49 protein-coding genes and 2 pseudogenes (2 of these 51 cut by a window edge) are annotated in these 57322 nt (G+C 70.7%); 32 read left to right on the forward strand and 19 right to left on the reverse strand.

Features of this window, described 5'->3' with window-relative positions:
* Nucleotides 1-1362, forward strand: partial view of a salicylate synthase gene (locus CTZ28_RS17025; RefSeq protein ID WP_121890255.1) — the 3' portion only. Its footprint begins 36 nt before the window's first position; 1362 of the gene's 1398 nt are visible here — the last part of the coding sequence; its start codon lies off the left edge, out of view; it ends in the stop codon at nt 1360-1362.
* Between the two features lie 171 nt (nt 1363-1533).
* On the opposite strand, the gene aztD is transcribed toward CTZ28_RS17025, so the two are convergent.
* From aztD to aztB, 4 genes are all read right to left on the reverse strand, one after another.
* Nucleotides 1534-2733: a zinc metallochaperone AztD gene (gene aztD, locus CTZ28_RS17030; RefSeq protein ID WP_121890256.1), complete on the reverse strand. Its 1200-nt coding sequence runs from the start codon at nt 2731-2733 to the stop codon at nt 1534-1536.
* 88 nt (nt 2734-2821) lie between these two features.
* On the reverse strand, nt 2822-3811 hold the full coding sequence (gene aztC / locus CTZ28_RS17035) for a zinc ABC transporter substrate-binding protein AztC (protein WP_121890257.1): 990 nt from the start codon (nt 3809-3811) through the stop codon (nt 2822-2824).
* The gene (locus CTZ28_RS17040) at nt 3808-5043 is read right to left on the reverse strand and encodes a hypothetical protein (RefSeq protein ID WP_121890258.1); all 1236 of its coding nucleotides are present in this window, start codon (nt 5041-5043) and stop codon (nt 3808-3810) included. The genes aztC and CTZ28_RS17040 overlap by 4 nt, the downstream gene beginning before the upstream one ends.
* A gap of 21 nt (nt 5044-5064) precedes the next feature.
* The gene (aztB, locus tag CTZ28_RS17045) at nt 5065-5919 is read right to left on the reverse strand and encodes a zinc ABC transporter permease AztB (RefSeq protein WP_121890259.1); all 855 of its coding nucleotides are present in this window, start codon (nt 5917-5919) and stop codon (nt 5065-5067) included.
* Between the two features lie 15 nt (nt 5920-5934).
* Here aztB and aztA point away from each other — a divergent pair, with 15 nt between their 5' ends.
* A complete protein-coding gene (gene aztA, locus CTZ28_RS17050) occupies nt 5935-6678 on the forward strand; it encodes a zinc ABC transporter ATP-binding protein AztA (protein ID WP_121890260.1) in 744 nt (247 codons plus the stop codon).
* A gap of 111 nt (nt 6679-6789) precedes the next feature.
* On the opposite strand, the gene CTZ28_RS17055 is transcribed toward aztA, so the two are convergent.
* Both CTZ28_RS17055 and CTZ28_RS17060 read right to left on the reverse strand, forming a co-directional pair.
* A complete protein-coding gene (locus tag CTZ28_RS17055; RefSeq protein WP_121890261.1) occupies nt 6790-7191 on the reverse strand; it encodes a type II toxin-antitoxin system VapC family toxin in 402 nt (133 codons plus the stop codon).
* A complete protein-coding gene (locus CTZ28_RS17060; RefSeq protein ID WP_121890262.1) occupies nt 7188-7418 on the reverse strand; it encodes a FitA-like ribbon-helix-helix domain-containing protein in 231 nt (76 codons plus the stop codon). Before CTZ28_RS17060 ends, CTZ28_RS17055 begins: the two co-directional genes overlap by 4 nt.
* A gap of 140 nt (nt 7419-7558) precedes the next feature.
* On the opposite strand from CTZ28_RS17060, the gene CTZ28_RS17065 reads away from it, so the two are divergent.
* The 22 genes from CTZ28_RS17065 (at nt 7559) to CTZ28_RS17170 (ending at nt 32064) form a co-directional block, all read left to right on the forward strand.
* The gene (locus CTZ28_RS17065; RefSeq protein ID WP_121890263.1) at nt 7559-7774 is read left to right on the forward strand and encodes a heavy-metal-associated domain-containing protein; all 216 of its coding nucleotides are present in this window, start codon (nt 7559-7561) and stop codon (nt 7772-7774) included.
* Between the two features lie 334 nt (nt 7775-8108).
* Entirely contained in the window at nt 8109-8690 is a 582-nt protein-coding gene (locus CTZ28_RS17070; RefSeq protein WP_121890264.1) for a DJ-1/PfpI family protein, read from the forward strand.
* A gap of 225 nt (nt 8691-8915) precedes the next feature.
* Nucleotides 8916-10196 carry an MFS transporter gene (locus CTZ28_RS17075; RefSeq protein ID WP_121890265.1) on the forward strand — a complete coding sequence of 427 codons (1281 nt, stop codon included), beginning with the start codon at nt 8916-8918 and terminating at the stop codon, nt 10194-10196.
* A 384-nt stretch (nt 10197-10580) separates the two neighbouring features.
* Entirely contained in the window at nt 10581-11999 is a 1419-nt protein-coding gene (locus tag CTZ28_RS17080; protein WP_398656102.1) for a PepSY-associated TM helix domain-containing protein, read from the forward strand.
* A complete protein-coding gene (locus tag CTZ28_RS17085) occupies nt 11996-12655 on the forward strand; it encodes a DUF5134 domain-containing protein (protein ID WP_121890267.1) in 660 nt (219 codons plus the stop codon). The genes CTZ28_RS17080 and CTZ28_RS17085 overlap by 4 nt, the downstream gene beginning before the upstream one ends.
* A 202-nt stretch (nt 12656-12857) precedes the next feature.
* Nucleotides 12858-13136, forward strand: coding sequence for a hypothetical protein (locus tag CTZ28_RS17090; protein WP_121890268.1), 279 nt, complete (start codon nt 12858-12860; stop codon nt 13134-13136).
* The gene (locus CTZ28_RS17095; RefSeq protein ID WP_121890269.1) at nt 13136-15424 is read left to right on the forward strand and encodes a heavy metal translocating P-type ATPase; all 2289 of its coding nucleotides are present in this window, start codon (nt 13136-13138) and stop codon (nt 15422-15424) included. The genes CTZ28_RS17090 and CTZ28_RS17095 overlap by 1 nt, the downstream gene beginning before the upstream one ends.
* Nucleotides 15421-15963 (forward strand): copper chaperone PCu(A)C, encoded by a 543-nt coding sequence (locus tag CTZ28_RS17100; RefSeq protein WP_121890270.1) that lies wholly within the window; start codon nt 15421-15423, stop codon nt 15961-15963. Before CTZ28_RS17095 ends, CTZ28_RS17100 begins: the two co-directional genes overlap by 4 nt.
* Before the next feature lie 134 nt (nt 15964-16097).
* Nucleotides 16098-16805 carry a hypothetical protein gene (locus CTZ28_RS17105; RefSeq protein ID WP_121890271.1) on the forward strand — a complete coding sequence of 236 codons (708 nt, stop codon included), beginning with the start codon at nt 16098-16100 and terminating at the stop codon, nt 16803-16805.
* Nucleotides 16806-17035: 230 nt separating this feature from the next.
* A complete protein-coding gene (locus CTZ28_RS17110) occupies nt 17036-17638 on the forward strand; it encodes a sigma-70 family RNA polymerase sigma factor (protein ID WP_121890272.1) in 603 nt (200 codons plus the stop codon).
* 303 nt (nt 17639-17941) lie between these two features.
* On the forward strand, nt 17942-18697 hold the full coding sequence (locus CTZ28_RS17115; RefSeq protein WP_121890273.1) for an aspartyl/asparaginyl beta-hydroxylase domain-containing protein: 756 nt from the start codon (nt 17942-17944) through the stop codon (nt 18695-18697).
* A gap of 3 nt (nt 18698-18700) precedes the next feature.
* Nucleotides 18701-20074: an MFS transporter gene (locus CTZ28_RS17120; RefSeq protein WP_259471666.1), complete on the forward strand. Its 1374-nt coding sequence runs from the start codon at nt 18701-18703 to the stop codon at nt 20072-20074.
* A 45-nt stretch (nt 20075-20119) separates the two neighbouring features.
* Nucleotides 20120-21148 (forward strand): beta-ketoacyl-ACP synthase III, encoded by a 1029-nt coding sequence (locus CTZ28_RS17125; protein ID WP_121890274.1) that lies wholly within the window; start codon nt 20120-20122, stop codon nt 21146-21148.
* Nucleotides 21149-21165: 17 nt separating this feature from the next.
* Nucleotides 21166-21405, forward strand: a complete 240-nt coding sequence (locus CTZ28_RS17130; protein WP_121890275.1) for an acyl carrier protein — start codon at nt 21166-21168, stop codon at nt 21403-21405.
* A 22-nt stretch (nt 21406-21427) separates the two neighbouring features.
* Complete coding sequence (gene scoE, locus CTZ28_RS17135) at nt 21428-22318, forward strand: (3R)-3-[(carboxymethyl)amino]fatty acid oxygenase/decarboxylase (RefSeq protein ID WP_121890276.1); 891 nt, start codon at nt 21428-21430, stop codon at nt 22316-22318.
* Nucleotides 22315-22863, forward strand: coding sequence for a (2E)-enoyl-ACP glycyltransferase (gene scoD, locus CTZ28_RS17140; RefSeq protein ID WP_121890277.1), 549 nt, complete (start codon nt 22315-22317; stop codon nt 22861-22863). The genes scoE and scoD overlap by 4 nt, the downstream gene beginning before the upstream one ends.
* Nucleotides 22864-22884: 21 nt before the next feature.
* Nucleotides 22885-24468 carry a long-chain-fatty-acid--CoA ligase gene (locus CTZ28_RS17145; protein ID WP_121890278.1) on the forward strand — a complete coding sequence of 528 codons (1584 nt, stop codon included), beginning with the start codon at nt 22885-22887 and terminating at the stop codon, nt 24466-24468.
* 87 nt (nt 24469-24555) lie between these two features.
* Nucleotides 24556-24813, forward strand: coding sequence for a phosphopantetheine-binding protein (locus tag CTZ28_RS17150; RefSeq protein ID WP_121890279.1), 258 nt, complete (start codon nt 24556-24558; stop codon nt 24811-24813).
* A complete protein-coding gene (locus CTZ28_RS17155) occupies nt 24800-29080 on the forward strand; it encodes a non-ribosomal peptide synthetase (protein WP_121890280.1) in 4281 nt (1426 codons plus the stop codon). The genes CTZ28_RS17150 and CTZ28_RS17155 overlap by 14 nt, the downstream gene beginning before the upstream one ends.
* 93 nt (nt 29081-29173) lie before the next feature.
* Nucleotides 29174-30211: an ABC transporter substrate-binding protein gene (locus CTZ28_RS17160; RefSeq protein ID WP_121890281.1), complete on the forward strand. Its 1038-nt coding sequence runs from the start codon at nt 29174-29176 to the stop codon at nt 30209-30211.
* A 56-nt stretch (nt 30212-30267) separates the two neighbouring features.
* On the forward strand, nt 30268-31233 hold the full coding sequence (locus CTZ28_RS17165; RefSeq protein WP_121890282.1) for a FecCD family ABC transporter permease: 966 nt from the start codon (nt 30268-30270) through the stop codon (nt 31231-31233).
* Nucleotides 31234-31236: 3 nt separating this feature from the next.
* A complete protein-coding gene (locus tag CTZ28_RS17170; protein WP_121890283.1) occupies nt 31237-32064 on the forward strand; it encodes an ABC transporter ATP-binding protein in 828 nt (275 codons plus the stop codon).
* A 123-nt stretch (nt 32065-32187) separates the two neighbouring features.
* Here the strand turns inward: CTZ28_RS17170 and CTZ28_RS17175 are convergent, their stop codons facing one another.
* Genes CTZ28_RS17175 through CTZ28_RS17195 form a run of 5 tightly spaced genes read right to left on the reverse strand, consistent with a single transcriptional unit; the run spans nt 32188 to nt 37284 of the window.
* Entirely contained in the window at nt 32188-32877 is a 690-nt protein-coding gene (locus CTZ28_RS17175) for an ABC transporter ATP-binding protein (RefSeq protein ID WP_121890337.1), read from the reverse strand.
* Nucleotides 32870-33781 carry an ABC transporter ATP-binding protein gene (locus CTZ28_RS17180; protein WP_121890336.1) on the reverse strand — a complete coding sequence of 304 codons (912 nt, stop codon included), beginning with the start codon at nt 33779-33781 and terminating at the stop codon, nt 32870-32872. Before CTZ28_RS17180 ends, CTZ28_RS17175 begins: the two co-directional genes overlap by 8 nt.
* A 56-nt stretch (nt 33782-33837) precedes the next feature.
* Nucleotides 33838-34719: an ABC transporter permease gene (locus tag CTZ28_RS17185; RefSeq protein WP_121890284.1), complete on the reverse strand. Its 882-nt coding sequence runs from the start codon at nt 34717-34719 to the stop codon at nt 33838-33840.
* Nucleotides 34709-35677, reverse strand: a complete 969-nt coding sequence (locus CTZ28_RS17190) for an ABC transporter permease (RefSeq protein ID WP_121890285.1) — start codon at nt 35675-35677, stop codon at nt 34709-34711. Before CTZ28_RS17190 ends, CTZ28_RS17185 begins: the two co-directional genes overlap by 11 nt.
* Nucleotides 35678-35697: 20 nt before the next feature.
* Complete coding sequence (locus CTZ28_RS17195) at nt 35698-37284, reverse strand: ABC transporter substrate-binding protein (protein ID WP_121890286.1); 1587 nt, start codon at nt 37282-37284, stop codon at nt 35698-35700.
* Nucleotides 37285-37590: 306 nt separating this feature from the next.
* Between CTZ28_RS17195 and CTZ28_RS17200 the strand changes: the two genes are divergently transcribed.
* Genes CTZ28_RS17200 through CTZ28_RS17210 form a run of 3 tightly spaced genes read left to right on the forward strand, consistent with a single transcriptional unit; the run spans nt 37591 to nt 40060 of the window.
* On the forward strand, nt 37591-38502 hold the full coding sequence (locus CTZ28_RS17200; RefSeq protein WP_121890287.1) for a helix-turn-helix transcriptional regulator: 912 nt from the start codon (nt 37591-37593) through the stop codon (nt 38500-38502).
* A 25-nt stretch (nt 38503-38527) separates the two neighbouring features.
* Entirely contained in the window at nt 38528-39547 is a 1020-nt protein-coding gene (locus CTZ28_RS17205; protein ID WP_121890288.1) for an aldo/keto reductase, read from the forward strand.
* A gap of 57 nt (nt 39548-39604) precedes the next feature.
* Nucleotides 39605-40060, forward strand: a complete 456-nt coding sequence (locus CTZ28_RS17210) for an NlpC/P60 family protein (RefSeq protein WP_121890289.1) — start codon at nt 39605-39607, stop codon at nt 40058-40060.
* A gap of 52 nt (nt 40061-40112) precedes the next feature.
* Here CTZ28_RS17210 and CTZ28_RS17215 read toward each other — a convergent pair whose 3' ends face one another.
* The 4 genes from CTZ28_RS17215 to CTZ28_RS17230 all read right to left on the reverse strand — a co-directional run bounded on the left by CTZ28_RS17215 (nt 40113) and on the right by CTZ28_RS17230 (nt 45450).
* Nucleotides 40113-40985, reverse strand: a complete 873-nt coding sequence (locus tag CTZ28_RS17215) for a carbohydrate ABC transporter permease (RefSeq protein ID WP_121890290.1) — start codon at nt 40983-40985, stop codon at nt 40113-40115.
* Nucleotides 40982-42004 (reverse strand): carbohydrate ABC transporter permease, encoded by a 1023-nt coding sequence (locus CTZ28_RS17220; RefSeq protein WP_121890291.1) that lies wholly within the window; start codon nt 42002-42004, stop codon nt 40982-40984. The genes CTZ28_RS17215 and CTZ28_RS17220 overlap by 4 nt, the downstream gene beginning before the upstream one ends.
* A gap of 62 nt (nt 42005-42066) precedes the next feature.
* Entirely contained in the window at nt 42067-43386 is a 1320-nt protein-coding gene (locus CTZ28_RS17225; protein WP_121890292.1) for an ABC transporter substrate-binding protein, read from the reverse strand.
* Nucleotides 43387-43467: 81 nt separating this feature from the next.
* Nucleotides 43468-45450, reverse strand: coding sequence for a glycogen debranching N-terminal domain-containing protein (locus tag CTZ28_RS17230; protein WP_183154436.1), 1983 nt, complete (start codon nt 45448-45450; stop codon nt 43468-43470).
* Nucleotides 45451-45605: 155 nt separating this feature from the next.
* Between CTZ28_RS17230 and CTZ28_RS17240 the strand changes: the two genes are divergently transcribed.
* The 3 genes from CTZ28_RS17240 (at nt 45606) to CTZ28_RS17250 (ending at nt 51456) form a co-directional block, all read left to right on the forward strand.
* Complete coding sequence (locus CTZ28_RS17240) at nt 45606-46661, forward strand: LacI family DNA-binding transcriptional regulator (protein WP_147481161.1); 1056 nt, start codon at nt 45606-45608, stop codon at nt 46659-46661.
* Nucleotides 46662-46883: 222 nt separating this feature from the next.
* The gene (locus tag CTZ28_RS17245) at nt 46884-49175 is read left to right on the forward strand and encodes a carbohydrate-binding protein (protein WP_121890294.1); all 2292 of its coding nucleotides are present in this window, start codon (nt 46884-46886) and stop codon (nt 49173-49175) included.
* Between the two features lie 226 nt (nt 49176-49401).
* Complete coding sequence (locus CTZ28_RS17250; protein WP_121890295.1) at nt 49402-51456, forward strand: phosphocholine-specific phospholipase C; 2055 nt, start codon at nt 49402-49404, stop codon at nt 51454-51456.
* A gap of 86 nt (nt 51457-51542) precedes the next feature.
* Here CTZ28_RS17250 and CTZ28_RS17255 read toward each other — a convergent pair whose 3' ends face one another.
* Together CTZ28_RS17255 and CTZ28_RS17260 are read right to left on the reverse strand one after the other, a co-directional pair.
* A complete protein-coding gene (locus CTZ28_RS17255) occupies nt 51543-53036 on the reverse strand; it encodes a sensor histidine kinase (protein ID WP_121890296.1) in 1494 nt (497 codons plus the stop codon).
* A complete protein-coding gene (locus CTZ28_RS17260) occupies nt 53023-53703 on the reverse strand; it encodes a response regulator transcription factor (protein ID WP_121890297.1) in 681 nt (226 codons plus the stop codon). Before CTZ28_RS17260 ends, CTZ28_RS17255 begins: the two co-directional genes overlap by 14 nt.
* Nucleotides 53704-53831: 128 nt before the next feature.
* Between CTZ28_RS17260 and CTZ28_RS17265 the strand changes: the two genes are divergently transcribed.
* Entirely contained in the window at nt 53832-55361 is a 1530-nt protein-coding gene (locus CTZ28_RS17265; RefSeq protein ID WP_398656116.1) for a glycosyltransferase family 39 protein, read from the forward strand.
* Between the two features lie 46 nt (nt 55362-55407).
* Here CTZ28_RS17265 and CTZ28_RS17270 read toward each other — a convergent pair.
* Nucleotides 55408-56760, reverse strand: a pseudogene (locus CTZ28_RS17270) (LuxR C-terminal-related transcriptional regulator); the annotation flags it as partial.
* Between CTZ28_RS17270 and CTZ28_RS17275 the strand changes: the two are divergent.
* Nucleotides 56757-57023, forward strand: a pseudogene (locus CTZ28_RS17275) (carboxylesterase/lipase family protein); the annotation flags it as partial. The pseudogenes CTZ28_RS17270 and CTZ28_RS17275 sit on opposite strands and share 4 nt — an antisense overlap.
* A gap of 152 nt (nt 57024-57175) precedes the next feature.
* Here CTZ28_RS17275 and CTZ28_RS17280 read toward each other — a convergent pair.
* Nucleotides 57176-57322: the end of a TetR/AcrR family transcriptional regulator gene (locus CTZ28_RS17280; RefSeq protein WP_121890299.1), read on the reverse strand. It continues 432 nt past the right edge of the window; 147 of the gene's 579 nt are visible here — the last part of the coding sequence; its start codon lies off the right edge, out of view; its stop codon occupies nt 57176-57178.

Consider the following 57322-nt stretch of genomic DNA (forward strand, 5'->3'; position numbering starts at 1 on the left):
GCGAAGTCCGTCCCCCCGCTCGCCTGCGCGAGCACCCGGGAGCCCTGCCACGACCCCGCGGCCACCGCCACCCGCCTCGCACAGGCGCGACTCGCCGACCAGTACATGGTGTACGAGACGGAAGGCGGCGTCTGGCACTTCGCGGCGGGCTCCGCCGTGAGCGTCACTGCGAACGCCACCAGCATCACCGCGCGGGCCTCCGGGCGGACCTGGACATCGCGCACCGACCAGCAACCGCTGACGGCGTTCGCCACCGCCCTGTCCGCCCTGCGCGACGAGGGCGACGGAGGCCGTCACTTCTACGGCTGGGCGGCCTTCGAGCTCTCCCACCTCCTGCACGCGGATCCCGCGGCGGGCGGTGACCAGCCCCTGCTGCACGTGCTGATCCCGTCCGTCGAGGTGACCCTCACCGGCGACCGCACCTTGGTCCGCGCGGTGGACGAGGCATGGGCGCGCAAGGTCACCGACCTGCTCGTGGAGACACCGGCGCGGCGCGGTGCCCCCGACGAACTGCCGCCGGAGAGCACCGAGGGCGTCATCGCCGCAGGCGCCGGCGCCTACGGCCGGGCGGTGGCCCGTACGGTCGCGGACATCCGGGCGGGATTCCTGGAGAAGGCCGTGGTGTCCCGGAAGGTTCCGCTGCCCGCCGAGCCCCGCGTGGACTTCCCCGAGACCTATCTCGCGGGCCGCCGGGCCAACACCCCGGCACGCTCCTACCTGATGGACCTCGGCGGGTACCGGGCGGCCGGGTTCAGCCCCGAGACCGTCCTGGAGGTCGGCGAGGACGGACGCGTGAGCACCCAGCCGCTCGCGGGCACCCGCGCACGGGGAGCCGACCCGGTGGAGAACGAGCGCAGGCGCGTGGAACTGCTCACCGACCCCAAGGAGATACACGAACACGCTGTGTCCGTACGCCTGGCCTGGGAAGAGATGGAGGCCGTGTGCCGCCCCGGCTCCGTCGTGGTCGAGGAGTTCATGGCGGTACGGCCGCGCGGCTCGGTGCAGCACCTGGCCTCGCGGGTGACGGGCCGGCTGCGGCCCGGGACCGGACCGTGGGCCGCGTTCGCCTCGCTCTTCCCCGCGATCACCGCCACCGGCGTCTCCAAACGTGCCGCTCTTCAGGCTCTGGCCCGCCACGAGGAAGGGGTACGGGGCTTGTACGGCGGCGCGGTGTTCCGGGGGAGCACCGGCGGCGCCCTGGACGCCGCCCTCGTCCTGCGCACCCTCATCGGCGCGGGGGACGAGGTGTGGCTGCGCGCGGGCGCCGGGGTCACCGCTCAGTCCAGCCCCGAGCGGGAGATCGAGGAGACCTGCGAGAAGCTGCGCAGCGTCGCGCCGTACCTCAGGTTCACCGAGGACTGATGCGACGCCATCCGGCGCTCTCCGAAGTCCTGACCGGCCCGGACCGCACCACGGTCCGGGCCGGTCAGCACGGCTGGGAGGGCACACCTCGGCCGTGGGTGGCATACAGGTAGGTGGCATGCATACTGCCCCCGCGGCCTTCCGGCCACGGGGCAGTATGCGCGGTCAGTGTCAGTGTCCCGCGACGACGCCCGACAGCTCGTTGGTGCTCTCCGGCAGGGTCACCGATGTGATCTTCCTGCCGGTCGCCAGGTCGATGGCGTGCAGGGCCTTCTTGCCGGGCTCGGAGACATACGCGGTGTCGTCGCGGACGAACAGCGTGGGCCGGGCCTGCTGCCAGTCCAGCGGCTCCTGCCACTTGCCCACGGCCGGGATCTTCTTCTCGATCTCGCCGCTGTTCTGGTCGATGACGTGGATGGCGCCGTCGGTGCCGAGGACGAGGGCCTCGCCCTCCGGACCGCGGGCCAGCGAGCGGAAGGAGTAGCTGGTGCCCAGGTCGACCAGGCGCAGCTTCTTGTTCTCGGTGTCGATGAGGGAGACGCGGGTGGGCCGCTCCAGCTCGGCCTCCGGGTCGGTCTTGTAGTCACCCAGCAGGACCGGGGAGATGTCGCTGCCGGCCTGGTTGCCGATGCGGCCGTAGTCGTCGGGGGCGTCGACCTTGGTGAACTTGCCGTCCTGGTAGATCAGTACGCCGTTCTCGCAGCCGACGGCGATGGCCTCGTTCCGGGCCGCCGCCTCACCGTGGACGCCGGGGCACTTCTCGTTGCGTGTGATCTCCTTGTTGTTCCGGTCCAGCACCAGCGCGCCGGTCCGCTTCTCCTCGGTGCCCAGGGTGCTGAGGAGTTCGCCGTCGGCCAGTTCGATGGCGACACCGTGGTGTGCCTCGGCGGAGGTGTAGGTGCGTCCTTCCGGCTTCCTGCCACTGCTCAGGTCGGCGGGGTCGAAGACGTTGACCTCGCCGGTGCCGTCGGTGAAGAGCACGGTCCTGCCGGCGTGACGGACGACGTGGCCGGGCTTGGCGCCCTTGTACTCGATGCCGGTGAAGGTCTGCCCGGTGGCGTCCAGGACACGGAAGCCGGTGTCGGTGGAGACGACGACGTGGTCCTCGTCGCCGGCGGGGTTGACGCGGTTGAAGCCGGACAGCTCGATGGTCCTGCTCAGCTTCAGGCTCTCGCCGTCCAGGATGTACAGGCCGCCGTCGAAGGTGGCGACCAGCGGATCCTTGACCGCGGCGGCGGGCGTGGCGCTCGGGGTGCCCTCCGCCTTCGCGTCGGAGGAGGAGTCCTCCCCTCCGCAGGCGGTCAGCACGGTGGACACAGCCACGGCGAGTGCCGTGCCCGTGAGGGCCCTGCTGCGTATCGACTTGTTCATCGGTTTCCTTTCCGCGCCGCTCGGTGGCGGCAGTGGACACGTGACGCTTTCGGCCTGGTCGGCCGGGGTGCGTCGAGGGCTCAGGGGGTCAGTCGCCGGACGTGCCGGCGGTCAGTCCGTCGGTCATGGCGGTGGTGTTGGCGCGCATCATCCGCAGGTAGGTGTCGGCGCCCTCGCCCTCGGCGGTCAACGACTCCGAGTAGAGCTCGACGACCTGAACCCGGCCGCCGAGTTCCGTGCGCAGGACCTCGGCGAGCCGTGTCGGCTGGGAGGAGTCGGCGAACACCGTGCGTACACCGGCCTGTTCCATCGCCTCGGTGAGCGACCGCAGGTCGGAGGAGCTGGGCGAGGCCAGGGTGGTGCCGCTGGGGATGACCGCGCCGATCACTCGGAATCCGAAGCGGTCGGCGAGGTAACCGAAGACGTGGTGGTTGGTCACCAGGGCGCGCCGGTCCTCGGGGATGCGGTCGAAGGACTTCTCCATCCAGGCGGTGAGGCCGGTGAGTTCGTCGCCGTAGCGGTCGGCGTTGGCGCGTATCGCGCCGGCGTCCACGCCGTCGACGTGCTCGACCACCTGGTCGGCTATCAGGCCGGCGGCCTTGCCGACCCGGTCGGGGTCGGTCCAGAAGTGCGGGTCGGGTTGTCCTTCCTCTGCGGTGGGGCCGCCGTCGTCGGCCGTCCGGAAGGTGAGCGGGTCGACCGCGTCGCCGACCGCGAAGGTGGCGACGCCGGACTCGCGTGCCGCGGCCACGTGCCGCAGGACGTTCTCCTCCAGCCCCAGGCCGTTGTGGACCACGAGGTCGGCGCGCTCCAACTCGGCGGCCTGCACCGCCGACAGGCCGAAGGAGTGCGGATCGGCGTTGGGCTTCATCAGGACGGTGACATCGGCTTCGTCACCGACGATCTGCCGGGTGATGTCACCGAGGATGTTGGTCGTGACGACGATGCGGGGCGGATCCTCCCCGGTGGTGCAGGCGGAGGCGGCAGCGGCCGTGACGAGGGCGAGCAGGCCCACGATCAGACTGCGCAGCCGTGCCACGCCCACCCGTACTCGCTGCTTGGCCGCGCCCCGGCTCATCGGCCGGTCTCCGCCATGAGGACCGGCTCGATGTCCAGGTCGAAGGAGCGCGCGACGCGCAGGTCGTCGTTGTAGTCGATCTCGAACACCTTCTTGCCGTGGGGGTCGTTGATGTAGGCGCGGCTGCGGTCGACCTCGATGACGGGGGTGCTGTCGGCGGTGCCGACCCGGACTTCTCCGGTCAGGAGTGACTTGGTCCGTGCGAGCTGCCTCCCGGTGACGATGTCGTAGCCGTGCAGCGAGCCGTCGGCCTCCAGGACGAGCAGCGGGGAGCCCTCGCCGGCGGTGTTGGCGGCGACGACGGGCCCGGTCTCCACCCGGGTCCACGTTCGCCCGGTGACGTCCAGGACCCACACGGCGTCGTGCCCGGCCGGTGCGGTGAGGGTGTCGCTGCCGGGGCGTTGCCGGAAGTTGGTGGCCCGTTCCGCCGCCGGTACGTCCTCGTCGTAGGAGATCTTCTCGGCGGTGAAGGCACCGCCTTGCTCACGGACGAGCAGGGCGCCGTCAGCGCAGCCCAGGACGACGCCACGCCGGGTGACGGCGTCACCGCGCGGCCCCTCGCACTGCACGTCGGGGGAGGCGACGCGCTCTCCCTTCCGGTCGAGCACGACGAGCTGCGCGGTGCGGCCCTCGTCCACGAAGGCGAGCAGGTGCTCCTCGTACGGCACGACGGCACCGGAGTAGGTGCCCGCCAGCGTCCGGGAGGAGGCGATCTCGCCCTTCTCCAGCTTGCCGCGGTCGTAGAGGACGGTCCGCCCGTCCTCGTCGGTCACGGCGGTCACGACGACGTCGCTGCGCACCTGTGCCTCGCGGCCCACGGGAAGCTCGCCCACGTCGCGTATCGCCGCGCTGTAGTAGTGGACGTGGTCGCCGTGGTCCACCATCCAGGCGCCGCTGTCGAGCACGTGTGTGCCGCCGGAGGAGTGGAGGTAGCCGAACCGCCCGTCCGTGCCCAGCCGTTCGGCACCTTCCACCTGCGCCGTCCGGTGCACCTTGCCGGTGATGAGGTCGAGAACCCGGGTGTTTCCGCTGTCGGGGTCGTTGAGGAGCAGACGGGACTGCTGCTCGGCGGCCTCCTGCGCTCCCTCGACGTACCCGTGCGGAGCGGCGGACGAGGAACTCGCCCTGGGCCGCGAGTCGTTGTCCTTCTCTGCCGAGCAGCTCGTGGCGAGCGACGCGGTGAGTACCAGTGCGGCCGGGGCCCATGGCGTGATTTTTCTGCGGACGGTCATGACGATCGCCTCAAACTTCTTTCAGTTGACTTCAAAAGCGGGAACGGAAGCGAGGCGCGCACGGCGACGACGGAGACCGGACACCACGTGGGAGAGGAAGAACAGGCTCACAGCGAGCGCCGAGACGGTCGCGCCGGCAGCGGTGCCCAGATGCCAGGACAGCAGCAGTCCGCCGAACGTGGCGGCGACGCCGAGGAGCGCGGCGAGCACCATGACCCCGTGGACACTGCGCGCCCACGGCAGGGCCGCAGCCGGCGGAGCGATGAGCAGGCCGAGGACGAGGAGCGTTCCCACGATGTGGAACGAGGCCACAATGGCCAGACCGAGCAGGCCGAGCAGCACGGCGTGGGCCAGGCGCGGACGCAGCCCCAGCGTCTGAGCCTTGCGGGAGTCGAACGCCAGGGCCAGGAAGGCGCGATGGCCGAGGACCGACACCACCAGCGCCGCGAACAGCGCCGCCGCGAGCAGGAGGAGGTCCTGCTGCCGGACGGCGAGGACGTCGCCGAACAGGAAGCCGGTCAGGTCCACGGCGAAGGACTGCGAGCGCGACACGATGATCACGCCGAGCGACAGCATGCCGACGAAGAGGAGCCCGATGCCGGTGTCCTGGGACAGCCTCGGCGCCCGGCCGAGCGCGGTGACGCCCGCCGTCATGACAGCGGCGCTGGCCACCGCGCCCACCAGCAGGTTCCCGCCGAACAATGCGGCCAGTGCGACTCCCGGCAGCAGGCCGTGGGACATGGCGTCGCCGAGGAAGGCCATCCCTCGCAGCACCACCCAGGTGCCCGCCAGCGCACAGATCGCGGACACGAGCATCCCACCCCACAGAGCTCGCTGCACGAAGGTCGCCTCGAACGGGGCCGTCAACCATTCCATGCCGATGACACTACAATGAAAACCATGTTCAACAAATCGGACCCCGCGCCCGCCGCACACCGGGAACGGACCCCTCGCGTCTGTTTCACCGAGCTGTGCGCCGGCTATCCAGGGCGGCCCGTCCTTCGGCAACTCGGTGCGGACATACCGAAGTTGGCGACGACAGTGCTTGTCGGCCCGAACGGCAGCGGCAAGTCGACCCTGCTCGGCGTGCTCGCCGGTGTGATCCAGCCGACATCCGGCGAACTGCACCACGACGGAGCGCGGCCACCCGCGTTCGTGCCGCAGCGCGGGGCCGTCGGTGACACCCTGCCGCTCACCGTCCGGCAGACCGTGGAGATGGGGCGTTGGGGCGAGCGCGGACCGTGGCGTCGGCTGACCCGCCGGGACCGCGCGACCGTGGACGCCGCGCTCGACCGGCTCGGCATCGGCGAGCTCGCCTCACGCCAGCTGGGAGAGCTGTCGGGCGGTCAGCGTCAACGCGCCCTCATCGCACAAGGGTTGGCGCAGGAGTCGGACCTGCTGCTTCTCGACGAGCCGACCACGGGCCTGGACCCGGAGGCGAGGGAGCGGATCGGGGCACTGCTGACGGCGCTCGTCGCCGACGGCGTGACGGTCGTCCAGGCCACACATGACCTTGAGGTCGCGCGGGCGGCGGACGTCTGCCTCCTGCTCCAGGACGGTCGCCTCGTCGGACAAGGTCACCCCGATCAGGTGCTCACGACGTCGGCGTTGGCCCGGATCTGGCAACCACTCTGAATCGGCCGACCGTGAGGTGTCCCTGGGTGTGGTGCAGGAGGCGCTCGAGTTGTTCGCGCGGCGGGTGAGGCGCGGCACGTTGCGAGGTGATGACGGGTGGGGCCGTCGGGGTCAGTTCGTGCTGAAGACCTCGATGTCGCATTTGGCCGCGCCACTGCGTCTGATCCGCCCGTCGCTGGTGATCAGCGGAACGCCGAGGGATTCGGCGAGTGCGACGTACTGTGCGTCGTAGGCGCTCAGGTTGGCGTGGAGGGCGCGAACTCGTTCCCACAGGGCGAGGGTGTCGTGCTTGTCCAAGGGCAGCGCTGTGAAATCGGTCATGGCCTTGGTCGCCTGCTTCTCGGTGAGCTTGCCGCCGCGTTGCATCCCCAGAAGTGCCGATTGGATTTCGTAGTCGATCAGTGTGGGGGCGTAGACGGTGACAGCTTCGCCGACGCGCTTGCGGACGGCGGTTCCGGTGGCGCCGTGCTGGGTCAGGAAGATCACCAGTGCCGACGTGTCGATGACGATCAACGGCCCAGCCGCCCCTCGTCGAGTGCTGTCAGGACGTCATCGGTGGTGTACTCCGCGGCGGCTTCGCGTTCCAGCTGTGCAGCCATCTCGGTCATGGTCGGCTTGGTGGTCTCCCTGGCGATCAGTTCCTGCATATACGCCTGGAGGGACTTCCCGGCCCGGGCGGCGCGGGTCTTGAGGACGCGGACCTGGTCTTCGGGTACGTCCCGGATGGTGAGCACACTCATATCTGCATTCTAGTGCAGAATTCTGCATTCTGCAGAAACGCTGATCTGGTCGCGGCCCCGATTCGGGCCGGATGAACACCTGAGCCGGTGCGCGCGTACAGAGGTGTACCAACGCCTCAGAACAAACCAGGAGTTGCGCCATGGCACGTAAGCAGTACCTCGTCACCGGCATGAGTTGTGGGCACTGCGCCGCGAGCATCACCGAGGAAGTCATCGAAGTGCCCGGAGTCACCGAGGTGGACGTCGATGTCACGGCGGGGTCGGTCTCCGTCGGCGGCACCGACCTGGACGACGCGCGCTTGCGTGCGGCGATCGTGGAGGCGGGATACGAGGTCACCGGACCGGTCGCGGCCTGACGGGCGCCGTTCCGCTCCGTCGTCCAGGAAGGCCAGGAGGTTACGGGAGTCAAGGACGGACGGGAACTATTCGACTGGCGTAGCGGACTACTAGGGTGAGCCCACTGGTTGGTGAGGCGACACGTTTGCGGTCGGCAGAGGCCGTCCCCGGCGTCGCCCCTCGCTGTCGACCGGTGCCGGCTTGACAGGAGACCGAGCGGGCGATCAGGAGACAGGCCGATGGAGCGCATGAAGCTGCTGCCACCATCGGCCATGACTGTGGGCCCGGTTCGGTCAAGTCCTTTGCGGCGCCGCGGCATCCGCAGGCGCTGCGTCAGCCAAGGAGACAAAGCCGATGCCTCTACGTGTCCAGATCCTCATGTACGACGGAGTGGAGGAGCAGGATTTCATCGGGCCGCGTGACGTTTTCGGGCACGCTGTGCAGGCGGGCGGCCAGGTAGAGACGACACTGGTGCGGCCGTCAGCTCCTGGCGAGGTGACATGTTTCTTCGGCACCAAGGTCACGGTGACGGCTGCATGGGAGCCCACCGACACGGATCTTCTGATCGTGCCGGGCGGCGGCGATCAGCTGATCAATGATCCGGATGTCCTACGGAACCTCGTACGGGCACAGGACGCAGGAGTCGTCGTCGCCGGTGTCTGCACAGGAGTCATGGTGCTGTCCGCGGCAGGCCTGACCAAAGGCCGCCCGTGCACGACACACCACCTCGCCAAGGCCGATCTCGCCGCCCAAGGAGGCAGGGTGATCGACGCACGAGTCGTCGACGACGGGAACCTGGTGACCGCGGGCGGCGTCACCAGCGGAATCGATCTGGCGCTCTGGCTGATCACCCGCGAGTGCGGGGCATCCGTCGCCATCGGCGTCGAGTCCATCATGGAATACGAGCAGCGCGGCACCGTCTGGCGAAGCACCTGATCGCCGGCGCATCGAAGATTTCACGAGTTCTCCGACCTCCCTGGCTCCGCACAGCCATTCCATGGTATGCGGGGCGGCGCGACAGTCGCCTGGAAGGAGGCCGCGCCGTCGGCCACCGGCACCGGAGGCATTCGGCAGATTTTTGTTATTGCAAGTTATAGGCAATAAGGTCTGGGCGTGAGCTCGTTCCCAAGGTTTCGCCGGCTGCCGCCGACGCCACAGTCCATGGCGGATACATCCGCCCCGGCGGCACCGCGGCGGTCCGTTCTGCGGGACGTGAGCTTCCTGCGGTTGTGGACGGGCGCCACCGCGTCGGGTCTGGCCACCTGGGCGCTGCCGTTCGTGCTCGGACTCGCGGTGCTCGACGGCACGCTCACCGCGGCCGGCCTCGGTGTGCTGCTCGCGGCCCGCACCCTGGGCTTCCTCGCGGCGGTGCCCGTCGCGGGCGTCCTCGCCGACCGGCACAGCCGGCGCGGCGTCGTCCTGTGGGCGGGACTGGCCGCCGCGGCCGCGGCACCCCTGATGGTCGCCGGACTCGGCCGTTCGGTCCCGCTCATGGCGGTGGCCGCCGTCGTCGCCGGTGCGGGGCAGGGCGCCTGCCGGCCCGCCTACCAGGCGCTGACCGCCGAGGTGGTCGACGAAGACCGCAGACAACAGGCCAACGCAGCCCTCACTCTGGCCGTCCGGGTCACCACCCTCGCGGGGCCCTCGCTGACCGCACTGGCCGCCCTGTCCCTCGGCACGGGGGCGCTGCTGATGGGCATCGGCCTGCTGTGGCTCCTGGCCGCGCTCATCCCCGGCCCCGGTGCGCGCACGGCGGGGGAGAGCGCCGGGAACAGCGGGCGGGGCCCGCGGGGCTCAGTCCTCACCGAGTTCGCCGACGGGATACGCGAGGCCCGCGAACACCCCTGGTTCCTCGCCGGACTTGCCGCACTGACGGCCGTCATAGCCACCGGCTACTCCGCCACCGGTGTCGCGCTTCCCCTGGTCAGCCGCGACGAGTACGGCAGTGAGGTGGTGCTCGCCGGCGCGACGACCGCGTACACCGCAGGGGCCCTCGTCGGAGCGTTGCTCATCGCCCGCCGGCGCCCGCGCTCACAGGGCTGGACCGCCCTGGCGGGTCTGGCCGCCTACGGCTTCGCCCCGCTCAGCCTCATGACCCACGTCCATCCGGTCGTGGTGGTGGCCGCCTACGCCGTCGCGGGAATCGGCATCGAACTGTTCAACGTGCCGTGGTTCACCGCCACCCAGCGCGAGGTGGCCCCCGACAAGCTCGCCCGGGTCTCCTCGCTGGACTTCCTCCTGTCCTACGGTCTCGCCCCGGCCGGCCTCGCCCTGATCGCCCCCGCCATCGGTGCCTTCGGTACCGGGCCGGTGCTCGCCGCGTGCGCGCTGACCTGCTTCGCCGCACCGGCCATGGCCGCCCTCGTACCCAGCGCCCGCCATTTCTCCCGGCGGCGCGACACCCCGTCAAAGACCGTGCCGGAGGCGGGCACCGGCGCCTGACGGGCGTGGCGTCCTGCCGGGCGGTAACTCAGCGCAGCGAGGCCACCAGCGCGTGCCCGCCAAGCCACCGGATCTGCCGTGCATCGGCGATGACCCCAGCCCCACCCTCGCCGGTCTGCGGGCCGCACCGCCCGACTCCTGCGACTGGGCCCGGCGGCTGTCGGGCGTCGGCACCCCCGAGCAACTGCCTCCCGGGCGCGCGGACACCGCCCCCGGTCCAGTGACCCCGGTCACACCGAACGTCGGGAACTCCCCGTGCTTCCGCTCCGACTCCTGTGCTGTGACCGCCGAACAGGTCGACCACAGGACCGGGGGAGAGAAGAGTCCGAGATGCCCGAAAGCCGGATACCGCCGGACGCGAAGACCGCGCCGGTGACTCGGGCCATGAGCCCGGAAGCCGACGTGGACGTACCGCCGTCACCGCAGTCGACCGACGAGACGGTGCCCGGTCCTGTCCCCGCCGCGCCGGGCCTGTGGAGCGGCCTGCGGCCCCTGCTGCTGCGCCTGCACTTCTACGCCGGGATCCTCATCGGTCCGTTCATCCTCGTCGCCGCGCTGACCGGACTCGCCTACACCGTCACACCGCAGGTCGAGTCGATGCTGTACGACCACGAGCTGAAGGTGACTCCGCGCGGAACGGCCGAGCCGCTCGCCGATCAGGTGGCCGCGGCGAAGCGAGCGGTGCCCGACGGCACCCTGCTGTCCGTCACGAAGGGGGCCGGGCCCACCGATTCCACCCGTGTCACCTTCAGCAAGGACGACCTGCCCGAGGGCTACACGCTCACCGCGTTCGTCGACCCGTACGACAGCAAGGTGCTCGGGGAGCTGAAGACGTTCGGCCAGTGGCTGCCGGCCCGGGCGTGGCTCGACGATCTGCACCGCAACCTGCACCTGGGTGACGTCGGCCGCAACTACAGCGAGATCGCCGCGAGTTGGCTGTGGGTGGAGGTGCTCGGAGGTCTCGCCCTGTGGGCCGGCACCCCGCGCAACCGCCAGCGGCTGCGCCGCCTGCTGCTGCCGCGCGGCGGTGCCAAGAGCCGTAAACGCACGCTGTCCTGGCACGGCGCGGTAGGCGTATGGGCCGCCGTCGGCCTGCTCGCCCTGTCCGCGACCGGTCTGACCTGGTCCGCCCACGCGGGCGCCAGTATCGGGAAGATCCAGGACGCCCTGGGCGGCAGCACCCCCGCGGTCTCCACGGCTCTGACCGCCACCGGGGGCTCAGGCGGAGGCGCCGGAAGTGCGAAGAAGGACGTCGGGATCGACGCGGTCATCGCCTCGGCCCACGACGCCGGCCTGGTCGGCGTACTCGTCATCACCCCGCCCGCCGACGCGGACTCCGCGTACGTCGTGAAGGAGAACACCCGCAGCTGGCCCGAGCAGCAGGACTCCGTCGCGGTCGACCCGGCCACCGGCAAGGTGACACAGAAGCTCAACTTCGACGACTTCCCGCTGCTCGCCAAGATGACCTCCTGGGGCATCGACGCCCACATGGGGCTGCTGTTCGGCCTCGCCAACCAGATCGTCCTGGCGCTGCTCGCCATCGCCGTGATCGCGATGACCCTGTGGGGCTACCGCATGTGGTGGCTGCGCCGGCCGACCCGCGCGGAAGGCTTCGCCGTCGGCCGCGCTCCCGCGCGCGGGGCCTGGCGCCGGGTGCCCGGCCGAGTGCTCGCGCCGATCGTGGTGCTGGCCGCGGTCATCGGCTACTACGTGCCGTTCTTCGGCCTGCCGCTGCTCCTGTTCGTCCTGGTGGACATGGCCGTCGGAGCGGTACGGCGGCGCAGGGCGGGGGCGATCGCGTGATCGCCGCGACCGGACTGCGCTGGATCCTGACCCTGCTGTTCGCCGTACCCGTCGGCTACGGGGTGTGGCGGGCCGTCCTGCCCGGAGCACGGGCCGCCGAACGGGTGGACCACGCGCTGCACGCGGCGATGGGCGTGCTGATGGCGGCGATGGCCTGGCCGTGGGGCATGGACCTGTCGGCCGCGCCCCAGGTGGTGCTGTTCTCGGCGGGAGCACTGTGGTTCGGGGCCGCCGCTCCTTTCCGTGCCGGCGACCGCTCCCGGAGCGGAGCGGTGCTCGCCGCGTGGCCGCATGTCGTGATGATGGGGGCCATGGCCTGGATGGTCGCGGCGATGGACTCCTCCGGTGCGATGGCGGGTCACGCGGGCGGGGGCGGCATGCACGACATGCACATGTCCGGCGCCTCGGGGCTCGCTGCCATGAGTCTGTCCGGCACGGGACCAAGGCTCGTGGCGGGACTGCTCGCCGCCGTCCTGGCGGTGATGGGGGTGGCCTGGCTGGCCCGTGCCCTCGACCGGGCGCGATCCCTGGACCCGGCCACCCGGCCGACGGAGGGAGCCGCGTTGCCGGGCGGAGGGGCCGGCGGCGCCCTGGCACTCGGGTGCCATGCCGCGATGGCGCTGGGCATGGCGGTGATGTTCGTCCTGCTCGTGTGAAGACATTGTTCCGTGCGGCAGAGCGGTCAGGGCGTGGGTCGCGCGTCATGGCATGACCGTGCTGTCCGGGGCGAACGAGCCCTCTCCGGGACTGTGACACACATCATGATTGATGTGGTGTCGGAGCTTGGAACTCGACGTCCTGTCGAATCGACTACTGGAGCGGTACGACTTCAACTGCCATCGCTTGTAGGACGGTTCGATGCGACCACGAAGGTCGAGTGTTGCCGATGTCCCGCTGCCACCCCGCCCCGCCGGTGTGGCCTCCCGCAGTCTGCTGCCTCCTCCCGCGCTCTGTGGATTCCTGCTCCTGCTCGTGCTGGTGTTCTCGGTGTCCTACGCCGTCGGAGCGGTGGCGGGGCCGGTCGCGCCCGGCCTGCACGGCACCGGGAGCAGCGGTGGGAGCGGCAGGGACGACGTGCCCGGAACGGGCGGGGGCATGGAGGACATGCCGGGGATGAGCCACGGGAACGGTGAGTGATGGCGGCCGAAACGACGGCGAGCCTCGTGGTCACGGACATCACCGTGGGCGGGATGACCTGCGCGGCCTGTGTCCGGCGGGTGGAGAAGAAGCTCGCCAAGCTGGAGGGCGTCACGGCCACGGTCAACCTGGCCACGGGGCTCGCGCGGGTCAGCCATCCGGCCCGCGTCGCACCCGAGGACCTCGTCACCGCGGTCGAGCAGGCCGGGTACCAGGCCGCTCTGCCCGTGCGTGAGGACCACGAGGGGACCGAGGAGGCGGACGAGGCCGGGACCGAGGCCCGGCGCGAGCGGGAACGGCTCGTGGTCACCGCGCTGCTGGCCGTGCCGGTCCTGGCGCTGTCGATGGTGCCGGCGCTGCAGTTCCGCAACTGGCAGTGGCTGTGTTTCGTGCTGGCCGCCCCGGTGGCGGTGTGGAGCGCCTGGCCCTTCCACATCAGGGCGGTGCGGGGGCTGCGGCACTCCACGGCCACCATGGACACCCTGGTCTCGCTCGGGGTCGTGGCGTCGTTCTCCTGGTCGGTGTACGCGCTGTTCCTCGGGGGAGCGGGCGAGCCGGGGATGCGGATGTCGTTCAGCCTGCTGCCCTCCGCGTCGGAGGGCATGGCGCACCTGTATCTCGAAGCCGCCGTGAGCGTCCCGCTGTTCGTGCTGACCGGGCGGTTCCTGGAGGGGCGGGCCCGGCGCGGTACCGGCGCTGCGCTGCGGTCGCTGGCCGAGTTGGCGGCCAAGAAGGTGTCCGTACGGGACGAGCGCGGCGAGCGGTCGATCCCCATCGAGCAGTTGCGGGTGGGGCAGGTTTTCGTGGTGCGCCCCGGTGAGCGGGTCGCCACCGACGGGCGGGTGACCGAGGGCAGCTCCGCCGTGGACCTGTCCCTGGTCACCGGCGAGAGCGAACCCGTGGAGGTCGGTCCCGGCTCGGCCTTGATCGGCGGGGCCGTCAACGCCGGCGGGCTGCTTCTCGTGCGGGCCACGGCGGTCGGCGCGGACACCCAGCTGGCCCGGATCACCCGCCTCGTCACGGAAGCACAGGCCGGCAAGGCACGGGCACAGCGGCTCGCCGACGCGGTCGCCGGGGTGTTCGTACCCGTCGTCATGGCCGTCGCGGTGACCGTCCTCGGGTTCTGGCTGGGCGCCGGAGCCGACCCGCAGGCGGCGCTCACCGCCTGTGTGGCCGTCCTCGTCGTGGCCTGCCCCTGTGCGCTGGGACTGGCGACACCGACGGCCCTGATGGCCGCCACCGGGCGCGGGGCGCAGTTGGGTGTGCTGGTGAGCGGGCCGCAGACACTGGAGGCTCTTCAGCACGTGGACACGGTCGTCCTGGACAAGACCGGCACACTGACCACCGGTCACATGACGGTGGCCCACATCACCGCCGTGCCCGGCGGGCTCGGGCAGGACGCGGTGGTGCGGCTGGCCGGGGCCGTGGAGCAGGGCTCCGAGCATCCGATCGGGCGGGCGATCACCGCGTACGCGCGCCGCACAGGGGCAGCCGAACCGCTGCCGGACGTGACGGACTTCGTCGCGGTGCCGGGCCGCGGAGTCAGCGGTCGTGTGGACGGCCTTGCGGTGGAGGTGGGCGCGCCGGACGGCAAGGTGCCGCGCGTGCTGGCCGAAGCACTGGCCGCGGCGGAGGACGCCGCGCACACACCGGTTCTGGTGCAGGTCGACGGCCGGGCCAAGGCGCTGATCGCTGTCGGGGACATCGTGCGCCCCGGCAGCTACCGGGCCGTGGACCGGCTGCGCCGGCTCGGTGTCCGCCCGGTGCTCGCCACCGGCGACCGCTCGGCGCCCGCCGAGGCCGTCGCTGACGCGCTCGGCATCGACGAGGTGCACGCGCGCTGCACGCCTGAGGACAAGGCCGCCCTCGTACGGGAGCTGAAGCAGGAGGGCGCACGGGTCGCCGTCGTCGGCGACGGCGTGAACGACGCCGCCGCGCTCGCCGCCGCCGACCTCGGCATCGCCATGGGCAGCGGCACCGACGTCGCCATCGGCGCGGCCGACCTGACCCTGGCACGCGGCGACATCGAGGTGCTCGTCGACGCCGTGCTGCTGGCCCGGCGCACACTGGGCACGATCCGGGCCAACCTGGCGTGGGCGTTCGGCTACAACGCCGTCACCGTGCCGCTCGCCATGGTCGGCCTGCTCGATCCCATGCTCGCCGCAGCGGCGATGTCGGTGAGTTCCGTGCTGGTGGTGGCCAACAGTCTGCGGCTGCGCAACTGGCAGCCGTCTCCCGCTCGCGGCCGGGGGCCCGGGACGCGGGCCGGCAAGGCAGGTGCCCGATGAGGCGGATCCTGGGCCGGGTGCCCGCGTTGCGGAGCCTCGACCGGCGGCGGCTGCGGGACGGTGCGCTCGCCGCCCTGGTGCCCGTCGCCGCGTGCAGCGTGGCGCTGGCGGGACTGACCACCTGGGTCGGCACGGGCCGGGCCGGCAGTCCGGCGCGCATTGGAGTCACGGACGGGCGCGTGCTGCTGCCGTCCGCCGGAGTCCCGGAGACGGCGGCGTTCTTCAGCATCGCCAACGAGGGCGGCTCGCCCGACACACTCCTCCGGGTCACGGCGCGTGACGTCCCGGGCGAGGTGACGCTCTCCCGGCACCGTATGAAGCAGGGGAACGCGGCCTACCGGTCCGTGATCGACTCCGTCTCCGTCGCGGCGGGCGGCAGCCTCGCGATGTCGCCGAGCGGGGTCGACCTGACGGTTCCTGTGCCCTCGGACGAGTGGCGTTCGGGTGATCTCGTGCCGTTCACCCTGGAGTTCCGGCGCAGCGGCCGGGTGAAGGTGCTGGCCGTTGTGGTGCGGCCCGGTTCGGTGTCGTTGCAGTAGTCGTTTCCCGTGGTCCCCGAGTTCCCGTGCGTCCGTTGTGAGTTGTGTCACCTCTCTGAAGGCGGGTCGGGGAGCGGGGGCTCATGCGTACCCCTTGATGACGACCGGACGCCGGGTGCGAGGATGGGCGGGCTATGACTGTCCGAGGGTGGTGCCGCACCGTGCGGGCCGGCGTGTTCGCCGCCGCCTGCGTGCTGCTCGCCGCCCTCGGTCACGCGACCATGTCGGGGACCCCTGTTCCCTGGTGGGCCATGGCCGCGGGTGCGGCCGGGACCGGTGCGGCCGGCTGGCTGCTGGCCGGCCGGGAGCGCGGTCGCACACTGATCGTCGCGGTCGTGACCGCCGCGCAGGCGGCGCTCCACGAGACCTTCTCCCTGGCGCAGACGCGCGCGTCCGCGTCGGTGTCGGACCCCGCCGCCCTGCCCCACACCGGTGCCTCGATGAGTACGAGCACCATGGACATGGGTTCCATGGGCGGGATGGACATGGGGTCCACCGCGCACACGATGCACGGCATGGGTGGCCTCGACCACATGGCCGGCATGCACGACATGGCCGACATGAGCGGTGCCGCCTCGGCCGGGATGTTCGCCGCACACCTGCTTGCCGCGGCCCTGTGCGGGCTGTGGCTGGCCCACGGCGAGCGGGCCGTCTTCCGCGTCCTGCGGGCGGCGGCGGCCTGGCTGGCGGCGCCCCTGCGGCTGCTGCTGGCCCTGCCCACGCCGTTCCGTCGCCCGTCCGTGCGCAGGTGTCGTGATGCCGCCTGTCCGGCTCCGGTGCGGCTGCTTCTGTGCTGTTCCCTCACCTTCCGGGGGCCGCCCGTGGGTGCCGCTGTCGTCTGAGACAGCCGGATCCACCGGGGCCCATGTCGCCGTTCGCCCTGCGGCGCTCTCGCGCGCAGGTCCGGCGGCGGGCTCCTCGCCTCGGCGCGTCCACGCGCCGCCGCGAGCGGTCAGTTCATGACGGGCTCCGGGCATCGCCGTACCTCTCGCGTACGGACGCACCCCATGTGCCGGTGAGCCGTGCCCCCGTGCGGGCCCGGCCCCGGAAGACCCGAGAAGGACATCACGTGATGATCTCTGTCCTGCCCGTGCCCAGAGCGGATCGCGCCTCCGCGGACGCGTCGGCAACCGCCTGGGCGCTGGCCGCCCGCGGTGGAGACCCCGACGCGGCCGAACACTTCGCCCGTGCCCTGCATGGCGACGTGTTGCGCTATGTCGCCCGTCTCAGCGGCGATCCGCAGACTGCTCACGATCTGACTCAAGACACTTTCGCGCGGGCGTTCGGCAGCCTGCACCGCTACGAAGGCCGTGCCTCGGCCCGTACCTGGCTGCTGTCGATCGCCCGTCGCGCGGTCGCCGACAGCCTGCGCTGCGCCGCGGTCCGCCCCCGGATCGCGGACGCCGTCGACTGGCAGACGGCGGTGGAGCGCACCCAGCCGTGCGGCCTGCCCGGCTTCGACGACGGTGTCGCCCTGCTGGACCTCCTGGAGACCCTGCCCCGAGAGCGCCGTACGGCGTTCGTGCTGACCCAGGTGGTCGGGCTGTCGTACGAGGAGGCAGCGGGCTTCGTCGGCTGTCCCGTCGGCACGGTCCGCTCCCGGGTGTCCCGCGCCCGCGCCACCCTCGAACGGCTGCTTCAGGAGGCCGACGCGCCGAACACGCTGGCGGCCTGACGGGTGCGCCGTCCTGTGCGGCAGCGCCGGTGTCGGCGGTCCCGGCGGCGCGGTCCTCGCAAAGGGGCTGTGCCGCCGGGAACTCGACGGCACGGGCGGGCGACTACTGGGATGTGGGAGCCAACAGCACGCGATCCCGTCGTCCGGTACCGCAGTCGGACCGCCCACTGCGCAGCCTCAACTCCCTTGGCACGCTGAGGAGTTGAGAAAACCTCTCGGGAACTCCCCGGCTTCTTCACCCGACTACTACTGCGACACCGACTCGGCAGCCGGCCACGGCGGTAGCGGCCAGGAGGAGCCTGCATGACACCCGAGATAGAGAACGTTTTCGCGGCGATCAGAGGCGAGTACGGCGCGGACTCCATCAGGCGTGTGGAACGGATGCTGGAGCCCGGGGGAGGGGACCCGCGGCACCCGCTCCAGAAGGGGGCCAAATGGATCCTGCCGGGACTGTCGCCGACCCCCTGGCACGATCCCCACGGCCATCCCGAACTGACCCCGGTCGTCGAGGCTTTCGAAACCGCGCACCCGGCGATCAAGCGGGAGCTGACCGCGGCCTGGGCGGGGCGTCGGGAGGCGTTCTCGGACTACGAGCACTATCTGACCCGCCAGGAGGACTGGCAGGCCCTCTATCTGTACCGGGCGGGGACTCTGGTCGAGGAATCGGCCGGGACCGTACCCGCGGCGTACCAGGCGCTCGAGGAGTTCGCCGTCGAGACGGACAAGATATGCCCTCTCCTGGAATGTCATTTCTCCACCCTGCTGCCGGGTGCGGCCATCGCTCCGCATTGCGACCTGTGGAATTTCAGCATCAATCTGCATCTCGCCGTGGACATTCCGGACGGATGCAGTATCACGGTGGCGGGTGAAACCCGTTCCTGGGCGGAGGGAAAGTGCCTGCTCTTCGACTACTCCTTCGAGCACGAGGCGCGAAACGACGGCGACCGCCCGCGTACCTGCCTGCTCATGGACCTCTGGCACCCGGAGACGACCATTCCGGAACGTCGGGCGCTCACCGCGCTCATCACGGAGATCAGGCGCCTCATGGGGGACGGCTGACCGGTGCGGGCACGACTGTCTCTTCTCGTTCTGGCGCTGGCCCAGCTGGTCATCGCGCTCGACTACAACATCGTCTATGTCGCCCTTCCAGACATAGGCACCGGTCTCGGCTTCTCCCCGCACGACCTTCAGTGGGTGGTGAGCGCCTACGTCGTGACGACGGGCGGCTTCCTCCTGCTGGGCGGCCGGACGGCCGATCTGCTGGGCCGGCGCCGGACCTTCGTCGCCGCGGCGCTCGTGTACGCGGGGTCCTCGCTGGTCGGCGGGCTGTCCCAGTCGGCGGGGGTCCTGGTCGCCGTCCGCGCGGTGCAGGGCATCGGCGGCTCGCTGCTGTTCCCCGCCACCCTCGCCCTGATCACCACCATCTACGAGGAGGGGCCCGCCCGGAACCGGGCCCTGGCGGTGTGGGGCGCAGCGGGGGCCGGGGGCCTGTGTTTCGGATCGCTGCTGGGCGGGGTGCTCGTCGAGGCGTTCGGCTGGCCGTCGGTGTTCTTCGTCAACGTGCCTGTGGCGGCGGCCCTGGCCTGGGCGGGCCTGCGGCTGTTCCCCGCGGACGGTCCGCGCGGCGGCACCCGGCGGTTCGACGTCACCGGGGGCCTGGCCGCCACCGGCGGGATCACGCTCCTGGTGTTTGTGCTGATACACGCCCCGGAGGCGGGCTGGGGCAGCCCGTCCGCCCTGCTCAGCGCCGTAGTAGCGGTCACCCTGCTGACCGTCTTCGCGGTCGTCGAGACCCGCTCGCGCGACCCGCTGGTGCCGGCGCGGCTGTTCGCCCACCGAGGGCTGATCGCCGCGATGGCGGTCACCGCCCTCTACAGCGCCACCTTCAGCTCGCTGCCCTATTTCATGACCCTCTACTTCCAGAACGTGCGTGGCTACAGCGCGTTCGCGACCGGACTGGCGTTCCTGGTCCCCGCCGTCGTGACCGCCCTGGGCACCCAGGCCGGTGAACGGGCGGTCGCCCGGGTCGGGGTGCGCCGCATGCTGGTCGGTGGCATGGTGCTGGGCGCGGCGGGAGCCGGTGCCCTCGGTCTCGCGCTCACCGCGGACGGCTCGTACTCCCTGCTGCTGCCCGGGATCGTGCTGCTGGGTCTCGGGCAGGGCGCCGCCTGGACCGGCATGTGGATCGTCGCCGCCTCCGGGGTGGCCGCCGAGGACCAGGGCGTCGCCTCCGGCATGGCCTCCACCACCCTCCAGGTGGGTGGTGCGGTCGGCCTCGCTCTGCTGGTCGCCCTGTCCGGGGGCGTCGGCCAGGGTCCGCCGGACGACGCCCTGCTGACCGGGATCCGGGCCGCCGTGTTCGCGATCGCGGCCGGGCTCGGCTGCGGCGTACTGCTCACCCTGGCCCTGCGCAGAACCGCGACCGCCGCCGCGTAGGACGCCTCTCCTTCCAGAAGTTCTCACCCCACGAGGAGAACAGCTGTGCCCAGCAACACCCTCAGCCCGCCGGTTCCGGCGGCCGTCCTGTGCGGACTGGCCGGCTGGGTGCCGCCCCGCGTGGTCACCAACGACGAACTCGCCGAACGGCTGGACACCGACGACGCCTGGATCCGCACCCGCACCGGGATCCGCCGACGGCACGTCGCCGAGCCCGGTCAGGCCACCTCCGACCTCGCCGTCGCAGCGGGCCGGCTCGCGCTGCGCTCGGCCGGCACCGACTCCGTCGACGCGGTGATCGTCACCACGACCACCCCGGACCGCCCCTGCCCCGCCACCGCGCCCGTGGTCGCCACCCGCCTCGGCCTGGCGGGAGCCGCGGCCTTCGACGTCGGCGCGGTGTGCACCGGGTTCGTGTACGGCCTCGCCACCGCCGCCGGGCTGATCGCCTCCGGTGTCGCCCGCCGCGTCCTGCTGATCGGCGCGGACACCTACTCCACCATCGTCGACCCGCTGGACCGGACCAACGCGATCATCTTCGGGGACGGCGCCGGAGCGGTCGTGCTGCGTGCGGGACACGCCGACGAGCCCGGCGCGGTCGGCCACTTCGACCTCGGCAGCGACGGCGCCCACGAGGAGCTGATCACGGTCGCTGCCGGCGGCTCCCGTCAGCGTGCCACCGGCGGTGAACCCACCCACGCCGAACGGCACTTCGCGATGCGCGGCAAGGAGGTCTACCGGCACGCGGTGACCCGCATGGCCGCCTCGGCGCGGACCGCGCTGTCCGAGGCCGGCTGGAAGACCGACGACGTCGACCACTTCGTGCCCCACCAGGCCAACCTGCGCATCCTGCACTCCGTCGCGGACGACCTGGACCTGCCACGGGAGCGCTGCGTGGCCAACATCGACGCCGTCGGCAACACCGGAGCCGCCTCCATCCCGCTCGCCCTGGCCGACGCCGTGGCCCGGCAGCGGATCCGCGCCGGCGAACGACTCCTGCTCACCGCCTTCGGCGGCGGCCTCACCTGGGGCTCCTGCCTGCTGACCTGGCCCGAGCTCGCCCCGCACCTGTAACCGGAACGGACCACACCATGACGACCTACGAGCAGATCGCCGACATCATCGCGAAACTGCACGACCTTCCCGCCGGCCTCACCCGCCCCGAGGCCACCCTCGGCGAACTGGACATCGACTCCCTGACCACGGTCGAGATCAGCATCCGCATCGCACGCGACCTCGGCGTCACCGTCGGCGACGACGAACTCCAGCCCGACCTCACCCTCGGCGGGATGGCCGATCTCGTCGACTCCCGCCGCACCACCACCGTCTGACCCCACGAAAGGACCGGCAGCGATGCAGATCAAGGACCAGCCCGGCGCCGCGCTCGGCGTCACCGTCGAGGACTTCGACCACACCACGGCCTCCGACACGGACATCCAGACCCTCAAGCAGACCCTCTACACCAAGAAGATCGCCGTCCTGAAGGGACAGGACCTCTCCCCGCAGGAATTCCTCGCCCTCGGCAAGCGCCTCGGCCGCCCCGAGACCTACTACGAGCCCATGTACAAGCACCCGGAGGTCCCGGAGGTCTTCGTCTCCTCCAACGTGCCGGAGAACGGCAAGCAGATAGGTGTGCCGAAGACCGGAAAGTTCTGGCACGCCGACTACCAGTTCATGCCCGACCCCTTCGGCATCACCCTGATCTACCCGCGGGTCGTCCCGGAGAAGAACCGCGGCACCTACTTCATCGACATGGGCACGGCGTACGAGCGGCTGCCCGAGGAACTGAAGAAGGAGGTCGCCGGAACGCACTGCCGGCACTCCGTGCGGAAGTACTTCAAGATCCGCCCGCACGACGTCTACCGGCCCATCTCCGAGATCATCGAGGAGGTCGAGACGAAGACCCCGCCGGTCGTCCAGCCCACCACCATCACCCACCCGATGACCGGCGAGACGGTCCTCTACCTCAGCGAGGGCTTCACCGTCGGCATCGAGAACCAGGACGGCGAACCGCTCGACGAGGAACTGCTCAAGCGCCTCTTCGAGGCCACCGGCCAGCTCGACGACACCTTCGAGCACCGCAACATCCACCTGCAGAGCTTCGAGAAGGGCGACCTGCTGGTCTGGGACAACCGCAGCCTCATCCACCGGGCCCGCCACACCACCACCCCGGAGCCCACCGTCTCCTACCGGGTCACCGTCCACGACGAGCGCAAGCTGTACGACGGGATGCGGGCCGCGTGACCGCGCCCGCCACTCACCGCGCCGACGCCCCGCCGCAGCAGTCGTACCCCACCGACGGGGAACTCCTGGCCCGGGTCCTGGTTCCCTACAAGCAGCACTGCAAGTACCTGAAGTCCGCCGAGGTCACGGCCGGCGCCGGACTCTCCGGCGCACGCTGCGCGTTCGCGATCCCGGAGTCCTGCTACATCGACGACACCGGCCATCTGAACTCGGTCGAGGTCAACATCGCCTACAACCAGATGATGTACTACCTGGTCGCCAAGTCCGTGAAAGAGGGACTGCTGACCGGGTTCGAGACCTGGACCCTCGACGACTTCTGGCGCCACCAACTCCCGGACATTCTCATCGCCCGCTTCGCGTCGAACTTCCGGCGACCCGTCAACCCCCGTTCCTTCACCGGGGAGATGGAGTTCCGCTCCGTGACCCGGCGCACCCCCGGCGGCGGCAGCCCCTTCCTCCACGCCCAGACCGTGTTCCGCTACCAGGACGTCCACGGCGGCCGGTGCGACGGCGAGGCGACCCTCGCGTTCGTCAACGTCCCCTGACCCACCGAAGGGAGACCGCTCATGGAGACCTCGACAGCGCCGCAGCAGAAGGGCGCCAGGCTCCACCACCCCGAACTGAGCACCCTCGTCCACACCACCCGCTTCCACGCCGGCCGTCAGCCCGAAACCCCCGCGGTGATCTGCGAGGGCCGCACCCTGACCTACGCGGATCTGTACCGCGGCAGCAACCGCCTCGCGCACGCCCTGCGGGCCGCCGGACTCACCGAGGGCGACCGGGTGGCCTACCTGGGCAAGGAGTCCGAGCACTACTACGAGGCCCTCTTCGCCTGCGCCAAGACCGGCACCGTGCTGGTCCCGGTCAACTGGCGGCTCACCGCGCCCGAGGTGAGCCACATCCTGCGGGACTCCGGCACCCGACTGCTGTTCCTGGAGGACGAGTTCGCCCCGATCGTCGAGGCCATGCCCACCGAACCCCCCGAGACCGTCGTCCCCGTGCGCTCGATCGAGCCATGGTGTGCGGAACACCCCGACAGCGACACGGAGTTCGAGGCCACCCCCGACACCCCGGTCGCCCAGCTCTACACCAGCGGAACCACCGGCCTGCCCAAAGGAGTCGTACTCGCCCACCGCAGCTTCTTCGCGATCCGCGACGCCCTCGCGAGCGAAGGACTGGACTGGATCGACTGGCGGGCAGGCGACATCGCGCTGATCGGCATCCCCGGATTCCACGTCGGCGGCCTGTGGTGGGCCACCCAGAACTTCAACGCCGGCACCACGGTGGTGGCCATGCGGGCCTTCGCCGCCCGGCAGGCCGTGGACCTCATCCGCGACCTCGGCATCACCACCGCCTGCGTAGTCCCTGCGATGCTGCGTCTGATGCTCACCGAACCCGGAGTGAGCGCCAAGGACTTCACCACCCTGCGCAAGACGGTGTACGGCGGCTCCCCGATCTCGCAGGCGCTGCTGGAGGAGAGTCTCGCCGTCCTGGACTGCGAGTTCGCCCAGATCTACGGACTCACCGAGACCGGCAACACCGCCGTCTGCCTGCCCCCGGCCGCCCATGTCCCCGGCGGCCCCCTCATGCAGGCCGCCGGGCATCCCTACCCGGGGGTCCGGGCCAAGGTGATCGACGGCCGGGGCCGTGAACTGCCACCGGGCGCGGTGGGCGAGGTCTGCCTGCACACCCCCGCCCGGATGGTCGAGTACTGGGGGCTGCCCGACAAGACGGCGGAGACGCTCGTCGACGGCTGGATCCACACCGGTGACGCCGGCTACCGCGGTGAGGACGGCTACGTCTTCATCCGCGACCGCATCAAGGACGCCATCCTCGTCGCCGGCGAGAACGTCTACCCCGCCGAGATCGAGAACGTCCTGGAACACCACCCCGCGGTGGGCGAGGCGGTCGTGGTCGGGATACCCGACGAACGCTGGGGCGAGAAGGTCCACGCCTTCGTCGTCCCCGCTGCCGGTGAACGTCCCAGCCCCCGGGACCTGCACACCTTTCTCGTCCCGCGACTGGCCGCGTTCAAACTGCCCGCGAGCTACGAGTTCACGGACCACGTCCCGCGCAACCCCAGCGGCAAGATCCTCCGCCGCGAGCTGCGCGACCGCTTCTGGAGCGACTCCGCGCGCAAGGTCAACTGACCGGCCCGCCCGCGCCGTTCCCGCCCCCGGCGCGGGCGCGCCGGCGGCACCGGCACACCACCGGACGAGCCACTGAGAGAGAGTCCCATGCCTGAACCCCTCACCCTGGACAGTTTCCGCGCGGACCTGGCGGAGTGCCTGTTCCTGGAGCCCGGCGAAGTCGACCTGGAGGACAGCCCGCTGGACGCGGGCCTGGACTCGCTGCGCATCGTCACCCTGCTGGAACGCTGGCAGGCGGCCGGGGTGGACGTGACCTTCGTCGACCTCGCCGAGCGCACCTCCTTCGCGCAGTGGTGGCAACTGCTCACCGAACGCCGGCAAGGAGCCGACCGTGCCGGCGCCTGACCGCCGTCCGCTGCTGGCCGCCCAGGAGGGTATCTGGGCCGGCCAGCAGCTCGACCCGGACAGCCCTGCATACGACACCGCCGAGTACCTGCGCATCGCCGGTCCGATGGACCCGGCCGTCTTCGACAGGGCCCTGCACCACGTCGTCGCCGAGACCGAAGCCCTGAACGTCACCTTCGACACCGATGACACCGGCCGCCCCTGGCAGATGCACACCCCGGTCGTCGACTGGCACACCCACATCGCCGACCTGACCGCCGAACCCGATCCGCATGCCGCCGCACTGGCCTGGATGGACCAGGACCTGGCCCGCCCCGTCGACCTCACCCGCGGCCCGGTCTTCGGCCACGCCCTGCTGCGCACCGCACCGGAGGAATTCCTCTGGTACCACCGCGTCCACCACATCGCCCTCGACGGCTTCGGCCTGTCCCTCGTGGCCCGCCGCGTCGCCCAGGTCTACACGGCTCTCACGGCCGGCGAACCCGTACCGGAGAGCCGCTTCGGCACCCTGGAGTCCGTCCGCGCCGAGGAACGGGACTATCGCGAATCCGCCCGCCACACCAAGGACCGGACCTACTGGACCGGCCGCTACGCCGACCACCCGCCGGTGGCCACCCCGGCGGGCCGGACCGCCCTGCCCGCCCGCACCTTCCACCGTCAGGTCACCGACCTCGACCCGGCCGGGGCCGACACCCTGCGCACCGTTGCCCGCGAACTGTCGGTGACCTGGTCGGAAGTGCTGATCGCGGTGACCGTCGCTCAACTGCACCGGGTCACCCGGGCACCGGAGATCGTCCTGAGCCTCCCGGCGATGGGCCGCCTCGGCTCGGTCTCCCTGCGGGTGCCCGCCATGGTGCGCAACATCCTGCCCCTGCGGGTACCCGTCGCCCCCGGCGACAGCCTCCGCGTCCTCGCCCCCAGGGTCTCGCGCGAACTGCGCGCCGGACTGCCGCACCAGCGCTACCGCTACGAGCAACTGCGCCGCGACCTGAAGCTGGTGGGCGGCCGGCGCCGGCTGTCCGGACCCGGCGTGAACATCATGCCGTTCGAGTACGACCTGCGGTTCGCCGGGCATCCGAGCACCGTCCACAACGTGTCCGCGGGCCCCGTCGACGACCTGGCGGTCAACGTCTACGACCGCGGCGACGGCACCGGTCTGCGCGTCGCCGTCGACGCCAACCCCGACCTGTACACGGAGACCGAGGCGGCCGCCCTTCAGGAGGGCCTGCTCACCTTGCTGGCGGAGGCCCTCGCCGACCCGGACCGGCCGCTCGGCGGGCCGCGGGCGCACCAGGCCGTACCCGTCCTGGACGGCGGCCCGCTGCCCGCGCCCGCCCGCCCGGTACTGAGCCTGATCGCCGACCACGCCGCCCGCCGGGGCGGAGCCGTCGCCGTCGAGCACGCCGGAACGACTCTGACCTACGCGCAGCTCTTCGGCACCGCACGCGACATCGCCCGCAGGCTCACGTCCCATGGCATCGGCAAGGGCGACCTGGTGGCCGTCGCCCTTCCCCGGGGCACCGACACCGTCGCCGCCCTTGTGGGCGTACTGCTGTCGGGCGCCGCCTACTGCCCCCTGGACCCGCAGGCCCCCGCCGACCGCACCGCCCGGCTGCTGGCCGACGCCGCTCCGGCACTCGTGCTGACCACCGGCGACCGCACGGCCGACTTCCCGGACCACGCCTCACTCCCGCTGGACCGGCCGGACTCCGGGCCCGCTGCCACCGGCACCCCTTCGACGCCACAGCTCACGGACCTCGCGTACGTGCTGCACACCTCGGGCTCCACCGGCCGGCCCAAGGGCGTGGAGATCGGACATGCCGCACTCGCCCACTTCGTCGCCGCGGCCACCCACCGCTACGGGCTGCGTCGCGAGGACCGCGTCCTGCAGTTCGCCCCCCTGCACTTCGACGCCAGCGTGGAGGAGATCTTCCTCACTCTGTGCGCCGGCGCCACCCTGGTGATCCGGACCGACGACATGACCGAGTCCGTGCCGCGCTTCCTCGACGACTGCGCCCGGCTGCGGGTGAGCGTGCTGGACCTGCCCACCGCGTACTGGCACGAGGTCGCCTACGCGGTATCGACCGGCGCCACGGCCCTGCCGGAAGGCGTGCGGACCGTCGTCATCGGCGGTGAGGCGGCCCTCCCCGAACGGGTCGAGCGCTGGCGCAAGGCCGTCGGCACCTCGGTCGCGCTCCTGAACACCTACGGACCGACCGAGGCGACCGTGGTCGCCACCGTCGCCGACCTGCACGACCCCGGCCTCGCCCCCGGCGACGTCCCCATCGGCCTGCCCCTGCCCGGCACTTACGCTGCCGTCGTCGACGGTGAGCTGTACCTGCTGGGCCACACCCTCGCCGACGGCTACCGGGGAGATGTGCCCGACGGCTCGCGTTTCGCCCCGCTCACCGCCCTTCCGGAAGCCCCCCGCGCCTACCGCACCGGGGACCTGGTCCGTGTCGGCGAGGACGGACAACTGCGCCACCTCGGCCGGGCCGACACCGAGTTCAAGATCAGCGGGCATCGTGTGCAGCCCGCCGAGGTCGAGAGCGCCCTGCTCACCCATCCCCGGATCCGGGAGGCGGCCGTCTCCGGGCAGATCCTGCCGGACGGCACCAGACGGCTGGTCGCCCATCTGGTGGCGGAGCCCCCGGCGCCGTCCGCCGCCGAGGTCAGGGAACACCTGCGGGCGAGGCTGCCCGCCGCGCTGGTCCCTTCCGCCGTCGAAACCGTCGACCGGCTGCCGCGCACCAGCTCCGGCAAGATCGACCGGTTCGCGCTCGCCGAGCCGACCGCACGCCGGGCGCCCACCGCCGGAAGCCCCCTGGAACAGGCCGTCACCGGCATCTGGCGGCAGATCCTCGGCACCGACACCGTCACGGTGGACGACGACGTGTTCGACCTGGGGGCCCAGTCCCTCCAGGCCATCCAGGCCGCCAACCGGCTCGGTGTGGAACTCGGCCGGGACGTGAAGGTCGCCTGGCTCTTCCAGTACCCCACCGCCGCCGCCCTGGCCCGGTTCCTCACCGACGCGGAGCGGCCGAGCCGCCCACCGGCCGCACTCCCGCAGGCCCTCCTGACCGACAGCGAGCTCGATCCGGGCATCCGGCCCGGCATCAGCCGCGACCCCCAGGACGCCCCCCGGCGCATCCTGCTCACCGGCGCCACCGGCTTCGTGGGCACACATCTGCTGGCGCGGCTCCTGGCCGATACGGAGGCCGAGATCGTCTGCACGGTACGGGCGCGGAGCGTGCCCGAAGCCACCGCCCGCGTCCACACGGCCCTCAAGCAGCACCGCATCACGCTCGACGCACGGGCGGCGGCCCGCCTGACGGTCCTGCCCGCCGACCTGGCCCGCCCCGGCCTCGGCCTGCCCCGGGAAACCCTGTCCGACCTCGCCGCGAGCTGTGACGCGATCTTCCACAACGCCGCGACCGTCAGCATCATGCGCGACTACGTCACCCTGCGCGCCGCCAACACCGAGTCCACCCGGCAACTGCTGCGGCTCGCGGCCGTCGACACGACACCCCTGCACTATGTCTCCACGCTGTCCGTGGCGCCGCCGGCGAGCCACAGCCCCGAAGTGCCGGAGGCGTTCCTGCCGGTCCACGAGGGCCTGCGCTACGGCTACCAGCAGTCCAAGTGGGCCTCCGAAAGGCTGCTGGAGCAGGCGGCCGAACGCGGTCTGCCCGTCACCGTCCACCGGCTGGGCCGGGTGGTCGGGCCCGCCGGCACGGGCTACGTCAACGAGCGGGACTTCCTGTGGAGCGTCCTGCGGGCAGGGATACCGGAGGGGATCGTCCCGGAGCTCTTCGCGGACGAGATCTGGACTCCGGTGGACTTCGTGACACGTTGCCTCGTCCATCTGAGCCTGGGTCGGGGCGCGAAGGCCGCAGGACCGGTCTTCCACCACGCCACCCTGCCCCGGGTACGGCTCGCGGATGTCTACGGCTGGGTGCGCGAGTACGGCTATCCGGTACGGACCCTGCCACTCACGCGCTGGCGGGAGCTGCTGCCCAACTCGGCCGCCGCGGCGGCCACGACGCTCGCCTTCTTCGACTCCGCCGAACAGGCCGCCGCGACCGACCTGCGCCTCGGCCACGTCCGCGCCGACCGGGTCCGCGCCGGACTGGAAGGCAGCGGCATCACCTGCCCGCCCGTCGACCGCGACCTGTTCTTCCGCTACCTGGACCACTGCGTGACCGCGGGTGTGCTGCCCGCCCCGGCCCGGCGGCCCGCGCCCCGGTCCGGGGCGCCAGCGAAATAGACCGCAACCGCCGGGAACTCACCCCGACTTCGCCCCGACTACTGCAACAGAACCCTTCGGCCCATGAGCACACCCCGCACGCAAGGAGCCCGCATGTCGATGAACCGGCCGGTCGCTGCCGCCCTGGCCGCCGCTCTCTGTCTGCTCACGGCAGCATGTGGCTCCTCGTCCGACGACAAGGCGAGCGCCGGGTCGACCGAGGCAGCGGCAGCGAAGACCGGCTACCCGGTCACGCTGGACAACTGCGGCCAGAAGGAGACCTTCGAGAAGGCCCCCAGCCGGACCGTCGTGATGAACGGTGCCTCCGTCGCCGAGGTGTCCACCCTGCTGGCCCTCGGCCTCGAAGACAAGATCGTCGCCAACCAGCAGGGCTACGGCATGTCCGAGGTACCGGGGCGCGCCGCGGCCATCAAGAAGCTGCCCACCGGGAACGTCAAGGTCAACGAGGCCTACGACATCCCCCGGGAGGCCATGCTCGGCCTGCGCCCCGACCTCGTCCTGTCCGTCACCACGTACGGCTTCGACCAGAAGAACGGCTTCGCCACCCGCGAGCAGCTGAAGCAGGTGGGAGCCAACAGCTACGTCTCGCCGCAGGGCTGCGACGACGACCCCTCCAAGATGACCGTCGCCGACAGCTACCGGCTGCTGCGCGACATGGGCACGATCTTCAACGTCAGCGACAAGGCCGAGAAGCTGATCGCCGAGTCCGAGAAGAACATCGCGGCGGTCTCCGAGAAGGTCAAGGGCGAGAAGCCCCCGAAGGTCATGGTGCTCTTCTCCAACATGTCCATGGGCAGCAACGACTTCAGCTCGGTCGTCGCCAACGGCATCATCAACGACATCCTCGCCAAAGCCGGCGGCTCCAACGCCTTCGAGAGCGCCGCCAGGACCACCTTCGCCGACCTGAGCAAGGAGAAGGTGGCCGCCACCGACGTCGACGCGCTCGTCGTCATCGCCTACAACGACCCCGACCCGGCGGCCTACGCCAAGAAGCTGTTCAAGGAGTTCCCCCAGTGGCCGGCCGCCAAGAACAACACGTACGTGACGCTGTCCGACTCGATGTACCTGGGCCCCAGCAACGACGTGGCCGTGGAGAAGGTCGCGAAGATGCTGCACCCGGACGCCTTCTGACCCGGATCAGCGTCCCGCTGGCGTTCACGCTCCTGCCCGTCGCGCTGGCCGCCACCATGATCGTGGCGATCAGCATCGGTGCCGTCAACGTCCCGCTCGGTGACGTGTGGGGGATCGTCCTCCACCACGTCACCGGCGCCGGGGCGGCGCCCTCCGACCCGGCTCTCGACCAGATCGTCTGGAACTTCCGCACTCCGCGGGTGGTCCTGGCGGCCCTGGTCGGCGCGGGCCTGGCCGTGTCCGGCGCCGTGCTCCAGACGGTGGTGTCCAACCCGTTGGCCGACCCCATCGTGCTGGGCTTCTCCTACGGCGCCACGCTCGGCGCGGTCCTCGTCATCACCCTGGGCGGTGGCGTGGCGCTCGCCGGGCTCGGGGTGTCGGCGGCGGCCTTCCTCGGGGCGCTGGTCGCCGGCGCCCTCGTCTTCGCACTGGGGCAGCGACGGGGACGGCTGGCCCCGACCCGGCTGGTGCTGGCGGGCGTCGCCATCGGCTACGTCTTCCTCTCCGCGACCAGTTTCGTCCAACTCCAGGCGACCCCCACCGAGTTGCGAACGGTGATGTTCTGGATGCTGGGCAGCGTCGCAGGCGCCCAGTGGGACCAACTGCCCACGGTCACTGTCGTGGTGCTCGTCACGACCGCGCTGCTGTCCTTGTTCGGCCGCCGGCTCAACGTGCTGCTGGCCGGTGACGAGTCGGCCACCGCGCTGGGCGTCGACGTCAACCGGCTGCGCGCCGTCCTGCTGGTCCTCAGCGCGCTGCTGACCGGGACGGTCATCGCGGTCGCGGGCAGCATCGGCTTCGTCGGCCTGATGATCCCGCACCTGGTACGGCTGACTGTCGGCGCCGACCACCGCCGGCTGCTGCCCCTGACGGCCCTGTTGGGAGCCGTCTACCTGGTCCTCGTCGACCTCCTCTCCCGCACCCTCGACCGCCCCAACGAACTGCCCTTGGGCATTCTGACCGCCCTTCTCGGCGCTCCTTTCTTCCTGTGGCTGCTGCGCCGCAACAAGGGCCTGGACTGAAGCATGAAACTCATCGTCGACCGGCTCCGGATCATCCTGGACCGCAACCCGATCCTGCACGATGTGAGCCTCGAAGCACGCGCGGGTGACATCGTCGGACTCGTCGGCCCCAACGGCAGCGGCAAGTCCACGCTGCTGCGAGCCGTCTACCGTTCGCTCCGCCCCGCGGACGGAGCGGTCAGAGTGGGCGACGACGACGTCTGGGAGCTGTCCCCGCGCGCCGCGGCCCGCCGTACCGCTGCCGTCCTCCAGGACGCCGCCGGCCATACCACCGGCCTGACGGTCACCGAGATCGTGGCCCTCGGCCGCGCCCCCCACCACGGTCTGCTCGGCCGCGACGGACCCGAGGACCACGACGTCGTGTCCGATGCCATCGACCGCTGCGGGGTACGGCCCTTCGCGGACCGCGACTACGCGTCCCTGTCCGGCGGTGAACGCCAACGGGTCCTGCTGGCACGGGCGCTGGCCCAGAATCCCAGGCTCCTCGTGCTGGACGAGCTCACCAACCATCTGGATATCAGGGCCCGGTTCGAACTCCTGGACCTGATCCGTGCCACCGGCGTCACCACGCTCGCCGTCCTGCACGACCTCGACCTCGCCGCCCGCCTCTGCGATCATCTGGTCGTGCTGCGTGAGGGCGTCGTGGCGGCGGCGGGGCCGGTCCTTGAGGTGCTCACACCGGGGCTCCTCGCCGATGTCTTCGGCGTGCGGGCGAGCACCGAACGGCACGCCGACGGTGTCGTCCGCATCACTTACGCGGCCCGACCCCTCGCGAACGGCGAGAGCCCGGAGGACGGCGACATCCGCATCGCCGAGACCTCCGACCGCTGAGCCGGAGCTGAGTTAACACCGCCGCGTCCTGCTCACCGACGACTTCGGACAGCGCGTCCAGATGAGCGCCGACGACGCCACTGCCGGCGCGAGCCCGGTCACCGTCTACTGAGACGGGCGGCCTCACCGAGTTGGCTGGTCCGGTTTCGTCTTGGCGCCGACGGCCAGATCGTCCCAGTGGAGGGTGCGGTCGCACCAGCGGTCCAGAAGTAGCTGGTCGTGGCCGACGGCGAGCAGTCCGGCGCCGCTCGCGGCGCGGTAGTTCTCGACTGCCGCGACCAGTGCGGCCGTGGTGGAGGCGTCGAGCATGGCGGTCATCTCGTCGCAGATCAGCCAGCGGGGACGCAGCACGAGGGCGCGGGCGAGGCAGGCGCGTTGGAGCTGGCCGTCGCTGACCTCGTGGGGGCGGCGGTCCAGGAGGTCGGGGGTGAGACCGACCGCAGCGGCCAACTCGCCGACACTGTGCGGTATTTCGTCGCGGCGACCGGTGGCGCGCAGGGGCTCGGCGATCAGGTCGGTGAGCCGCAGGCGGGGGTCGGCGGCGAGGCGTGGCTGCTGGAAGACGACGCCGAGGACGGTGCGGTGGGCGCGTGGGGCGCGGTGGCGCCAGCGTCGTACGGGTTCGCCGTCGAGGAGGAGGGTGCCGGAGTCGGGGCGGTGCAGCAGCGCCGTCACGCGGGCGAGGGTGGACTTGCCGCAGCCGCTGGGGCCGAGCAGACCGACGGCCTCACCGGGTGCGACGGTCAGGGTGACGTTGCGGACGACGGGGGTCCTGCTGTCGTATCCGGCGGTGATGTCGTGCAGTTCAAGCACGGAGGCGCTCCGGGACATGTGGTTGGTGGCAGGCGACGCCGTCGATCGTCGGTGGTCGCACGGCGCATGCGTCGGTGACCCGGTCGCAGCGTGGAGCGAAGGCGCAGCCGTCGGGAAGGTCGCCGAGTTCGGGCGGCATGCCGGGGACCGGGGTGAAGGCGCGGTCGGGGAGCGCCTGGAGGAGGCCCCGGCTGTAGGGGTGGCGGGGACCCGGGGTGCCGAAGAACCTTTTCGCATCCGTGAGTTCGATGATGCGGCCCGCGTACATCACGGCCACGCGGTCGGCGATGCGTTCGGCGGCCGCCAGGTCGTGGGTGATCACCAGCAGGGCTCGGCGGCCGTCGTCCACATGGCGGCGCAGTTCGTCGACCGTGTGGTCCACCAGGTCGCGGTCGAGCCCGGTGGTGGGTTCGTCGGCGAGGAGCAGGGGCGCGTCGCCGACGAGGGCGAGGGCGGTGGCGGCGCGTTGGGCGAGGCCGCCGGACAGCTCGTGCGGGTGGAGGCCGAGATGGTCCGTGGGGAACGCGGCGCGTTCGGCGGCCGCCTCGGCTGCGGCTCGTACCGCGGTACGCTCCCGGGCGTCGGTCAACGCGCCGACGGTCTCCTCCAGTTGCGAACGGATCGTGCGTACGGGTGTGAGGTGCGCGGCGGGGCTCTGGGGGACGAGCCCGACCATGCGGCCCCGTACCGTCCGTGCCAGGGTGCGCTCGTCGGCAGCGAGCAGGTTCAGCTCACCGAGACGGGCCTCGCCCGCCGCCTGAGCGTTCGCCGGGAGCAGGCCCAGCAGGGCGGAGGCGAGGACCGACTTCCCGCAGCCGCTCTCGCCGATCAGGGCGAGACACTCGCCGGCCGCCACGTCGAAGTGCGCGTCGGTCACTGCGGCGATCCGGCGTCCACCGGGCATGAGGAAGCGCACGGACAGCCCGCGCACCGAGAGGACGGGACGTTCCTGTGTGAGCGTCACAGCATCAGCTCCGATCGGCGGCGGGGGTTGATCCGCTCCCGCCAGGCCCCGGCGAGACCGGCGATGGCGAGCGTGGGGACGATGATGAACAGGCCAGGGAAGAGCGTCGGCCACCACTGCCCGGCGAGCAGCGAACCCCGGGCGCCCTGGATGAGGTTGCCGAGACTGGCCAGGTGCGTGGGCAGCCCCAGTCCGAGGAAGGACAGCGCCGACTCGTGCCACATGGCATGCGGCACCATCAGTACGGCGGCCAGCGCGGCCTGGGGCAGCACGGCGGGCAGCAGATGCCGTACCGCCACCCGCCACCGGGAGGCACCCCCGGACACGGCGGCGTCGATGTACGGGCGCGAGCGCAGGGACAGCACCTCGGCGCGCACGATACGGGCGGTGGACAGCCAGTGGGTGAGCGCGACCGACACCGCCACAGGCCACACTCCGGGCCGGAACATGGCGACGATGAAGATGCCGAGCAGCAAGTGGGGTACGGACGACACCGTGTCGACCACCCGCATGACGCCACGGTCGACCCAGCCGCCCAGCACTCCGGCGCTCACCCCGACGGCCGTACCGAGCACGGTCGCCGCGAGGGCCGCCACGACCCCGACCAGCAGGGAGACCCGCAGGCCGTAGACGCAGCGCAGGAGCAGATCGCGACCGAGGTCATCGGTGCCGAAGGGATGTGCCCAACTCGGGGGGAGCAATTTCGCGCTCAGGTCGACGGCCTGCTGGTCGAGCTGCACCAGCGGCGGCACGAGGAGTACGGCGAGGACGGTCGCGGCCACCAGCGCGGCCGAGACACGCACACGCACCGCCCGGGTGGCGCGGCGGCTCGTGCCGTACGACCGCCAGGCGGGCTCGGCGGCAGAGTCACATGTCACTGAATTTCACCCTCGGGTCGAACAGGCCGTAGAGCAGGTCCGCGAGCAGATTGCCGACGAGTACGGCGGCGGTGGCCAGCGTGCTCAGCGCGGCCAGCAGCGGGAAGTCGACGGCGGTGGCCGCCTCCACGGTGGCCGCCGCGATTCCGGGCCAACTGAAGACGCTCTCCACCAGCAGGGCACCGGTGATGAGTTCGGGCACCCGGGAACCGATCAGTGTGAGCACCGGCAGCAGGCCCGAGCGCAGGGCGTGGCCGAACAGGACAGTGGTTTCGCTCAAACCCCTTGCGCGGGCCCCACGTACGGGATCCTCGGCGAGTGCGTCGCCGACGCCCTGGCGGACGTACAAGGTGAACCAGGGGAGTTGCGAGACGGCGAGCACCCCGGCGGGCAGCACGAGGTGGCTCGCCACTTGACCGGGCGTGACCTGCTCGCTCGCCGTGTCGGTGAGACCGCCGGCCGGAAGCAGGTCCAGTTGGAGGGCGAAGAGCCAGATGGCCAGCAGCGCGAGCCAGAACACGGGCGCCGCTTCCAGAGAGTAGGCGAGGGACGTGACGAGACGGTCGAGTGTGGAACCGGGGCGGCGGGCCGCCAGCACGCCGAGCACCGTGCCCGTCAGCACGGCCACCGCGAACGCGACCGCGCACAACAGGCTGGACCAGACGAGGCGTTCACCGATGACCTGGGCGACCGGCTGCCGCAGCACGCTGGACTGGCCGAGGTCGCCGGTGAGGGCCGCGGTCAGCCAGTGCCACCAGCGGGAGGCGAACGGCTGGTCCACGCCCATGTTCTCCCGCAGCCGCGCCAGGGTTCCCGCGTCGGCGCCGAGCGCTGCCGTACCGGCGTATGCCTTGACCGGGTCGAAGGGGGAGGCGGCGGCGGTCGCGAAGACGCCGAAGGTGACGACGAGCAGGACCGGGACGGCGAACAGCAGCCGCCGCCCCGTCAGGCGGGCCATCGCTCCCCAGGGGAGTCGGTTCACTTCTTCGGCTGCCAGGCCTCGAGGTCCCACCAGGGGCCGCTGGCGAAGCCGTGTTCGTGCGGCTCGACCTGGGTGGTCAGGCCGTCCCACCGGTCGGCGAGGACGTAGACGTGGTCGATGTGGGTGAGGAAGGTATAGCCGGGGTTCTTCACCAGTTCGCGCTGGACGGTGTCGTAGGCGGCCTCGCGGGTCGCCTCGTCCGAGCTGCGGCGGCCGGTGTCGAGCGCCTTGTCCACCACCGCGTCGTCGTAGCGGGCCATGTTGTTGAAACCGTCGCCGGCCAGGGAGGAGTACAGGAGGGTGTAGAGGCCGTAGTCGGGGTCGCCGCTGCTGCCGAAGCCGGCCAGCACCGCGTCGGTCTTCATCCGTGGCTCGATGACCTCCCAGGTGGCGCTCTCCACCTTCACCTCGATACCGACCTTCTTGGCGTCGGAGGCATAGGCGAGGGCGTGGTCCTGGCGGACCTTGTCGCCGGCGGGGCACAGGAGGGTGAAGGAGGCGCGCTGTCCGTCCTTGGCGCGGATGCCGCCGTCGCCGCTCTTCCAGCCCGCCTGGTCCAGGATCCGCTCGGCCCTGGCGAGGTCCTGCTCGCGCTCGATGCCGTCGGCGAACCAGGAGTCGTCGACCGGCAGCGGCCCGTACGCCGGGCGGCCGGCGCCGTCCAGGATCGTGTCGACCATCGCCTGGCGGTCCACAGCGGCGTCGAGGGCCTGGCGGACGGCGCGGTCGCCGGTGACCTTGTTCGCCGTCGGGAGGGTCACCGCGCGGAAGTCGTAGGTCTCCGCGTCGTACGTCTTCTTGGCCTTGTCGTTCTTGAAAGCGGCGGCGAGGTTGGGCGGGAGGACCGCGCCGTCGAGGTCGCCGGAGCGCAGCCGGGTGGCGCGTACGTCGTCGTCCTTGATGATCGCCATGGTCACCTTCTTCACCTTCGGCGCACCGCCCCAGTAGTCGGGGTTGGCCTTGAAGGTGAGCTTCTCGCCCTTGCTCCAGGAGGCGAGGACGTACGGGCCGGTGCCGGTCGGCTCGGTGTTGAAGGGGCCGGCGTTGGGGTTCTGCTCGCCGGCGATGTGCTCGGGGACGATGGGCAGCACCGTGCGCCCGGCGAAGGGGGCGTAGGGGTACTTGAGTGTGAAGATCACCTTGTGGTCGCCGTCGGCCCGCACCTGCTTGATGGCGTCCAACTCGCTGCGTGAGGTGTTGTTGGTCTTCGCGTCGAGGATCGTCCTGTACGTGAAGACCACGTCGGCTGAGGTCAGCGGCTCGCCGTCGCTGAACTTCACGCCGTCGCGCAGGGCGTAGGTGTAGGTGAGGCCGTCGTCGGCGACCTCGGGGAGCGCCTTCGCCAGGGCCGGCTTCAGCTCCAGGCCGGCGTCCCGGGCGAGCAGACCGTCGAAGATCTTCGAGTTGCCGTCCTTGCCGTAGCCGAGCAGCGGACTGAGGGTGTCCGGCTCGGAGGCCACGCCGATCACGACGGAGTCGGCCGCGTCGCTGCTGCCCGTGTCGTTGCCAGGGGCCGAGCAGGCGGCGACACAAGTGAGTATCGCCGCCGTCGCGGCGGCTGTCCGTATCCGTCGGACCGTCATGAACCCCACACCCTTATTGATTATATGATGCTGTTGCATATTAATCGCAGTAAGGGCTACCCAGGTCGGCTGGACGACAATCCGTGGCGCGGGAGTCGCTGATCTTCCAGGTATTGGCAGTACCTCGCAGGCGCTCGCCGACGGATCTACCGTGAAGTGGCCGGCACAGATCCACGCCGCCCGATCAGGAGGAGGTTCCCGTGCCCTCGGCTCCCACCGAAGCCCTTGCCCACTTTGCGTTCGACGGCGGTCGGTCCGGGATCGGGCCCGCCGACGCGTCGCGCGTCGAGCTCCCGGGATCCAGCCGTGGCCGACAGTGACAGGAAGGACCTGGCGGGCGAGGTGCGCGAGTTTCTCAGCACCCGGCGCGCCCGGATCACACCGGAGCAAGCCGGGCTGCCGGTCTACGGCGGGCAGCGCCGTGTCGCGGGCCTTCGCCGCGAGGAGGTCGCCCTGCTGGCGGGCATGAGCGTGGACTACTACGTCCGGCTGGAGCGCGGGAACCTCGGCGGAGCCTCCGACTCGGTTCTCGAAGGCCTCGCTCACGCACTGCAGCTCGACGAGGCCGAGCGCACTCACCTCTACGACCTGGCCCGCGCGGCGACTCCATCGGACCGGCGGCCCACGGTGACCGCGTCGCGGGTGCGCCCCACGATCCTGCGGCTGCTCGACTCGATGACCGACGTGCCGGCGTACGTACGCAACGCCCGGTTCGACATCGTGGCCACCAACCTGCTGGGGCGGGCGCTGTACGCGCCGGTCTTCGACTCGCTGCTGTTCGCCCGGCGCGGACCGGTCAACAGCGTCCGTTTCATGTTCCTGGACCCCGCGAGCAGGAATTTCTGGACCGACTGGGAGAAGGGCGCCGACGACGCGGTGGCCTTCCTGCGCACCGAGACGGGCCGGGCGCCCCACGACAAGGCGCTGACCGACCTGATTGGAGAGCTGACGACGAGGAGCGGTGACTTCGCCCGCCGATGGGCCCGCCACGATGTGAAGTTCCACCGTTCCGGAGTGAAGCACCTGCACCACCCGCTGGTCGGCGATCTCGCCCTGCCCTACGAGGCCATGGACCTGCCGTCCGACCCGGGCCTCCGCCTCAACTTCTACACCCCCGAACCGGACTCGCGAGAGCGGGAGGCACTCGGTCTCCTGGCCGGCTGGGCGAGCACCGGCACAGCCGTGCCCTTCGGGAGCGACCGGCCGGGGAACGACTGACCACACGAACGAGGAGAACGGCTTCATGCAGTACCGACCGCTCGGCCGCACCGGAGTCCAGGTCAGCCCCCTCTGCCTGGGCGCGATGATGTTCGGCCCCTGGGGCAACGAGGACGAGTCCGACTCGATACGGATCATCCACCGCGCCCTCGACGCGGGCATCAACTTCATCGACACCGCCGACGTGTACTCCGGCGGTGTCTCGGAGGAGATCGTCGGCAAGGCGCTCAAGGACCGCCGCGAGGACGTCTTCCTCGCCACCAAGTTCTTCATGCCCATGGACCAGGACGACCCCAACCAGCGCGGAGGCTCGCGGCGCTGGATCATACGCGCGGTCGAGAACTCCCTGCGGCGCCTGGACACTGACCACATCGACCTCTACCAGGTCCACCGCCCCAGCCCGGACACCGACGTCGACGAGACCCTCGGCGCCCTCTCCGACCTCGTCCACCAGGGCAAGGTCCGCTACATCGGCTCCTCGTCCTACTCCGGCGCCCAGATCGTCGAGGCCCAGTGGACCTCACGGGAGCGGCGCCTGGAGCGGTTCGTGACCGAGCAGCCGCCGTACTCGATCCTGGTCCGCGGTATCGAGGAGGACGTCCTCCCCACCGCGCGCCGACACGGCATGGGCACGCTCACCTACAGCCCGCTCGCCGGCGGCTGGCTCTCGGGCCGCTACCGCAAGGACAACACCTCCGGCCCCGCCTCCGCGGCGCGCCCCGCGGCCCGCTTCGACCTGACCAGCCCCGCCAACCAGCGCAAGCTCGACGCCGTCGAACAGCTCGCGCTCCTGGCGGAGAAGGCCGGCCTCACTCTGATCGAGCTGGCGGTCGCCTTCGCCATCGCCCACCCGGGCGTCACCTCGGCGATCATCGGACCGCGCACCAGGGAGCAACTGGAGGCGTTCCTGCCCGGCGCCGACGTCACGCTCTCGGCCGACGTCCTCGACCGCATCGACGAGATCGTGGCACCCGGGGTGACCGTCAACCCCGCCGACAACAGCTACGGCGACTTCGAACTGCGCGCCGGCCAACGCCGACGCTGAGGCGAGCCCGACCGGGCGCCTGGGGCGTCCCGGTCCGGCCTCAGGGACGATGGGGCCATGGATCCATTGCTGCACCAACTACCGGCCGTTTTCTGGACCGTTCCGTACGTGGGCTCTCGGTATCCGGGGTCGTCGGAGGTGGCTGACCGGCCCAGCCTGGAGGAGGGCGCGAACTGCCAGCTGTTCGCCTACGAGGTGCTTCGGCACTTCGGCCCGGCTCCGCCTGATCTGCGTTCGAGTGAACTGTGGGCCGATACGCGGGCCACAGCTCGCGTAGGGGTTGCCCAGCCCCTCGACCTGGTGTTGTTCAACGCCACCGACGATGCTTATGGCGCCCACGTAGGAGTCTGGGTGAACGAGGGACGAGTGCTGCATCTGTGCGCGGAGACAGGGCGCCCGGTGGTCTGGGAGATGACGGAGTTCGCGACCCGGCCGCGCTATCGGGTCTTGATCGGCATCAAGCGCGTGGTCGACAGGGGGCTGCTCGCATCGCCCGGCCACAGGTTGGGATGACCTTGCGGTGGCGGGTGTGTTCACGGCAGACGGAGGCCCCGCGTGCTATCGCCTACTTGAGGCCTCCCGCGGTCAGGCCGGCGACGATGCGTCGCTGGAAGGTCAGGACCGCGATGACGAGAGGGACGGTGACGACGACCCCGGCCGCCATCTGCGTTCCGTACGGCTGGTCGAAGCCGTAGGCACCTGTGAAGCGGGAGATGGCGACAGTGGCTGTCTGCATGTCCTTCTTGTTGACCATGGAAAGCGCGATGATGAAGTCGTTCCAGGCGGCGATGAAGGTGATGATCGCGGTGGTGAACACGCCGGGTGCGGCGAGCGGGAGGATGACCTTGCGGAAGGCTTGACCCCTGGTGCATCCGTCGATCATCGCCGCTTGTTCCAGTTCGGCGGGGAGTTGACGGAAGAACGACGCCAAGTACCAGACGGCCAGGGGAAGGGCGAACGACAGGCTCGGCACGATCATGGCCTGGTAGGTGTTGATCCATTTGATGTCGGTGAAGAGCTTCAGCAGCGGCACGACGATGGAGATCGGCGGGAACATGGATGTCGCGATGATGACTGCCGCGACCAGGTTCTTGAAGCGGAACTCCAGCCGTGCCAGGGCGTAGGCCGCAACGGTACCGATCACCAGGGTGATGACCGTGGTGATGCCCGCCACGATGAGGCTGTTGAGTAGCGCGCGTTCGAATCCGACATCGGGCTTGAACACCGCGCTGAAGTTTGCGGTGGACCATGGCCTGGGCAGGGCGGAGAGCTGGAACTGGTCCGAGGGCCGGCGGAATGCGGAGACCGTCATCCAGTAGAACGGCGCCAGGCAGTAGACGATGATGACGGCCATGCCGAAGTAGCGGAGGACGACCGCGACACCCGAACGCGTGGCACTCGCTCTCCTTCCGGGCCGGCCCGTAGTAAGGGTGGTCATGCGGGAGTTCCCCTTCCTGCGAGCGAGCGGGTTGCCGACCGGCGCCGCCGCGCCGGAGTCTTGGCGCGCGCTTCGGCGATGAGATCGGTGCCGAGGATCTTGACGAACGCGTAGGCGACGATGACGACATACAGGAACAGCAGCGTGGCGTAGGCCGCGGCAGGCCCGTAGTGCAGGTTGTTGGCTTCATTGAAGGCGAGCACGGACAGCGTCTGCACGGAGTGTTTCTGGTTTCCCACCAGCAGGTAGGGCAGGTCGAACATGCGCAGCACGTCGAGGAGTCGGAACAGCACGGCGACAAGGAGGGCCGGCTTGACCAGCGGCAGCGTGATCTTTCGGAACTGAACCCAGGCATTCGCGCCGTCCACGCGGGCCGCCTCGTGGAGTTCGGCGGGAATGAGCTGGAGGCCGGCGAGCGTGAGCAGGCCGATGAAGGGGGCGGTCTTCCAGGTGTCGGCGATGACGACGGCCCACTTGGCCGGCCAGCCGTCCGCGGCCCACAGGATCTGCTGCCCCAGGAGCTTGTTGGCGATGCCGTTGGCGTCGAAGATCCATCGCCAGAGCAGGCCGGACACGGCGGTGGGAACCGCCCAGGGCACCAGGATGCCGGCGCGGAGGAGCGCACGGCCGCGCAGCGCATGATGCATGACCAGCGCCATGGCCAGACCGACGGCGGCTTCGAGGACCACGGAGGTGACCGTGAAGAAGGTGGTGTTGCCGAAGGCGTTCCAGAACCGGGAGCCGCCTGCACCGGTGAACGCGTCGGTGTAGTTGCGCAGGCCGACGAAGTGCTCGCCGCTGACGACGAAGCCGTTCGCGTCCAGTCCTTCGCCACGCCGATAGAGGGACTCGCGCAGTGCGGAGACCAGCGGGTAGCCGATGACCAGGGCCAGGACGAGAAAAGTGGGCGAGAGCAGTACGGCGGCGAGGCGGCCTTCGCCGTGATCGGCCCGGCGGGTGCTGCTTTTCGGCGCAGGCTTTGTGGGAGGTAGAGCAACGGCGGGTGCAGTAGTGGTCATGAAGGGCTCGGTCTTCCGTGCGATCAGTCAGGAGGAGACGGGGCCGCGCCTGGCCCTTCCGGTCACGGCTGAGAAGTGATCTGCGTCAGTTTGGTCTGCAGCGAGGCCAGCGCGGTGTCGGGGCCGGCCTGACCGGAGAGCACGGGGTAGATCGCGTCCTGGACGGCCGCGGACACATCGCCGTAGCGAACGGCCTTCGGACGGGCGACTGCGGCGTCCAGCGACTGCTTGAGGTCGGCCAGGTACGGGAACTTCTTCTGGAGGGCGCGGTCCTCGTACAGGGCGGCTCGGGTGGGAGCGGTGGACGCGGCGAGCAGGTTGGCGCGTTCGGAACTGTCGCTTGTCAGGTAGGTGATGAAGTCGCGGGCGGTCGTCTTGTGCCGGGTGAAGGACGAGACGGCGAGGTTGTAGCCGCCCAGGGTCGACGAGCCGGTGCTGTCGAGGCCGGGCAGGGGCGCCACGTCGAACTTGCCGGCGACCTTGGAGGAGCCGTCGGTCTTGTTGGCCAGGTCCCACACGTAAGGCCAGTTGCGCATGAAGATCGCTTTTCCGGACTGGAACGCCTTCCGTCCGTTCTCTTCCTGGTAAGTGAGCTCCTCCTGCGGGATGGTGCCGTCCTTGAAGGCGCCCGCCAGCCAGGCAAGTGCGGTCTTCGCCTGGGGGGTGTTGACGGTGGGGTTGCCGTCGGTGTCGAAGACATGCCCCCCGGAGGACTGCACGGCCTCGGAGAAGTTGACGACCAGGCCCTCGTACTTGTCGAACTGCCCCGCGTAGCAGGAGGCCCCCTTGGCCTGCGGCAGGGCCTTCACCTTGGCGCAGTCGGCCTGCATCTCCTGCCAGGTGGTCGGTGGCGTCTTGACTCCCGCGGCGGTGAGCAGATCGCTTCGGTAGAAGAGCAGGCCGCCGTTGGTCTGCCACGGGACGCTGTAGAGGGTGCCGCGGTACGTGGCCGAATCGACGGCGGCCGGGAGCAGGCCGCTCGTGCTGGTCGAGGCGGGCATCGCGTCGATCCACCGGTTGGCCGCGAACTCGGAGGTCCACGTCACGTCAAGTCCGAGCACCGAGAAGGCGGTCGACTTGACCTGGGCGTTCTGCTGGAGCTGCTGCAGTTGGGCGTCGGCGGAGGCCGGGAGTTCGTCCAGCGTGACCTTCTCGGAGGGGTGAGCGGTGTTCCAGGCGTCCACCTGCTTCTGCAGGGCGCCGGAGGTGTCCTTGCCGACGGCGAAGGTGATGGGACCACGATCGGTGCCGCTGTCTGCTGTGGACGCCTTGTCGTTGGCGTCGCCGCTGGAGCAGCCGGCCAGGACCAGGGCAGTGGTGGCTGCCAGGGCTGCCAGGCCGGCGGTTCTCGACGTACGCCAGGTGGTGCGGGTGCGGCTCATGTGTGCTCCTTGCGGTAGTACGGGACGGGAAGCGGGTGTGGCTCGCGAGCGGTCGTCGCGGGGCCGGTAGGGGAGTCTCGGTCAGCGGTGCCGAGACTCGGGGACGGCCGTCAGGAGGCCCGGGTGGTCGCCGGACTCGGAGTCCGCGCTCGTGGAGTTGCGGCTCTCGAGGTAGCCGATGATCGCCACGGCCCCGGCCGCGGCCCATGCCTGCGGACGGCATGCGTTCGGATAGGCGAGAACGGGCTCACCATCGTGGGCGGAGGTGCCGGCGTACAGTTCCGGTAGCCGGAAACCGAACTGTTCGGCGGCGGTGACGACACCCTCTGCCAGTGAATGAGCGACGGCGTGGTGGCCCTCGGCGGCCAGTCCGAGCACCGCGATGGCCGTGTCGTGCGGCCAGACGCTGCCGCAGTGGTATGTGTGCGGGTTGAAGGCCCTGCTGGTCGAGGACAGGGTGCGCAGTCCATAGCCGCAGTCGAGGTCGGGCCGCGACAGTCGACGCGCCACCAGCTCCGCCTCGGCGGAGTCGAGCAGGCCGGTGCCGAGCAGATGCGCCATGTTCGAGGCCGCCCCGTCCACAGGCCGTTTGGCCGCGTCCAGGGCAATGGCGGGATAGACGCCGGTGGCGTCGTCGATCCAGAAGGCGGCGCGGAACCGCTGTTGAAGCCGGGCCGCCCACTCCCGCCAGTGGTCGGCTCCGGGCAGTCCGAAGGCGTCGAGGAGGGCGGCGCCCTGGGTGGCGGCCGCATACGCGTAGCCCTGCACCTCACACAGCGCCAGCGGGGATGCAGGGCGTCGCCCGTCCGCCCAGCGCACGGCGCCCGGGGTGTCCTTCCAGCCCTGATTGGCCAGGCCGCCCCGGGTGGAGGACCGGTACTCGATGAAACCGTCCCCGTCGCTGTCGCCGTAGGCCGTGATCCACTCCAGCGCCGCGAGCAGGCCCGGGAGAAGCGGCTCGATCTCGGCTTCGGCCACGCCCGTCTGCCAGGTGCTGTGCAGGAGGCGGACCCACAACATGGTGGCGTCGATGGTGCCGAAGTAACGAGGAGGGATCACCATGTCGTCCAGGCGCAGGGTCTCCCGGCGTACTTCGTGCAGGATCTTCCCCGGCTCCTCCTCCGCCACGGCGTCGTGACGTTCGCCCTGGCGCCGCTGCAAGGTGCGCAGTGTCCCGAGGGCCAACCGCTGGGCACCGGGCATGAGCAAGGAGGCCGACCACAGCGCATCGCGGCCGAAGAGAGTGAAATACCAGGGGCTGCCGGCGGCGAGGAAGGAGTCCGCGGGCTCCAGGGGATCGGCCAGCAGCATGCGCTCCAGATCCCGCAGACTCGTCTGCAGCAGTCTGCGACGCAGGGGGTCGCGCGGCTCCGCTGCTCCGGTTCGGGGGGCGAGGACGGGCGGAACCCGCGGAGAGACGGACAGGAAGGTGCGCTCGGCCGCCTCCGGATCGTTGTTCCGGGCGACCGCCCTCAAGGTCACCCCGGCCGACTGCTCGGGCGCCAGGTCGAAGGTGAACGACAGCATGACGTCCGAGTCCTCGGGCGTCATGCGCGCCGGAACCGGGTCCGCGGTCAGCAGAACCTCCTGCGCTGCGCCCGCCCAGCACGCGCCTCCGGCCACCGGCTGAGCATCCACGTGCGGCTCCTGCCGGCCGCCGCGCACGACGTGGACCGGCGCCAGATCGGTGCCGGCACGCACCCGCAGGGCCGCCGTCACGGGGGTGTCACCGTAATTGACCAGCTCCAACCGTTCCTTGAGCCCGTCCTGGCCCACTGTCCGGTAGCGGTGCAGGACCACCGATGGATCGGCGCCCTCGTCGCCGTCCAGGCGTACTCGGGAGGTGAAGACGGCACTTGCAGGGTGCTGGAGCTGACACCCGACCGGCTCGACCACGGCGTCGGCCACCTCTACCTCCAGGCCGGAGAGCACCCGGTAGTCATGGGTGTAGAAGCCGTCGAGGCCCTGCGCACGTATCTGGCCGTCGCCTGAACTCAGGCACACGGAGGGCGCCCACAGCAAGGTGACCAGTTCGTGCAGAGAGCTCGGGCGGGAGTGGCTCACATCGCCTCCGTGAACGTGGGCGGGCTGACTTGCGCTAGAATTTGAGCGCGCAAATCGCGGCGGGGGGAACCGTAGCAGGCCGGACGACCGCCGACCAGAGGCCGAGTTCAGTGACAATGCAGTGCGGGTGAAGCAGAAGGACACCGGAGGCGTACATGGCGGAACCGGGGCACCGTGAGCCGGCGGGCGGAAGCGCTCCCACCCTGCAGGACGTGGCACGGGCGGCGGGAGTGTCCAGGCAGACCGTGTCCAATGTCCTGCACGCGCCCGAGCGTGTGCGCCCCGCCACCCGGGAGCGCGTCGTGGAGTTCATCTCCCGGCTCGGCTACCAGCCCAATCGCCAGGCGCAGGCTCTGGCGCGCAGTACCTCACACATGATCGGCTACCACATCCGCCCGCTGGCTCCCGAAGCCCTCACCTCGATACAGGACAGGTTTCTGCATGCTCTGGCCGAGGCCGGTAGGGCGGCCGACCACCATCTGTTGCTGTTCTCCGCCGAGGACGAGTCCGCGGAGATCGACAGCGTCGGCCGGCTCCACCGCGGAGGAGCCGCCGACGCATTCGTCCTGTACGACCTGACAGCCGACGACCGACGCCCGAAGGCGCTGCTCGACATGGGGGTTCCGTTCGTCGCGTTCGGACGGACGGATGCGGGCGCCGACACCTATCCCTGGGTCGACGTGGACAATGTCCTGGGCACTCGCCTCGCCGTGGACCACCTGGTCAATCGCGGTCATCGCCGCATCGCGTTCCTCGGCTGGCCGTCCGGTCGCACCATAGGCGACCGCAGAGCACGTGGCTGGCACCAAGCCGTCGAAAGCCACCGTCTCGCCTCGGCCTGTGGAGTCCTGGACGCGCGCAGCGAGGACTCGGTCCAAGCGGCCATCCAGGTCACCTTCAGGCTGCTCGAACACTCCGAGCCCCCCACCGCCATCGTCACGGCCACCGACACGCTGGCCGTGGGTGCCATGCAGGCGGCTCAGCGATGGGGGCTCGAGGTGGGACGCGACCTCGCTGTCGTCGGTTTCGATGACACGCCCACGGCGGCCGCCCTGGAACTCAGCAGCATCCGGCAGCCCATCGAGCTGGTGGGGCAACAGGTCGTCGCGGCCCTGCTCGGTACTGATGAGGCGGGTCCCGGACACCAGCTGTTGGAACCCCAGCTGGTCATTCGGTCCTCCAGCGCCCGGCCCGCGAGGCCGCGGCGGTAGCATCACCTGCCCGCTGATCACCAGGCCGATGCCGGACAGAGCAATCGGTGCGCACACCCTTGACATGCTCAGGATCGATTGGTTCCTTGGGATGGCCGCGTTTGAGCGCTCAAAAAAACACTGTCTCTCGCTGACCGCGGCACCCGGCCTCCACGGCCACCGCAGAGCACGATCAGACCTTGTCGCCGCTCATCCTGGCGACCGACCACCCCAGGAACCGCCATGAGTCGCATCACACCGTCGCTGTTGTCGGCCGACGGACCTCCCCGCCACCGAACCCTGCGCCGACGCCTCCTCAGCGCGGCCCTCGGGCTCGCCCTCGTCGGCTTCGCCGCCGGTGTCCAGACCCTCCACGCGGTTCCGGCCCGCGCCGGCACGACCCAGGTCGACAGCGCGGTCATCGGCTGGGACGGAGACAAAGACGCCGCCATCGCTCACCGGGACGGCAGTTTCGACATCCGCGACGGGAAGAACACGACTGCCAGGTTCGGGATCTACAACAACCCCGCATCTCTCCAGTGGTCGAACGCCGGCGGCTACTACCCGGCACTGGTGACCAGCTTTCAGCGCGACAACACCACCGTCACCATCACCAACTTCGGCGACAAGGTGACGACCGGTGGCAACGACTACGTCGCCGTCTACTCCCGTGTCACCGTGGCCAACCACGACACGGTGGCCCACACCGAGGATCCGGCACCCTCGTCCGGCCTGATCCCGTTGAACAACGCGGGCAACACGGTGCAGCCCGGTCAGACGGTCTCGCACGACTACGTCATCGCCGTCGACCGCTTCGGGGCCACGTACCCGTGGCCCGCCAACAGCAGCCTGGCTGCGGCGGGTTCGTACGATTCCCGCTACGCGCACATGACCGCCCACTGGGACGGCCGGCTCAAGGAGATCGCCCAGCTCGACCTGCCGGACCCGCGGCTGGTCAACGCGTACAAGGCGGGCATGATCTACGGCGAGATCGTCAAGGACGGCACCGCGCTCAACGTCGGGGAGAACGGCTACGACGAGGTCTGGAACCACGACCTCGTCGGCATGCTCGTGAACCGTTTCGCGCAGGGCGACCTCTCCGACGCCAGGACCCAGCTCACCCAGTTCGACCCGAACAACTCTCCGGCCAACTACGACGACGGGCACTGGACCTTCCCCTGGCCCTGGGCCGTGTACCTGCAGAAGACCGGCGACACCGCCCTCGTGCAGAGCAACTTCAGCCGCATCCGGACCGAGGCCCACCAGATCCAGACCGACGCGACCGGGCCCGGCGGCGTCATGAAGGCCACCTACGACATCGACAGCGTGGGCTACTGGACCGTCGACAACGCCGAGGCCCTGATGGGCCTGACCGCCTACCGCTACCTCGCGGCCAAGCTCGGCAACACCGCCGAGGCGAACTGGGCGCAGCAGACCTACAACACCCTGCTGTCCGCGGTGAACACGGCGCTGACCAACACCATCAACGCCAACCACCTCGACTACATCCCCTGCGCCGTGGACGCGCCCAACGACGGCAACGCCTGCGGGCAGAAGAACAACGCCAACTGGGCCGCGTTGTTCCTGTTCGGCCGCTGGAACTGGGACGGCTACCTCTTCGGCGCCCAGCAGAGCGGCCCGATGGCCGCCATGCTCGACTCCACCTACAAGAACGGATTCGCCAAGCTCTCCGGGCTGCCCCCGCACACCTACGGCGGCTACACCGGCTTCAGCACGGGCTACAACGCCGGGTACGGGGAGGCCGGGCTCGCTTCCGCCGACTACCGCGCCGAAGGCGTGTACGACTACCAGTTCATGATCACGAACTCGCAGAGCGCGCCGTTCTCCTGGTGGGAGGGCATCCCCACCGCCGGGTCCACCAACTGGTCACCCGGCACGCACGCCACCGCTGGCACCGGTTCCAGCCCTCATATGTGGGGTCAGGCCAACGCCTCCAAGGTGCTGCTCGACTCCCTCGTCGCTGAGAAGTCCGACGGACAGGTCATCGTCGGCCGCGGCCTGCCCACAGAATGGCTGCGCTCCGGCGCCAGGACCAGCGCCACCAACGTCCCGATCGCCGACGGCCACCGCATGGGCGCCACCATCACCAGCACCGGCTCCGCGGTGACGCTGAGCCTGAGCGGTGACAGCCCCGCCGGCGGCGTGTCCTTCCAGGTCCCCGGCTTCGTCGGGAACATCGCCTCCGCCACCGCGGGCACCGTGAACTCGGCCGCCGGGACGGTCGAGCTGCCGGCCGGCACCACTTCCACCACCGTCACCCTCACCAAGGCCCCCACCTTCCAGAGTTCCGGCGGTCTCGACCTCAACGGCTTCTGCAAGTCGATCGGAAACACCGGCGGCGTCAGCCTCGACGGCACCACCGCCAACGACTGGCACTGCGTCACCCCCGGCGGTAACCACGTCTCCATGAGCATGGATGACGCCTGCACCTACGGCTACCCGTACGCGGCGAGCGTCTTCTCCCGTGCCGCCAACGCCGACGACCCGAACAGCTGGGCCTGCTGGCACTCCTGACCCAGCCCGGTCGGCCGCACCCACGGACCGGCTCCCGGCCCGACGCCCTCACACGTAGGGCCGGGAGCCCCGCGCAAGGCGGCAGCCGACCCCAAGGGTCACGTCATGACCAGCACGTGATGTCGTCCATCTCGGCGATCGCACCCCGCGCGTCCCGCACGCTCCGGGCCATTCGCCCGGGGCAGTCCTCGAGTGTGAGCCCCCACCGGACACCCAGGAGTGTTTCGTGACCGACGTCAGCCGTCGAAGGTTTCTGCAACTCGCCGCGGGCACAGCCGCGGCGACCAGCCTGTCCGCCGGGATCGCGCGCGCCGCGTCCATCCCGCCCGCCGCAGGGAGCGGCACACTCGCCGACGTCCAGCACGTCGTCGTCCTCATGCAGGAGAACCGGTCCTTCGACCACTACTTCGGGACGCTGCGCGGGGTCCGCGGCTTCGGTGACCCGCGCCCGCTCGTGCTGCCGTCCGGGAAGACGGCCTTCCACCAGGCCGCCGCGTCGGGGCGCGAGACCCTGTCCTTCCGCCCGGACGCCGACCGCCTCGGCATGCAGTTCATCCAGGACCTCGATCACAGCTGGGCCGGCACGCACGCGGCGTGGAACGGCGGCGCGTACGACCGGTGGATCCCCGCCAAGTCCACGACCACGATGGCCCATCTGTCCCGCCAGGACATCCCGTACCACTACGCCCTCGCGGACGCGTTCACGGTGTGCGACGCCTACCACTGCTCGATGCTCAGCTCCACCGACCCCAACCGCTACTACATGTACACCGGTTACTCCGGGAACGACGGCAAGGGCGGCGGTCCGGTGCTCGGCAACGAGGAGGCCGGCTACTCCTGGACCACGTTCCCCGAGATCCTGCAGCAGGCCGGCATCAGCTGGAAGGTCTACCAGGACATCGGGACCGGGCTGAACGCCGCCGGCGGCTGGGGCTGGACCAGCGACGCGTTCATCGGCAACTACGGCGACAACTCGCTGCTCTTCTTCAACCAGTACCGCAACGCGCAGGCCGGCAACCCGCTGTACGACCGGGCCCGCACCGGGACCCACGCGGCCGGCGGCGACGGCTACTTCGACCGGCTCAGGGCCGACGTGGCCGCCGGCGCCCTGCCGCAGGTCTCCTGGATCGCCGCGCCCGAGGCGTTCTGCGAGCACCCCAACTGGCCCGCCAACTACGGTGCCTGGTACGTCTCGCAGGTCCTGGACGCCCTCACGTCGAACCCGGACGTGTGGAGCCGCACCGTCCTGCTGCTGACCTACGACGAGAACGACGGCTTCTTCGACCACGTGGTCCCGCCGTTCCCGCCCGCCTCTGCGGCCCGCGGCCTGTCCACCGCGGACGTGACGCAGGACCTGTTCGGCGGATCGTCCGGCTACGGCGCCGGGCCGTACGGGCTCGGGCCGCGCGTGCCCATGCTCGCCATCTCCCCGTGGAGCACCGGCGGTTGGGTCTGCTCGCAGACCTTTGACCACACCTCCATCGTGCAGTTCATCGAGAAGCGGTTCGGCGTGCACAACCCCAACGTCTCCGCCTGGCGCCGCGCCGTCTGCGGCGACCTCACCTCCGCCTTCGACTTCTCCCGCAGCGACGCCGGCGTGCCCGGTCTGCCCGACACGAGCGGCTACGCCCCGCCGAACCACGGCAACCCCGGCGACTACGTGCCCGCGCCGCCGGCCACCGGCACGCTGCCCAAGCAGGAGAGCGGCCTGCGCAACGCCCGTCCGCTGCCGTACGACCTGGTCGTGGACACCAAGGCGGTGGGCGGCCGCATGCAGTTCACCTTCGCCGGCCTCGGCGCCGCCGGGGCCGCCTTCCATGTCACCTCGGCCACCCGCAGCGACGGTCCCTGGCCCTACACCGTCGAGGGCGGGAAGAGCCTGACCGACAGCTGGGCGCTGCCGGGCACCCGCTACGACTTCTCCGTGTACGGCCCCAACGGGTTCCTGCGCCGCCAGGCCGGGACCAACACCGCCGTGGGCCCCGAGGTCACCGCCCGCCATGACAACGCCGCCGGACAGGTCACGCTGACGTTCAGCAATGCCGGCAGCACCGCCGTCACCTTCACCGCCACCGACGCGTACGCGCCGAACGACCACTACTCGTACACCGTGCAGCCCGGCGCCTCCCGCACGGTCCCCGCCTGGGGCGTGCCCGCCGGCCACCACTGGTACGACGTCACCGTCACCTCCAGCGGCGACAGCGCGTTCGTACGGCGCTTCGCCGGCCACGTGGAGACCGGCGCGGCCAGCACCAGCGACCCGGCGACCGCCACCGTCTGACCCGACCCGGCGTCGCGGGGCGCCGGGCTCACTCTGCCGACCAGCGGCGTCTCATGGGGTGGCCGGTGCGGTCACGGTGAAGCGCGCTATTTCTTGGCTGGGGTGGGGGCTCGGGGAAGGCGTAGCTGGAAGCATGCTCCGAGGGTCCGGGGGGTGAGGGTGAGGGTGCCTCGGTGGCGGTGGGCCAGGTCGCGGGCGATGGCGAGGCCCAGGCCGGTGCCGCCTTGGTCGCGAGAGCGGGCGTCGTCGAGCCGGACGAAGCGTTCGAAGATGCGCTCGGCGTCCTCGGCGGGCACGCCCGGTCCGTCGTCGTGCACCGTGAGGACGACCCGGTCGCCCTGGTTCCGGACGGTGATCTGGATGCGGTGTGCGGCGTGGCGGGCGGCGTTGTCGATGAGGTTGCGCAGCAGCCGTTCGTATTCGGCGGGATTTCCGTGTGCGTGTGCGGGGGCGGTGCTGTCGCAGCTGAGGGTCAACGGCCGTTCGGTGAGGGGGTATTGCTCGGTCAGCCGGGAGGCGAGGGCTGCCAGGTCCACGGTTTCGGGGCCGGCTGTGGGGGTGCGGGTGTCGAGGCGGGCGAGGAGCAGCAGGTCTTCGGCGAGGTCCTGGAGGCGGCGGGTCTGTCGTGCGGCGGTGGTGGCCACGGCGGGCCAGTCGGTGCGTTCCGGGTAGGCGAGCGCGACTTCCAGGCTGGCCAGCAGCGTGGTGAGGGGACTGCGCAGTTCGTGGGCGGCGTCCGCGACGAATCGGCGTTGCTGGGCGGCGGCGTTGTCGAGGCGCTGGAGGGTGCTGTTGATGGTGGTGGCCAGGGCGGTGATCTCGTGTCCCGTGGCGGGGACGGTGACACGTTCACGGGGGTCACTCGCGGTCACCGAGGCGGTGAGCACGCGGATCGCTTCGACCGGCCGCAGCGCGATGCGGACGGTGAAGTAGGCGGCGGCGGCGATCAGTACGAGGCTGACGATCCCGGCCCGCAGCAGCAGGCCGTCGGTGGTCCTGGTGATCGCCTCGGCTGTGTCCGGAAGTACCACCACATAGGCCCGCAGCGTGGCGTCGGCGGTGACGCCCAGAGCGGCGGCTTTGGCGCTGCTCAGTTCACCGGCCCAGATATCGATGTACATGACCGGGTAGGTCCCGCCGGCCATGTCGACTCCGCTCCCGGGGTTGTAGTCGTGGCGCACCGGTATGCGGAGGGGACGGACCGTATAGGACCAGTCCGCACTGTCATCCGGTGGGGCGGAGAGCGCGGATGGGGCGGGCAGCACATGGCGGGCGCCGGGATCGAAGTCGTCCATGCCTCCGCCGGAGGCGACAGCGGTGCGTCGGCCGGTCGCGACAACCTCGTACGGCACGGCGCTTCTGCGACCGGGAACCGCACCCTCGTTCAGCTGATCGACGAGAGCGAGGAGATGTTTCCGGGCTTGTTCTTCGGCGATCCGCTTGCTCTGGCCGTAGACCTCATGGTGCACCCACCAGCCGATTCCCACCAGGACGGCGGCGGCGGTCGCGGCGGCGGCCAGGGCTGCGCGGGCTCGTACCGAACGCGGCCACCAGCGGCGTCGCGGCTCAGTCGCGTTCACGGTCGTCCACCAGCCGGTAGCCGGTACCCCGTACGGTCTGCAGGGACTGCCGGTGGAACGCGGTGTCCACCTTCTTGCGGAGGGCGCTGACACGCGCCTCCACCAGGTTGGGATCCTGGGCTTCGTCGGGCCACGCATGATAGAGCAGATCCGTCTTGGAGACCGCCTGGCCCGCCCGGCGGGCCAGCAGCTCCAGCACGGCGAACTCCCGGGGTGTGAGTTCCACCCGGGTCCCGGCCCGGCGGCAGACCCGGCCGGCGACATCCAACGAGAGGTCGCCCACGGCAAGGACGGGCGGGGCGGCCGTGGCGGCTCGTCTGACCAGGGCCCGCAGCCGTGCGACGAGCACCATGTAGGAGAAGGGTTTGGCCAGGTAGTCATCGGCCCCGGTGTCCAGGGCCTCTGCCTGATCCCAGTCCCCGTCCTTGGCGGTGAGCACCAGGATGGGGGTCGCGTTGCCCTCCCGGCGCAGCTGGGCGCAGACCTTGTAGCCGTTGAGTCCGGGCAGCATCAGGTCCAGCACGACCAGGGCGTACTCACCGGTCCGGGCCATCCACAGGCCCTGCCGGCCGTCATGGGCGAGGTCGACGCTGTAGCCCTCGGCGGTGAGACCGGTGTGCAGGGTGTGGGCAAGGTCCACCTCGTCTTCGACCACCAGGATGCGCATGTGGTCCAGCCTCGCACGGCGCCGGCCCGCCTTCCTGATCGGCCGGTCAGGTTGGGTCAGCAACCGGTCAACGAGGTCCGGGCACGCTGGCGGCACGTCTTCGCCACTGCTGAAAGGCCCTGTCGCCGATGTCCCTCGATGAACGTGCCCCCGCCGTGGTCAGGGCGGTTTACCCTCCCGTACCCGCCCGTCGGCAATCACCGGGCCCGGCGAGAGCCGTTGTCGTCATCGCGCCCTTGTCGCTGACCATCGCTCTGGGGCTCTGGGGCATCCGCAGGAAGAACACCATGTGGGGGGACGAGTCCGTCACCTATCAGCTCGCGCACCGCGATCTCTCGCAGATATGGCACACCGCCCAGCACATTGATCTGGTCCATGCCCTTTACTACGCCGTGATGCATGAGATCTTCGGTCTCTTCGGCGGAGGGCTGCTGACGTTGCGGCTGCCGTCTGTGCTGGCGATGTCCGTGGCGGCGAGCGGAGTCGGGCTTCTGGCGCTACGCCTGGCGGGACCCCGTGCCGGGCTGCTGGCCGGGCTGGTGTTTCCGCTCCTTCCCCAGGTACAGAAGTACGCACAGGAAGGCCGCTCGTATGCCATGGTGTGTGCCCTGGTCACCTGGGCCACCTATGCGCTCGTGGTCAGCGTCCCGCATCGCGCCCGGTGGCGGTGGGCGGTCTATGGCTCCACCATGCTGCTGGCCTGTCTGCTCCACGAGTTCGCGGTCCTCGCCCTGGTTGCACACGGCGTCACACTGGTCGTCTCCCGTGTTCCACGACCTGTGCTGAGGGCGTGGAGTGTGACTGCCGCGGGTGTTGTGGCCGGGCTGTTGCCGCTGGCGATCTGCAGTGCGGGGCAGTCGGAGCAGGTGTCCTGGATCGGCGGACCGGTACGGCTGCGGTATTTCCTGGTTGTGGCGGTCGTGGGCGTGGTGTGTGCCCGAGCGCCCCTGGGGGTGAGGGGGCCCGTACGGCTTTCCGTGCTGGCTGTGCCGATTCTTGTGCTTCCGGGCCTTCTGCTGCTGAGCGCCTCACTGGTCAAGCCGCTTTTCGTCGACCGGTATGTGCTCTACAGCAATATCGGAATCGCCCTGCTGCTGGGCGCCTGGATGGATCACTTCCACCGACGGCAGCGGTCTTCCCGCAACGTGTGGATCGCGGTGGCTGCCGTACTGGCCGCGCTCGTCCCGCCGAGCCTTTCGCTGAGGACGCCCGAGAGCCGGAGCGATGACGTCACCGCCATCGGCGCCGCCGTACGCAAGGAAGGCCGACCCGGCGACGGGCTGCTCTATCTCTCCGGCCGGCACCGGATCTTGACCGCGGCCAACCCCGAGGACACCCGTTTCCTGACGGATCTGGCCCTGGCACAGGACCCCGTTTCGTCGAACACACTTGCAGGTGTCGAGCTTCCCGCCCAGGATATTGCGGCACGCATGCTGGAATTCGACCGGATCGTCGCGGTCCGCGCGGCGGGTGCGCACGCGTCGGCCAACCCGCGGGAGGAAGCGAAGACAAGCACCCTGCGACGCCACTTCCGCGAGTACGGAACAACCCATGTCAACGGGGCGCGAGTCACCGTCTATGTCCGGGACCACGACCCGTCTCCGAAAGCCGGTCCTGGACCCAACAGCCCGGGAGCGAGCGGTGGGTCGATGAGGTGACGGCGGAGTTCCGTTTCCTCGGCGCGGTGTGTCGCCGGGCGTGGCCTCAGCCCCGGTGGTCTGCGGTTGCGAGGGTGCCTTCGACGAGGTCGCGCAGCTGGGAGCGGGCGGTGATGCCCAGCTTGGGGAAGCTGCGATAGAGGTGGGAGCTGACCGTGCGGGGGGAGAGGAAGAGCCTCTCGCCGATCTCACGGTTGGTCAGGCCGCGGGCGGCGAGCCTGATGATCTGCTGTTGCTGCGGGGAGAGCCGGGCGAGCGCGTCGGGGGAGGAGTCCATGACGTCGAGGCCGGCGGCGCGTGATTCGGCCCGGGCGCGCTCGATCCACGGGCGGGCGCCCAGGCGCCGGAAGGTCTCCAGGGCCTCGGTGAGCGGCGCTCGTGCCTCGGCGATGCGTCGCCGGCGCCGCAGCCACTCGGCGAGGTCCAGCAGGGCCTGGGCGCGTTCGAAGGGCCAGTGCTCGAGCACGGGGTCGGCCAGGGCCGCCCGGAAGTGCGGCTCGGCGTCCTCGGGCTCTGCCAGCAGGCCGCGGGCGCGGTCGATCAGTGCGCGCAGGCGGGGTGAGGCGCCCGCGGCGAGGGCGCGTGCGGAACGCTCGACGATCGTGGCGGCCTCCTCGCGGCGGCCGCTGCGCACCGCGGCGGCGGCCAGATCCGCGAGGGCCGGATACGAGGCGTGGTAGTGCACGGGCGCGCCATCCGGCGTGAAGACCGTACGGAGTTGGTCGTACTACGCCTCGTGCGCGCCCTCCGCGAGGGCGGCGGCGCCGAGCGCACGACGGGCGTAGACGGCTACCGAGCGGCTCGCCAGCGGGTCGATCAGGGCGAGCGCGTCCGCGGCCCGGGCGCGGGCCGCGGCCACGTCCCCCTGGTAGGCGAGCACAGTGGCGTCCACCGCGGCCGCACACGCCACGGCGTGGTCGAGGCCGGCCGTGGAACCGAGCGCGCTGCTGCGGGTACAGGCTTCCCGGGCGCGCCCCCATCGTCCCTGTTCCACATAGCTCCAGGCGGCCGCGCCACCGAGCCCGTCCGGCAGCGGTCCCCGCATTCCCCAGCGGTCGAAGGCTTCGTCGAAGGCGCGGACGGCCTGCGGGGTCTCGTCCAGCAGCCAGGCCATGACCGCGAACGCGGTGAGCCGGTCGGGGCGGCGCGCTTCGGCGGCGACCTGCGGGAGCAGGGAGAGAAGTCCGGTCCTGTCGTCGAAGGGATCGGACACGGTCCGCACCCAGGTGCGCAACCACGCGTCCGACGCGTCCTCGGGAAGGCGCCGTAGCGCGGTCTGGACGCGGCGCCGTTGGGCGTCCTCTCCGCAGTAGAAGCGGACGACGGCGGCGCCGGCCAGGAGGTCAAGCGCGGTGGCAGGCTGCGCGAGAGCCAACTCCTCGGCGGCGTCGGCCAGTCGGCGCCACCCACACAGTGGAACTCCCGTTCGTCTTCGACCTCGCGCAGCTGCCCCAGTTGCGGGGTGCGAGCGCCCTGCTGGGCCCCGACAAGCCCCCCGCCGAGCTCGCCACCCGCATGCACGAGGCGTGGGTCCGCTTCGCCACCACCGGCAACCCCGGCTGGGACCCGTACGACACCGAGCGCCGCGCCACGATGCGCATCGACACCGAGTGGACACAGGTCAACGACCCTCGACGCCAGGAACGGCAGTCCTGGATCTGACCGAGGTACACGCGGTACGCACCTGCTTCGAGGACGACTCGACATGCACCGCAGCCGCCTGGTGTCACCGGTGTGGTGCGAGTGACGGGCGAAGGACGGCTCCCAGGCCGCGCATCAGGTACCTGGCCATCGTGCGGCCTTGCCCTTGCGGGTCACGGCCGGGGCGCGCCTGCCCGCAACCCGTCGACGACCAGATCGAGAAGCCGGGCCGCGCGCGGTCGCCAGTCCTCGGTCGGGGTCAACTGCCACAGGCCCGCGATGGCGAGCATGAAGTCGTCGGCGCTGACACCAGGGCGGAT

Source organism: Streptomyces shenzhenensis, from assembly GCF_003688995.1.
Classification (GTDB): Bacteria; Actinomycetota; Actinomycetes; order Streptomycetales; family Streptomycetaceae; genus Streptomyces; species Streptomyces shenzhenensis_A.

Bases quoted from the DNA above. Each gene is read 5' to 3' on its own strand.
- CTZ28_RS17065 (WP_121890263.1), top strand. From the start codon at position 7,559: ATGGCACGTAAGCAGTACCTCGTCACCGGCATGAGTTGTGGGCACTGC.
- CTZ28_RS17075 (WP_121890265.1), top strand. From the start codon at position 8,916: ATGGCGGATACATCCGCCCCGGCGGCACCGCGGCGGTCCGTTCTGCGG.
- CTZ28_RS17080 (WP_398656102.1), top strand. From the start codon at position 10,581: ATGAGCCCGGAAGCCGACGTGGACGTACCGCCGTCACCGCAGTCGACC.
- CTZ28_RS17110 (WP_121890272.1), top strand. From the start codon at position 17,036: ATGATCTCTGTCCTGCCCGTGCCCAGAGCGGATCGCGCCTCCGCGGAC.
- CTZ28_RS17225 (WP_121890292.1), bottom strand. From the start codon at position 43,386: ATGAGCCGCACCCGCACCACCTGGCGTACGTCGAGAACCGCCGGCCTG.
- aztD (WP_121890256.1), bottom strand. From the start codon at position 2,733: ATGAACAAGTCGATACGCAGCAGGGCCCTCACGGGCACGGCACTCGCC.
- CTZ28_RS17060 (WP_121890262.1), bottom strand. From the start codon at position 7,418: ATGAGTGTGCTCACCATCCGGGACGTACCCGAAGACCAGGTCCGCGTC.
- CTZ28_RS17040 (WP_121890258.1), bottom strand. From the start codon at position 5,043: ATGACCGTCCGCAGAAAAATCACGCCATGGGCCCCGGCCGCACTGGTA.
- aztA (WP_121890260.1), top strand. From the start codon at position 5,935: ATGAAAACCATGTTCAACAAATCGGACCCCGCGCCCGCCGCACACCGG.
- CTZ28_RS17240 (WP_147481161.1), top strand. From the start codon at position 45,606: ATGGCGGAACCGGGGCACCGTGAGCCGGCGGGCGGAAGCGCTCCCACC.
- CTZ28_RS17130 (WP_121890275.1), top strand. From the start codon at position 21,166: ATGACGACCTACGAGCAGATCGCCGACATCATCGCGAAACTGCACGAC.
- CTZ28_RS17095 (WP_121890269.1), top strand. From the start codon at position 13,136: ATGGCGGCCGAAACGACGGCGAGCCTCGTGGTCACGGACATCACCGTG.
- CTZ28_RS17165 (WP_121890282.1), top strand. From the start codon at position 30,268: ATGATCGTGGCGATCAGCATCGGTGCCGTCAACGTCCCGCTCGGTGAC.
- CTZ28_RS17070 (WP_121890264.1), top strand. From the start codon at position 8,109: ATGCCTCTACGTGTCCAGATCCTCATGTACGACGGAGTGGAGGAGCAG.
- CTZ28_RS17115 (WP_121890273.1), top strand. From the start codon at position 17,942: ATGACACCCGAGATAGAGAACGTTTTCGCGGCGATCAGAGGCGAGTAC.
- CTZ28_RS17190 (WP_121890285.1), bottom strand. From the start codon at position 35,677: ATGGCCCGCCTGACGGGGCGGCGGCTGCTGTTCGCCGTCCCGGTCCTG.
- CTZ28_RS17210 (WP_121890289.1), top strand. From the start codon at position 39,605: ATGGATCCATTGCTGCACCAACTACCGGCCGTTTTCTGGACCGTTCCG.
- CTZ28_RS17180 (WP_121890336.1), bottom strand. From the start codon at position 33,781: ATGCCCGGTGGACGCCGGATCGCCGCAGTGACCGACGCGCACTTCGAC.
- CTZ28_RS17105 (WP_121890271.1), top strand. From the start codon at position 16,098: ATGACTGTCCGAGGGTGGTGCCGCACCGTGCGGGCCGGCGTGTTCGCC.
- CTZ28_RS17195 (WP_121890286.1), bottom strand. From the start codon at position 37,284: ATGACGGTCCGACGGATACGGACAGCCGCCGCGACGGCGGCGATACTC.
- CTZ28_RS17205 (WP_121890288.1), top strand. From the start codon at position 38,528: ATGCAGTACCGACCGCTCGGCCGCACCGGAGTCCAGGTCAGCCCCCTC.
- CTZ28_RS17260 (WP_121890297.1), bottom strand. From the start codon at position 53,703: ATGCGCATCCTGGTGGTCGAAGACGAGGTGGACCTTGCCCACACCCTG.
- aztC (WP_121890257.1), bottom strand. From the start codon at position 3,811: ATGAGCCGGGGCGCGGCCAAGCAGCGAGTACGGGTGGGCGTGGCACGG.
- CTZ28_RS17090 (WP_121890268.1), top strand. From the start codon at position 12,858: ATGCGACCACGAAGGTCGAGTGTTGCCGATGTCCCGCTGCCACCCCGC.
- CTZ28_RS17245 (WP_121890294.1), top strand. From the start codon at position 46,884: ATGAGTCGCATCACACCGTCGCTGTTGTCGGCCGACGGACCTCCCCGC.
- scoE (WP_121890276.1), top strand. From the start codon at position 21,428: ATGCAGATCAAGGACCAGCCCGGCGCCGCGCTCGGCGTCACCGTCGAG.
- CTZ28_RS17160 (WP_121890281.1), top strand. From the start codon at position 29,174: ATGTCGATGAACCGGCCGGTCGCTGCCGCCCTGGCCGCCGCTCTCTGT.
- CTZ28_RS17100 (WP_121890270.1), top strand. From the start codon at position 15,421: ATGAGGCGGATCCTGGGCCGGGTGCCCGCGTTGCGGAGCCTCGACCGG.
- CTZ28_RS17215 (WP_121890290.1), bottom strand. From the start codon at position 40,985: ATGACCACCCTTACTACGGGCCGGCCCGGAAGGAGAGCGAGTGCCACG.
- CTZ28_RS17265 (WP_398656116.1), top strand. From the start codon at position 53,832: ATGTCCCTCGATGAACGTGCCCCCGCCGTGGTCAGGGCGGTTTACCCT.
- CTZ28_RS17150 (WP_121890279.1), top strand. From the start codon at position 24,556: ATGCCTGAACCCCTCACCCTGGACAGTTTCCGCGCGGACCTGGCGGAG.
- CTZ28_RS17145 (WP_121890278.1), top strand. From the start codon at position 22,885: ATGGAGACCTCGACAGCGCCGCAGCAGAAGGGCGCCAGGCTCCACCAC.
- CTZ28_RS17170 (WP_121890283.1), top strand. From the start codon at position 31,237: ATGAAACTCATCGTCGACCGGCTCCGGATCATCCTGGACCGCAACCCG.
- CTZ28_RS17220 (WP_121890291.1), bottom strand. From the start codon at position 42,004: ATGACCACTACTGCACCCGCCGTTGCTCTACCTCCCACAAAGCCTGCG.
- aztB (WP_121890259.1), bottom strand. From the start codon at position 5,919: ATGGAATGGTTGACGGCCCCGTTCGAGGCGACCTTCGTGCAGCGAGCT.